Annotated in this window: 53 protein-coding genes and 1 other RNA gene (1 of these 54 cut by a window edge); 33 read left to right on the top strand and 21 right to left on the bottom strand. The window is 59.2% G+C overall.

What is annotated here, in order from left to right:
* Both BN3544_RS10610 and BN3544_RS10605 read left to right on the top strand, forming a co-directional pair.
* A protein-coding gene (locus BN3544_RS10610; RefSeq protein ID WP_019429365.1) for a diacylglycerol kinase crosses the window boundary here: on the top strand, window positions 1-169 show its 3' end. The gene continues 236 nt to the left of window position 1, outside the view; 169 of the gene's 405 nt are visible here — the last part of the coding sequence; its start codon lies off the left edge, out of view; the stop codon is at window positions 167-169.
* Between the two features lie 5 nt (window positions 170-174).
* The gene (locus BN3544_RS10605; protein WP_019429364.1) at window positions 175-774 is read left to right on the top strand and encodes an LOG family protein; all 600 of its coding nucleotides are present in this window, start codon (window positions 175-177) and stop codon (window positions 772-774) included.
* A 119-nt stretch (window positions 775-893) separates the two neighbouring features.
* On the opposite strand, the gene BN3544_RS10600 is transcribed toward BN3544_RS10605, so the two are convergent.
* Both BN3544_RS10600 and BN3544_RS10595 read right to left on the bottom strand, forming a co-directional pair.
* The gene (locus BN3544_RS10600) at window positions 894-1,232 is read right to left on the bottom strand and encodes a P-II family nitrogen regulator (RefSeq protein ID WP_019429363.1); all 339 of its coding nucleotides are present in this window, start codon (window positions 1,230-1,232) and stop codon (window positions 894-896) included.
* Window positions 1,233-1,268: 36 nt separating this feature from the next.
* Complete coding sequence (locus BN3544_RS10595; protein WP_019429362.1) at window positions 1,269-2,951, bottom strand: NAD+ synthase; 1,683 nt, start codon at window positions 2,949-2,951, stop codon at window positions 1,269-1,271.
* A gap of 4 nt (window positions 2,952-2,955) precedes the next feature.
* Between BN3544_RS10595 and BN3544_RS10590 the strand changes: the two genes are divergently transcribed.
* Complete coding sequence (locus BN3544_RS10590; protein WP_019429361.1) at window positions 2,956-4,143, top strand: GNAT family N-acetyltransferase; 1,188 nt, start codon at window positions 2,956-2,958, stop codon at window positions 4,141-4,143.
* A gap of 77 nt (window positions 4,144-4,220) precedes the next feature.
* On the opposite strand, the gene ppa is transcribed toward BN3544_RS10590, so the two are convergent.
* The gene (gene ppa / locus BN3544_RS10585) at window positions 4,221-4,751 is read right to left on the bottom strand and encodes an inorganic diphosphatase (RefSeq protein WP_019429360.1); all 531 of its coding nucleotides are present in this window, start codon (window positions 4,749-4,751) and stop codon (window positions 4,221-4,223) included.
* A 134-nt stretch (window positions 4,752-4,885) separates the two neighbouring features.
* Here ppa and BN3544_RS10580 point away from each other — a divergent pair, with 134 nt between their 5' ends.
* The 4 genes from BN3544_RS10580 (at window position 4,886) to glp (ending at window position 9,589) form a co-directional block, all read left to right on the top strand.
* Window positions 4,886-6,319, top strand: coding sequence for an aldehyde dehydrogenase family protein (locus BN3544_RS10580; protein WP_026036540.1), 1,434 nt, complete (start codon window positions 4,886-4,888; stop codon window positions 6,317-6,319).
* A 123-nt stretch (window positions 6,320-6,442) separates the two neighbouring features.
* The gene (gene moaA, locus BN3544_RS10575) at window positions 6,443-7,585 is read left to right on the top strand and encodes a GTP 3',8-cyclase MoaA (RefSeq protein ID WP_019429358.1); all 1,143 of its coding nucleotides are present in this window, start codon (window positions 6,443-6,445) and stop codon (window positions 7,583-7,585) included.
* Window positions 7,586-7,590: 5 nt separating this feature from the next.
* Window positions 7,591-8,214 (top strand): molybdenum cofactor guanylyltransferase MobA, encoded by a 624-nt coding sequence (gene mobA / locus BN3544_RS10570; RefSeq protein ID WP_019429357.1) that lies wholly within the window; start codon window positions 7,591-7,593, stop codon window positions 8,212-8,214.
* 34 nt (window positions 8,215-8,248) lie between these two features.
* On the top strand, window positions 8,249-9,589 hold the full coding sequence (gene glp, locus BN3544_RS10565) for a molybdopterin molybdotransferase MoeA (RefSeq protein ID WP_019429356.1): 1,341 nt from the start codon (window positions 8,249-8,251) through the stop codon (window positions 9,587-9,589).
* A gap of 210 nt (window positions 9,590-9,799) precedes the next feature.
* Here the strand turns inward: glp and BN3544_RS10560 are convergent, their stop codons facing one another.
* The 4 genes from BN3544_RS10560 to BN3544_RS10545 form a co-directional block, all read right to left on the bottom strand.
* Window positions 9,800-12,892, bottom strand: coding sequence for an efflux RND transporter permease subunit (locus BN3544_RS10560; protein ID WP_019429355.1), 3,093 nt, complete (start codon window positions 12,890-12,892; stop codon window positions 9,800-9,802).
* Window positions 12,879-14,225 (bottom strand): efflux RND transporter periplasmic adaptor subunit, encoded by a 1,347-nt coding sequence (locus tag BN3544_RS10555; RefSeq protein ID WP_019429354.1) that lies wholly within the window; start codon window positions 14,223-14,225, stop codon window positions 12,879-12,881. The genes BN3544_RS10560 and BN3544_RS10555 overlap by 14 nt, the downstream gene beginning before the upstream one ends.
* 152 nt (window positions 14,226-14,377) lie before the next feature.
* Entirely contained in the window at window positions 14,378-14,824 is a 447-nt protein-coding gene (rnhA, locus tag BN3544_RS10550; protein ID WP_019429353.1) for a ribonuclease HI, read from the bottom strand.
* A complete protein-coding gene (locus tag BN3544_RS10545; protein WP_081499354.1) occupies window positions 14,811-15,659 on the bottom strand; it encodes a class I SAM-dependent methyltransferase in 849 nt (282 codons plus the stop codon). Before BN3544_RS10545 ends, rnhA begins: the two co-directional genes overlap by 14 nt.
* On the opposite strand from BN3544_RS10545, the gene gloB reads away from it, so the two are divergent.
* Window positions 15,658-16,428, top strand: a complete 771-nt coding sequence (gloB, locus tag BN3544_RS10540; protein ID WP_019429351.1) for a hydroxyacylglutathione hydrolase — start codon at window positions 15,658-15,660, stop codon at window positions 16,426-16,428. The two genes, BN3544_RS10545 and gloB, sit on opposite strands and share 2 nt — an antisense overlap.
* On the top strand, window positions 16,428-18,002 hold the full coding sequence (locus BN3544_RS10535; RefSeq protein WP_019429350.1) for a transglycosylase SLT domain-containing protein: 1,575 nt from the start codon (window positions 16,428-16,430) through the stop codon (window positions 18,000-18,002). The genes gloB and BN3544_RS10535 overlap by 1 nt, the downstream gene beginning before the upstream one ends.
* Before the next feature lie 30 nt (window positions 18,003-18,032).
* Here the strand turns inward: BN3544_RS10535 and BN3544_RS10530 are convergent, their stop codons facing one another.
* The 4 genes from BN3544_RS10530 to dnaX form a co-directional block, all read right to left on the bottom strand.
* The gene (locus BN3544_RS10530; protein ID WP_036074872.1) at window positions 18,033-19,073 is read right to left on the bottom strand and encodes an ABC transporter substrate-binding protein; all 1,041 of its coding nucleotides are present in this window, start codon (window positions 19,071-19,073) and stop codon (window positions 18,033-18,035) included.
* 192 nt (window positions 19,074-19,265) lie between these two features.
* Window positions 19,266-19,856, bottom strand: coding sequence for a recombination mediator RecR (gene recR / locus BN3544_RS10525; RefSeq protein ID WP_019429348.1), 591 nt, complete (start codon window positions 19,854-19,856; stop codon window positions 19,266-19,268).
* Between the two features lie 17 nt (window positions 19,857-19,873).
* A complete protein-coding gene (locus BN3544_RS10520) occupies window positions 19,874-20,197 on the bottom strand; it encodes a YbaB/EbfC family nucleoid-associated protein (protein WP_019429347.1) in 324 nt (107 codons plus the stop codon).
* A gap of 42 nt (window positions 20,198-20,239) precedes the next feature.
* Entirely contained in the window at window positions 20,240-22,201 is a 1,962-nt protein-coding gene (dnaX, locus tag BN3544_RS10515; RefSeq protein WP_019429346.1) for a DNA polymerase III subunit gamma/tau, read from the bottom strand.
* 152 nt (window positions 22,202-22,353) lie between these two features.
* Here dnaX and ffs point away from each other — a divergent pair.
* Window positions 22,354-22,450, top strand: an RNA gene (gene ffs, locus BN3544_RS10510) — signal recognition particle sRNA small type.
* Between the two features lie 263 nt (window positions 22,451-22,713).
* On the opposite strand, the gene BN3544_RS10505 is transcribed toward ffs, so the two are convergent.
* Together BN3544_RS10505 and BN3544_RS10500 are read right to left on the bottom strand one after the other, a co-directional pair.
* Window positions 22,714-23,007 carry a hypothetical protein gene (locus BN3544_RS10505; protein WP_019429344.1) on the bottom strand — a complete coding sequence of 98 codons (294 nt, stop codon included), beginning with the start codon at window positions 23,005-23,007 and terminating at the stop codon, window positions 22,714-22,716.
* 83 nt (window positions 23,008-23,090) lie between these two features.
* The gene (locus BN3544_RS10500) at window positions 23,091-24,410 is read right to left on the bottom strand and encodes a BaiN/RdsA family NAD(P)/FAD-dependent oxidoreductase (RefSeq protein ID WP_026036537.1); all 1,320 of its coding nucleotides are present in this window, start codon (window positions 24,408-24,410) and stop codon (window positions 23,091-23,093) included.
* A gap of 104 nt (window positions 24,411-24,514) precedes the next feature.
* Between BN3544_RS10500 and trxA the strand changes: the two genes are divergently transcribed.
* The 6 genes from trxA (at window position 24,515) to BN3544_RS10470 (ending at window position 30,382) form a co-directional block, all read left to right on the top strand.
* Window positions 24,515-24,847, top strand: a complete 333-nt coding sequence (gene trxA, locus BN3544_RS10495) for a thioredoxin TrxA (protein WP_019429342.1) — start codon at window positions 24,515-24,517, stop codon at window positions 24,845-24,847.
* Between the two features lie 242 nt (window positions 24,848-25,089).
* Complete coding sequence (gene rho / locus BN3544_RS10490) at window positions 25,090-26,352, top strand: transcription termination factor Rho (RefSeq protein WP_019429340.1); 1,263 nt, start codon at window positions 25,090-25,092, stop codon at window positions 26,350-26,352.
* 85 nt (window positions 26,353-26,437) lie between these two features.
* On the top strand, window positions 26,438-26,701 hold the full coding sequence (locus BN3544_RS10485; RefSeq protein WP_019429339.1) for a type B 50S ribosomal protein L31: 264 nt from the start codon (window positions 26,438-26,440) through the stop codon (window positions 26,699-26,701).
* Between the two features lie 180 nt (window positions 26,702-26,881).
* Window positions 26,882-28,615, top strand: coding sequence for a hypothetical protein (locus BN3544_RS10480; RefSeq protein WP_026036536.1), 1,734 nt, complete (start codon window positions 26,882-26,884; stop codon window positions 28,613-28,615).
* Window positions 28,616-28,618: 3 nt separating this feature from the next.
* Complete coding sequence (locus BN3544_RS10475) at window positions 28,619-29,980, top strand: MATE family efflux transporter (RefSeq protein WP_019429337.1); 1,362 nt, start codon at window positions 28,619-28,621, stop codon at window positions 29,978-29,980.
* Window positions 29,981-30,079: 99 nt separating this feature from the next.
* Window positions 30,080-30,382: an antibiotic biosynthesis monooxygenase family protein gene (locus BN3544_RS10470; protein ID WP_019429336.1), complete on the top strand. Its 303-nt coding sequence runs from the start codon at window positions 30,080-30,082 to the stop codon at window positions 30,380-30,382.
* A 26-nt stretch (window positions 30,383-30,408) separates the two neighbouring features.
* On the opposite strand, the gene BN3544_RS10465 is transcribed toward BN3544_RS10470, so the two are convergent.
* Complete coding sequence (locus BN3544_RS10465; protein ID WP_019429335.1) at window positions 30,409-30,846, bottom strand: MarR family winged helix-turn-helix transcriptional regulator; 438 nt, start codon at window positions 30,844-30,846, stop codon at window positions 30,409-30,411.
* A 126-nt stretch (window positions 30,847-30,972) separates the two neighbouring features.
* Between BN3544_RS10465 and BN3544_RS10460 the strand changes: the two genes are divergently transcribed.
* From BN3544_RS10460 to BN3544_RS10435, 6 genes are all read left to right on the top strand, one after another.
* A complete protein-coding gene (locus tag BN3544_RS10460) occupies window positions 30,973-31,668 on the top strand; it encodes a fumarylacetoacetate hydrolase family protein (protein WP_026036535.1) in 696 nt (231 codons plus the stop codon).
* A 147-nt stretch (window positions 31,669-31,815) separates the two neighbouring features.
* Window positions 31,816-32,847 (top strand): TRAP transporter substrate-binding protein, encoded by a 1,032-nt coding sequence (locus BN3544_RS10455; protein ID WP_019429333.1) that lies wholly within the window; start codon window positions 31,816-31,818, stop codon window positions 32,845-32,847.
* Between the two features lie 137 nt (window positions 32,848-32,984).
* On the top strand, window positions 32,985-33,473 hold the full coding sequence (locus BN3544_RS10450) for a TRAP transporter small permease (protein ID WP_036074869.1): 489 nt from the start codon (window positions 32,985-32,987) through the stop codon (window positions 33,471-33,473).
* Window positions 33,470-34,786, top strand: a complete 1,317-nt coding sequence (locus BN3544_RS10445; RefSeq protein WP_019429331.1) for a TRAP transporter large permease — start codon at window positions 33,470-33,472, stop codon at window positions 34,784-34,786. The genes BN3544_RS10450 and BN3544_RS10445 overlap by 4 nt, the downstream gene beginning before the upstream one ends.
* Window positions 34,787-34,924: 138 nt before the next feature.
* The gene (locus tag BN3544_RS10440) at window positions 34,925-35,473 is read left to right on the top strand and encodes an NUDIX hydrolase (RefSeq protein ID WP_026036534.1); all 549 of its coding nucleotides are present in this window, start codon (window positions 34,925-34,927) and stop codon (window positions 35,471-35,473) included.
* A 92-nt stretch (window positions 35,474-35,565) separates the two neighbouring features.
* On the top strand, window positions 35,566-35,796 hold the full coding sequence (locus BN3544_RS10435; RefSeq protein WP_019429329.1) for a hypothetical protein: 231 nt from the start codon (window positions 35,566-35,568) through the stop codon (window positions 35,794-35,796).
* 119 nt (window positions 35,797-35,915) lie between these two features.
* Here the strand turns inward: BN3544_RS10435 and BN3544_RS10430 are convergent, their stop codons facing one another.
* The gene (locus tag BN3544_RS10430; RefSeq protein WP_019429328.1) at window positions 35,916-37,574 is read right to left on the bottom strand and encodes an acyl-CoA synthetase; all 1,659 of its coding nucleotides are present in this window, start codon (window positions 37,572-37,574) and stop codon (window positions 35,916-35,918) included.
* A gap of 113 nt (window positions 37,575-37,687) precedes the next feature.
* Here BN3544_RS10430 and dnaG point away from each other — a divergent pair, with 113 nt between their 5' ends.
* The gene (gene dnaG, locus BN3544_RS10425; protein WP_019429327.1) at window positions 37,688-39,820 is read left to right on the top strand and encodes a DNA primase; all 2,133 of its coding nucleotides are present in this window, start codon (window positions 37,688-37,690) and stop codon (window positions 39,818-39,820) included.
* A gap of 41 nt (window positions 39,821-39,861) precedes the next feature.
* On the opposite strand, the gene cysE is transcribed toward dnaG, so the two are convergent.
* Window positions 39,862-40,629, bottom strand: a complete 768-nt coding sequence (gene cysE, locus BN3544_RS10420) for a serine O-acetyltransferase (RefSeq protein WP_019429326.1) — start codon at window positions 40,627-40,629, stop codon at window positions 39,862-39,864.
* Between the two features lie 11 nt (window positions 40,630-40,640).
* Window positions 40,641-41,384, bottom strand: a complete 744-nt coding sequence (locus BN3544_RS10415) for an RNA methyltransferase (RefSeq protein ID WP_036074867.1) — start codon at window positions 41,382-41,384, stop codon at window positions 40,641-40,643.
* A 148-nt stretch (window positions 41,385-41,532) separates the two neighbouring features.
* On the opposite strand from BN3544_RS10415, the gene BN3544_RS10410 reads away from it, so the two are divergent.
* Window positions 41,533-42,483, top strand: a complete 951-nt coding sequence (locus BN3544_RS10410) for an inositol monophosphatase family protein (protein ID WP_026036533.1) — start codon at window positions 41,533-41,535, stop codon at window positions 42,481-42,483.
* 198 nt (window positions 42,484-42,681) lie between these two features.
* Here BN3544_RS10410 and BN3544_RS10405 read toward each other — a convergent pair whose 3' ends face one another.
* A complete protein-coding gene (locus BN3544_RS10405; RefSeq protein ID WP_019429323.1) occupies window positions 42,682-43,029 on the bottom strand; it encodes a rhodanese-like domain-containing protein in 348 nt (115 codons plus the stop codon).
* Window positions 43,030-43,273: 244 nt separating this feature from the next.
* Here BN3544_RS10405 and mutS point away from each other — a divergent pair, with 244 nt between their 5' ends.
* Genes mutS through BN3544_RS10390 form a run of 3 tightly spaced genes read left to right on the top strand, consistent with a single transcriptional unit; the run spans window position 43,274 to window position 47,678 of the window.
* A complete protein-coding gene (mutS, locus tag BN3544_RS10400) occupies window positions 43,274-46,036 on the top strand; it encodes a DNA mismatch repair protein MutS (RefSeq protein WP_019429322.1) in 2,763 nt (920 codons plus the stop codon).
* A gap of 11 nt (window positions 46,037-46,047) precedes the next feature.
* The gene (locus BN3544_RS10395) at window positions 46,048-46,875 is read left to right on the top strand and encodes a proteasome-type protease (RefSeq protein WP_019429321.1); all 828 of its coding nucleotides are present in this window, start codon (window positions 46,048-46,050) and stop codon (window positions 46,873-46,875) included.
* Window positions 46,875-47,678, top strand: a complete 804-nt coding sequence (locus BN3544_RS10390; protein WP_019429320.1) for an alpha/beta fold hydrolase — start codon at window positions 46,875-46,877, stop codon at window positions 47,676-47,678. Before BN3544_RS10395 ends, BN3544_RS10390 begins: the two co-directional genes overlap by 1 nt.
* Here BN3544_RS10390 and BN3544_RS10385 read toward each other — a convergent pair whose 3' ends face one another.
* Window positions 47,679-48,503: an undecaprenyl-diphosphate phosphatase gene (locus BN3544_RS10385; RefSeq protein WP_026036531.1), complete on the bottom strand. Its 825-nt coding sequence runs from the start codon at window positions 48,501-48,503 to the stop codon at window positions 47,679-47,681.
* 219 nt (window positions 48,504-48,722) lie between these two features.
* Here BN3544_RS10385 and BN3544_RS10380 point away from each other — a divergent pair, with 219 nt between their 5' ends.
* The 5 genes from BN3544_RS10380 (at window position 48,723) to BN3544_RS10355 (ending at window position 51,759) form a co-directional block, all read left to right on the top strand.
* Window positions 48,723-49,121, top strand: a complete 399-nt coding sequence (locus BN3544_RS10380; protein ID WP_026036530.1) for a DUF2306 domain-containing protein — start codon at window positions 48,723-48,725, stop codon at window positions 49,119-49,121.
* 25 nt (window positions 49,122-49,146) lie between these two features.
* Window positions 49,147-49,653, top strand: a complete 507-nt coding sequence (locus tag BN3544_RS10375; protein ID WP_019429317.1) for a DUF6622 family protein — start codon at window positions 49,147-49,149, stop codon at window positions 49,651-49,653.
* Window positions 49,654-50,012: 359 nt separating this feature from the next.
* A complete protein-coding gene (locus tag BN3544_RS10365; protein WP_019429315.1) occupies window positions 50,013-50,675 on the top strand; it encodes a CsgG/HfaB family protein in 663 nt (220 codons plus the stop codon).
* A gap of 8 nt (window positions 50,676-50,683) precedes the next feature.
* A complete protein-coding gene (locus BN3544_RS10360) occupies window positions 50,684-51,067 on the top strand; it encodes a DUF4810 domain-containing protein (RefSeq protein ID WP_036074862.1) in 384 nt (127 codons plus the stop codon).
* Window positions 51,068-51,081: 14 nt separating this feature from the next.
* A complete protein-coding gene (locus BN3544_RS10355; protein WP_019429313.1) occupies window positions 51,082-51,759 on the top strand; it encodes a DUF799 domain-containing protein in 678 nt (225 codons plus the stop codon).
* Window positions 51,760-51,890: 131 nt separating this feature from the next.
* On the opposite strand, the gene BN3544_RS10350 is transcribed toward BN3544_RS10355, so the two are convergent.
* Entirely contained in the window at window positions 51,891-52,271 is a 381-nt protein-coding gene (locus BN3544_RS10350) for a hypothetical protein (RefSeq protein WP_155820391.1), read from the bottom strand.
* Between the two features lie 155 nt (window positions 52,272-52,426).
* Between BN3544_RS10350 and BN3544_RS10345 the strand changes: the two genes are divergently transcribed.
* On the top strand, window positions 52,427-54,259 hold the full coding sequence (locus BN3544_RS10345; protein WP_019429310.1) for a glutamine--tRNA ligase/YqeY domain fusion protein: 1,833 nt from the start codon (window positions 52,427-52,429) through the stop codon (window positions 54,257-54,259).
* 59 nt (window positions 54,260-54,318) lie between these two features.
* Here the strand turns inward: BN3544_RS10345 and BN3544_RS10340 are convergent, their stop codons facing one another.
* On the bottom strand, window positions 54,319-56,391 hold the full coding sequence (locus BN3544_RS10340; RefSeq protein ID WP_019429309.1) for a type I restriction endonuclease subunit R: 2,073 nt from the start codon (window positions 56,389-56,391) through the stop codon (window positions 54,319-54,321).
* Window positions 56,392-56,539 lie beyond the last annotated feature (148 nt).

Below are 56,539 nucleotides of genomic sequence, written 5' to 3'. Positions count from 1 at the left end.
GATCGTCGAGCTGCTGAACACGAGCGTTGAATCTGCCATCGACCGCATCGGCCCTGAATGGCACGATTTATCCAAGCGTGCCAAAGACATGGGCAGCGCAGCTGTGCTGCTCAGTTTGCTGTTGTGCGTCGGCATTTGGTCCGCTGCCGTTTGGCATCGATTCGGTTGACCGCCATGAATCAAACGAACCATCACCCCGCCTTTTCGGTCTGTGTTTATTGCGGCTCAAAGCCGGGTAACAAGCCTGAATTTGCCCAAATCGCGGTCCAAGTCGGTCGCTGGATTGGCTCACACGGCGGTCAATTGGTCTACGGCGGCGGGCGCAATGGCCTGATGGGCTTGGTGGCCGAAGCCACCATGGCGGCGGGTGGCACCGTGGTCGGCATCATTCCGACCGCCTTGGTCGAAAAGGAATGGGCGCACCACGGCTGCACCGAGCTGCATGTGGTGGACACCATGCACGAACGCAAGCGCCTGATGGCCGAGAAGGCGGATGCGTTTTTGGCCTTGCCCGGCGGCATTGGCACATTTGAAGAATTGTTCGAAGTCTGGACCTGGCGTCAGCTCGGTTATCACGACAAGCCCGTGGGCATCCTCAACAGCCTTGGCTACTACGACGGGTTGATGACTTTCATTGACCAAGTGGTCCAAGACGGTTTCATGGCCGATTGGCAAACCGAGTTGGTGACATTGGGCACCGAGCCTGAGGCGCTGTTACAAGCCTTGGTGCAAAAAGCGGGGTTTTCGCCCCGCGCCCGCACCGAATTCCTCTGATCGTCTGACCAGGGAACGGTGGGTGACCAAGCCGCCTTGATCAAACCAGAGTCACCCCAAGGCTCAAACTCACAAGGCAAGACCCATTTTGAGGGGCGTGATCCTGCCTCCGACACCGCTCAAATCGCGGTTTCGTCTTGCTCGCCAGTGCGGATGCGGACCACGCGCTCGACCGAAGTGACAAAAATTTTGCCATCACCGATTTTGCCGGTACGGGCCGCTTTGACGATGGCGTCCACACAGGTGTCCACGTCCTCGTCCTTGACCACCACCTCCACTTTGACCTTGGGCAAAAAGTCGACCACATACTCGGCACCACGGTAAAGCTCGGTGTGGCCTTTTTGACGGCCAAAGCCCTTGACTTCGGTCACCGTCAGACCGGCCACGCCACATTCGGCCAAGCCTTCACGTACTTCTTCGAGTTTGAAAGGCTTGATGACAGCGGTGATTTGTTTCATGGGGAAATGTCCTCGGATAAAAGTTTCAGCCTCAATTCAGGCGCGGAATTTGTTGGTCATAGGATAACGCCAATCCTTGCCGAAACTGCGGTGCGTCACACGAATGCCCACCGGAGATTGACGGCGTTTGTATTCATTGAGCTTGATCAGGCGGGTGACCTTTTCCACATCAGCGCGCTCAAACCCATCGGCAATCAGTGCTTCAACGCCTTCGTCGTTTTCCATGTAACGCTGGATGATGGCGTCGAGCACCTCATAGGCGGGCAGGCTGTCTTGGTCTTTTTGGTCTGGGCGCAACTCGGCGCTCGGGGGGCGGGTGATGATGCGCTCAGGAATCGGCTGGCTGCCCGTGCCGTAGGGGTCGTGCTGGTTGCGCCAGCGGGCCAAGTCAAACACCCGCGTTTTGACCACGTCTTTGATCACCGCAAAGCCGCCGGCCATATCGCCGTACAAGGTGCAATAACCGGTGGCCATCTCGCTCTTGTTGCCCGTCGTCAGCACAATGGCGCCCGTCTTGTTGGACAGCGCCATCAGCAGCGTGCCGCGAATACGGGCTTGGATATTTTCTTCGGTGGTGTCTTCTTTCAACCCTTCAAACTGGGCCGTCAGCGCTTGCTTGAAGCCGTCAAACAAGGGCGCAATCGAGATTTCGTCATAACGCACTCCCAGTCGCTTGACCATGTCACGCGAATCGATCCAGCTGATGTCTGCGGTGTAGGGCGAAGGCATCATCACCGCATGGATTTTGTCGGCCCCGATGGCATCGACCGCAATGGCTAAAACGAGCGCCGAATCGATGCCACCGGACAGACCCAAAATCGCGCCTTTGAAGCCGTTCTTGCCCAGATAATCGCGCACCCCCAACACCAGCGCATCCCACAGTTCGGCATCGGGTGTGGCCAAAGGAACCAAGGCATTGGCCGAGGCGCTCACATCAACGCCTTGGGATCTACCCGCCGAAGGAACCACTTGGACCGCCATGTCGGCTTCGCGAAAGCCCTCGGCCCGCGCCACCACCTGGCCTTGGGCATTCAAAGCAAACGAGCGGCCTTCAAAAATCACCTCGTCTTGCCCCCCCACCAAATGCGCATAAATCAAGGGCAAACCGCAATCGGCCACCCGCTCGCGCATGCGTTGCTCGCGCTCAGCGCCTTTGCCCGCATGAAAAGGCGAAGCGTTGAGGACCGCCAGCACCTGGGCGCCCGCATCACGGGCCAACCGGGCAGGCTCGTCAAACCAAGCATCCTCACAAATGAGCAAGCCAACCTGAACGCCCTCGACCTCGAACACCCCCACACCTTGGCCCGGTGTGAAATAACGGCGTTCATCGAAGACCTGGTAGTTGGGCAGTTCACGTTTGTCGTAGTGCGCGACCACCTGGCCCTCGCACAACACCGATGCACGGTTGTGGCGGCGCGTCACCGCCACGCTGCGGGTGCGCAGGCCGCCACCTTCGGGGTGACCCACCACCACATGCAAGCCTTTTAACCCGGCCAAGGCGTGGGCCACTGTTTTCAAGGCATCATCGCAGGCGTCAATGAAGGCTGGGCGTAACAACAAGTCCTCGGCGGCATAACCGCAAATCGACAGTTCGGGCGTGATCAGCAAGCGTGCACCATCGGCATAGGCGCGAATGGCGGCATCGATGATTTTGCGGGCATTGCCCGTCATGTCACCGACGACAAAGTTGAGCTGGGCCACACGAATTTGGAGAGTCATACAGGTGCTGAAAAATGTGAGCTTGAATTATGTCACCCGGGTGCAGGATGACTTGGGCGACATCGAGCCCTCTGCTTGGGACCATTTGCTGGCGAGGCAAGACGCGCCAAGCCCCTTCATGCGGCACGCCTATTTGTCGGCCATGCAGACCAGCCAAGCGGCCACGCCCGAAACCGGATGGACCTTGCAAGTGATCAGCTTGTGGCGCGACACGCCGCAAGGTCCGGTGTTGGCGGCCGCTTGCCCGCTGTACCTCAAGGCCCATTCGCGCGGCGAATACGTGTTTGACCACGCTTGGGCCGACGCCTATGAGCGCCATGGTCTGCCCTACTACCCCAAAGCACTGGTCGCTCCGCCCTTCACGCCCGTGCCTGGCAGTCGTTTGCTGGCCGAATCAGACGCCGCCCGCCAAGCCCTGCTGGCCAGCTTGCTGGCGCTTTGCCAAGCCAACGACATCCCGTCGTTGCACATTTTGTTTGCCAGCCCCCAAGACCTGCAAGCCTGCGAACAAGCGGGTTTGTTGCAGCGCGGTCAAGTCCAGTTCCATTGGCAAAACCAGGGCTGGCGAGATTTCGATGATTTTTTGAGCAGCCTGACGCAAGAAAAACGCAAAAAGATCCGGCAAGAACGCCGCAAAGTGCGAGAAGCGGGCATCACATTTCGCACCGTGCGTGGCCCCGACATGAGCGAAGCCGACTGGGCTTTGCTGCTCCGCTGCTACCAGCAAACCTATTGGGAACACGGCAACGCGCCTTACCTGACGCCCGCATTTTTTGAGGCCATGCGCACCGACATGCCGCAGCATTGGCTGATGTGTGTGGCCGAGCGGGCCGGTCTGCCCATGGGCGTCAGCTTGATCGGTCTGCACCTGGATGCGCAGGGCCAAGTGGAAGTGGCTTACGGCCGCTATTGGGGCGCACTGGAGCGGGTGGACTGTCTGCACTTTGAGGCCTGTTACTACCAGCCGATCGAATGGTGCATCGCGCAGGGCGTGCAGCGCTTTGAAGGCGGGGCTCAAGGCGAGCACAAAATGGCACGCGCCTTGCTGCCCACCCCCACGCACAGCGCCCATTGGCTGGCCAACCCGGCGTTCTCAGAGGCGGTGGCGCGGTTTTTGGAGCGCGAGAAAGCGGGCGTGGACAACTACTTGGACGCATTGCACCAGCATTCGCCGCTGAAAAAAACCCCATGAAAAACGCCTGCGCGGTGCAAACCGGGCAGGCGTTATGGGCAGCAAGGGCTTGCAAGGCCAGCCCTTGAGGCCGGCGATCAAGCCTTGTTGTAGTTGGCGATGCCGTCCAGCAATTCTTTGGCTGCGGACTCCACGCCTTCCCAGCCCTTGACCTTGACCCACTTGCCTTTTTCGAGGTCTTTGTAGTGCTCAAAGAAATGGGCGATTTGCTTGAGCTGCAACTCGTGCACATCGGCCAAGGACTTGATGTTGGCGTAAATAGGCAAGATTTTTTCGGTCGGCACCGCCAAAACTTTGCCGTCCATGCCGCCTTCGTCTTCCATCAACAAGATGCCAATGGCGCGGCAAGGCACCACCACACCCGGTGGCAAGGGGAAGGGGGTCATCACCAAGACATCGACCGGGTCGCCATCACCGGCAATGGTCTGCGGCACATAACCATAGTTGGTCGGGTAGTGCATGGCGGTGCCCATGAAACGGTCCACAAACAAAGCGCCGGACTCTTTGTCCACTTCGTACTTGATCGGATCGGCGTTCATCGGGATTTCGATGATCACGTTAAAGGCTTCGGGCACTTTGCTGCCGGGGGTGACTTTGTTCAGGGACATGGGTGTCTCATTGGAAAAGTTAAGGGGAATCGTAATCCTAGGGATTAACCCCGATTTTACTTTCACAGGGCTTGCGGGTCAGCGCCTGTCTCGTGCGTGATTTCCAAGACTTGCAGCCAGCGGACAATCGTCCCATGCAATTCAATTTCATCGCCAACCAATCTACCCCCGCCCTAACAGGCCAAACCATCGACGTGCTCGACCCGTCTGACGGGCAGGTGTTCGAGCACATCCCACGCAGCCAAGCGGCTGACATGGACCAAGCCGTGCAAGCAGCCCGCGCCGCTTTCAACGGCCCTTGGGGGAAATTGAGCGCCATGGAACGTGGCCGTTTGCTGATGAAGTTGTCGCAAAAAGTGAGCGAGCAAGCGAGCGAGCTGGCCGCCTTGGAACAACGCGACTGCGGCAAACCAACCAAGCAGGCCGCCGCCGATGCGGTGGCCCTGGCCCGATATTTTGAGTTTTATGCTGGCTCGTGCGACAAGCTGCATGGCGAGACCTTGCCTTACCAAAACGGCTACAGCGTGTTGACCTGGCGCGAGCCGCATGGGGTCACGGGCCATGTGATCCCGTGGAACTACCCGATGCAGATTTTTGGCCGCAGTGTGGGCGGGGCTTTGGCTGCGGGCAATGCCTGCGTGGTCAAACCCGCCGAAGACGCCTGCCTGAGCCTGATCCGGGTGGCGCAACTGGCCGCCGAGGTGGGTTTTCCGCCCGGGGCCATCAACATCGTCACCGGCTATGGCCACGAAGTGGGCGATGCGCTGGCACGCCATCCGGGCATTGACCACATCAGCTTCACCGGCAGCCCCCGCGTGGGCACGCTGATTCAGCAGGTGGCAGCAGAGCGCCATTGCCCGGTCACGCTGGAGCTGGGTGGCAAAAGCCCGCAAATCATCTTTGAAGACGCCGACCTGGATGCGGCCATCCCCGTGGTGGTCAACGCCATCGTGCAAAACGCAGGTCAAACGTGCAGCGCGGGCTCGCGCGTGCTGATTCAGCAAGGCATTTATGAAGCCCTGCTGCAACGCCTGGGCGAGGCCTTTGGACGCTTGCAAGTGGGCTCGGCCGCCATGAACCTGGATCTGGGGCCATTGATTCGCGCCAGCCAACTCGAACGCGTTACCGGCTTTTTGGCGCAAGCCAAAGCCGATGGCATTGCCACCGCGGCGCAGGGGCAAATTGCCCCAGGTGTGCCCGCTGGCGGTTTTTACCAAGCCCCCACTTTGCTGCGCGATGTGCCGGTGATGCACCGCCTGGCACAAGAAGAAGTGTTCGGCCCCGTGCTGTCGGCCATGGCCTTCACCGACGAAGACCACGCCATCGAACTGGCCAACGCCACACAGTTTGGGCTGGTGGCAGGTGTCTGGACACGCGAGGGCGCGCGCCAATTTCGCATGGCCAAGCGGTTGCGCAGCGGCCAAGTGTTCATCAACAACTACGGTGCTGGTGGTGGGGTTGAGCTGCCGTTTGGCGGCGTCAAATCATCGGGCTACGGCCGCGAAAAAGGCTTGGAGGCACTGCTGGGCTTTACCACCCTCAAAACCGTGGCGATTGCCCACGGTTAAAAACCCAGAAGACATGAATGCCCGATCAAGTCGGGCCTGAGAAAAACCGGGGCGCGGCTGACGCGACCCCAGGCTTGACCCCTGCACTCGCAGGGGGTGGGCAGTCGGGCACAATCAGCGGCTATGTCTGAACGCGTCATTCCGCTGGTTGACCAGCGCCACCCCAGTTTGCCTTTGCCCGTCTTGGTCGCGGGGCAAGATCTGAGCAGCCTGCCGCTCGACGGCCTGCGCCGCCCCTTGACCGATTTGCGCATCAGCGTGACCGACCGCTGCAACTTCAGGTGCAGCTACTGCATGCCCAAAGAAGTCTTTGACAAGGATTACGCCTATCTGCCGCACAGCCACCTTTTGAGCTTTGAGGAAATCACCCGCATCGCCACCGTGTTTGTGGGCCGAGGGGTGCGCAAAATCCGCCTGACGGGCGGTGAGCCGCTGCTGCGCAAAAACATCGAAATTCTGATCGCGCAATTGGCCGCACTGCGCACGCCCGACGGCAACCCGCTGGATTTGACGCTGACCACCAACGGCTCGCTTTTGGCACGCAAGGCCCAAAGCCTGAAAGACGCCGGACTGCAGCGCGTGACGGTCAGTTTGGACGGGCTGGATGACGCGGTTTTCCGCCAAATGAACGATGTGGACTTTCCGGTTGCCGACGTGCTGGCCGGCATCGACGCGGCCCAAGCTGCGGGTCTGGGGCCGATCAAGGTCAACATGGTTGTGAAACGGGGCACCAACGAGCACGAAATTTTGCCCATGGCGCGTCACTTCAGGGGCGCGGGCATTGTGCTGCGCTTCATCGAATACATGGACGTGGGCGCGACGAATGGCTGGTGCATGGACGAAGTGCTGCCCAGCGCCGAGGTGATCCGACTGCTGCAAACCGAGCTGCCCTTGGTGCCACTGGACCCCGCAGCCCCGGGCGAGACCGCCGAGCGCTGGGGTTATGCCAACGCGCAAGGCCAATACGACCCGGCTCTGGGCGAGGTTGGCGTCATCAGCAGCGTGACGCAAGCGTTTTGTGGCGACTGCAACCGCGCCCGTTTGTCAACCGAAGGCCGCTTGTATTTGTGCCTGTTTGCCAGCCAGGGCTACGACCTGCGCCACTTGCTGCGCGACCCAGCGCAGAGCGACACGGCGCTGGCCGCCACGGTGGACGCCATCTGGCGCGGGCGCACCGACCAATATTCGGTGCTGCGCAGCCTGCGCGGGCCGGACACCGCCAGCGGTCCCGGCCGCCGGGTGGAAATGAGCTACATCGGAGGCTAAGCGCCATGAATGACAACAACCCAGGCATCACCGGCCTGATTCTCGCGGGCGGGCGCGGCTCGCGCATGGGCGGCACTGACAAAGGCCTGCAAAACTTCCACGGCCTGCCGCTGGCCTTGCAAACCCTGATGCGGCTGCAACTGCAAAGCCTGCCGCTGCAAGAAGTGCTCATCAATGCCAACCGCAACCTCGCCGCCTACGAATCGCTGGGCGTGCCAGTCTGGCCCGACAGCATCGATGGTTTTGCCGGTCCGCTGGCGGGCTTTCAAACGGGTTTGGAACGCTGCGAAACACCGCTCTTGCTGACTGTGCCCTGCGACACGCCCTTGTTTCCACTGGATCTGGTCGAGCGCCTTTACACGGCCATGAACGCACAAGACGCCGACATCGCCATGGCCGCCGCGACCGAGGCCGATGGCACGGTGCGCCCACAGCCGGTATTTTGTCTGCTCAAAACAGAACTGCTTGAAAGTCTGGTCAAGTTCACCCAAGGCGGTGGCCGCAAGATCGATGCCTGGACTGGCCAGCACCGCTGCGCCATCGTGCCCTTTGATTTGCCAAACGACAGCACCCAGGCCTTTGCCAACGCCAACACGCTGGCCGAACTGCAGCAACTCGAATCTCTTTGACCACCCCGCCTCTTTTGCAGTGCCCGCGCAGACCATGACCACGCCACCGACCCCGAACTTGTTCAACGCCATGTCACCCGCCTTGTCGCTGAGTGAGATCGCCGAGCGCCTGCAAGGCTACGACCCGCAAGCCCTGTCGGCCCGCCATGTGAACGATTTTTTGGCCCAACTGGTGCAACCCGTGCGCGAGCAAGACCGCGTGCCCCTGATGCAGGCGCATGGCCGCATCCTGGCGCAGGATGTGGTCTCGCCCATCAGCGTGCCGCCTCACGACAACTCGGCCATGGACGGGTACGCCTTCCGGGGCGCGGAACTGCTGACGAACCAGCCCACCCCACTGAAAGTGGTGGGCACGGCCTTCGCGGGTGCGGCCTGGCAAGGCACGGTGCAAGCGGGTGAATGCGTGCGCATCATGACCGGCGCCATCATGCCTGCAGGCCTGGACACGGTGGCGCCGCAAGAACTGGTAAAAATCGCGGACCCCAAAGGCGACAAGGGCGACACCGTGCACATTCCGCCCGGCCTGCTGCAAACGGGCGACAACCGCCGCTTGGCAGGCGAAGACCTGATGGCGGGCCTGCCCGCCCTGCGCGCAGGCACCCGATTGACTCCGGCTGCCTGCGGCCTGCTGGCCAGTCTGGGCTTGCCCACGGTATCGGTCTGGCGCAGGCCCAAGGTGGCTTACTTTTCTACGGGTGACGAAATTTTGAGCCTGGGCGAAGCGCCACGAGAAGGTGCTGTGTACGACAGCAACCGCTACACCGTGGCCGGCATGGTGCAGGCGCTGGGCTGCGAGCTGATCGACATGGGCGTGGTGCGCGACGAACCGGCGGCCCTAGAGCAAGCCTTTCGCGACGCTGCCGACCAAGCCGACGCCATCATCACCAGCGGCGGCGTGAGCGTGGGTGAGGCCGATCACACCAAAGCCATGATGAAAAAGCTCGGCGATGTGGCCTTTTGGCGCATCGCTATGCGACCGGGCCGCCCCATGGCCGTAGGCCGCATCCAACGCGGTGAACGCGCCGCTGCTCTGTTTGGATTGCCTGGTAACCCAGTCGCGGTGATGGTGACCTTTGCCGCCTTTGTGCGCCCTGCCCTGCAACAACTCATGGGCTGGCAAACCCAGCCGTTGCCTTTGCTCAAGGCCAAAAGCACAGAGGCCTTGCGCAAAAAACCAGGCCGCACCGAGTACCAGCGCGGCATCGTCAGCACCAACGCGGCGGGCGAGCTTCAAGTCAGCATCACCGGCAACCAGGGCTCGGGCGTGCTCAGCTCAATGGTGCAGGCCAATGGTCTGATCGTGCTGGGCCACACGCAAGGCCATGTGGCTGTGGGCGACGAAGTGGAGGTGATGATGTTTGATGGGCACCTTTAAGGACGGCCCCGACACAACCTCGCACACAACCTCGCACACAACCTCCCACACAACCTCCCACACAACGTCCGAGGCAAGGCCCGACATAGGGCCCGAGATCAACCACGCACCATCGGTCATTCAACATCCGCTGTCATAAAGCCGGCCACTTCTCCCCAAAAAACAAAAAGGCTGCACATGCAGCCCTTTTGAAAGGTCAAGCCCGAACAATCAATGCGAGGCCGAATGGCCGTTGGCCACCGGTTCGTCGAGGGCAACCGCTTTGTTCGGCCCCGGCACCGCCTTGCGCGCCAACAGCGAATACATGGTGGGCACCACAAAGATGGCCAGCAATGTGCCCAAGCTCATGCCCCCCACAATCACCCAACCGATTTGCGTGCGGCTTTCAGCCCCTGCGCCAGTGGCCAGCGCCAACGGCACCGCCCCCAGCACCATGGCCCCGGTCGTCATCAAGATCGGGCGCAAGCGCTGGGCAGAAGCCTTGATCAGGGCTTCTTGCATGGCCAAGCCCTGCTCGCGCAACTGGTTGGTGAACTCCACAATCAAAATGCCGTGCTTGGTGATCAAGCCCACCAGCGTGATCAGGCCGATTTGGGAGTACACGTTGAGCGAGCCACCCGTGAACTTGAGCGCCAACAGTGCACCAATCATCGACAGCGGCACCGACAACATGATCACAAACGGGTCGATGAAGCTTTCGAACTGCGCCGCCAACACCAAAAAGATGAAAAACAGCGCCAGCACAAAAACGATCACCAAAGCGCCTTGTGAATTTTTGAATTCACGCGAAGTGCCGTTCAGCTCGGTGGTGTAGCCTGGCTTCAAAACCTTGGCTGCGGTTTCGTCCATGAACTTCAGGGCTTCACCCAGCGAGTAGTCTGGGGCCAAATTGGCTGTGATGGACACCGAGCGGCGCTGACCGAAGTGGTTCAACTCGCGCGGCGACACGCTTTCACGCACCTTCACCAAACTCGACAAAGGAATCATGGTGTCGTTGCGGCCACGCACCTGAATCACGTCAATGTCGTCCGGCGTGTTGCGGGCCGACGGCAGGGTTTGCACGATCACGTCATATTGCTCGGCATCGCGCTTGTAACGCGTCACCACCCGCCCACCCAACATGGTCTCAATGGTTTTAGCAACCACCTCGATGCTCACGCCCAACTCAGCTGCTTTGACGCGGTCCACCTCAACCCGCAACTCGGGTTTGTTCAATCGCAAATCGACATCAGGCGACAAAATACCTGGGTTCTTGGCAACCTCGTCCATCATCTGACGGGTCAGCAAGTTCAAGTTTTGGTAACTGTCAGAGGTTTGAATCACGAAGTTCAAAGGCCGCTCACGGAAACCTTGGCCCAAAGATGGCGGCGTGATCGGAAAAGCATTGACCCCTGGCAAGCTGTTGAACTTGGCCCCCATTTCACGGGCAATCTCCAGCGTCGTGCGCTTGCGCACGTCCCAGTCCACCGCGCGGTAAACCACCGTGCCTTGGCCCACCGTGGGGTTGCCCATATTGGCAAAAATGCGGTCAAACTCCGGGTAGGCTTGGCCGAACTTTTCCAGCGAACGGGCGTAGCGATCGGTGTACTGCAAGGTGGAACCGTCTGGCGCGTTGATGGTGGCCAAAATCGTGCCCCGGTCTTCCAGCGGCGCGAGTTCCTGCTTCATGGTCGGGTAAATCAGGGCAATGCCCACGCCCGAGCTGACCATGACCAACACCACCACCCAGCGGGCGCGGGTCAAAATCAGACGCAGCAGATTTTCATAGCCGCTCGAGAGCGCCGTGAGCCATCGCTCCATATTCCGGTCAAACCAGCTGGGATTGGGGTTGTGGCGCAGCAATTTGGAGCTGAGCATAGGGGCCAAGGTCAATGCCACAAAGCCCGAGACAATCACAGCCCCGGCCAGCGCCAGCGCAAACTCGCCAAACAGCTTGCCGGTGCGCCCAGGCGTGAAAGCCAAGGGCGCAAACACTGCCGCTAACGTCAGGGTCATGGCCACGACCGCAAAGCTGATTTCACGCACCCCTTTGATGGCCGCAGAAAATGGATCTAGCCCCTCTTCAATGTGCCGGAAAATGTTCTCCAGCACCACGATGGCATCGTCCACCACCAGGCCAATGGCCAGCACCAGCGCCAGCAAAGTCAGTGTGTTGATCGTGAAACCGGCCAAGGCCATCATGGCGAAAGCGCCAATCAAGCTGACCGGGATGGTGATGATCGGGATGATCGACGCGCGAAGGGTGCGTAAGAAAACAAAAATCACCAAAGCCACCAAAACCACCGCTTCCACAATGGTCTGGAACACGTTCTTGACCGAGCGGTCAATGAACACCGAGTTGTCGTTGGCCACATCGATCGACATGTCACCAGGCAAGTCGGCCTTCAAACGCGGAATCATCTCGCGCACGCCCTTTGACAATTCCAGCGGGTTGGCGGTTGCCTGTCGGATCACGCCGGCAGAAATGGCCGGTTGACCGTTCAGCCGCACCACACTCCGGTCGTTGGCTGCGTCTTCCTTGATCTGAGCGACATCACGCAGCTTGACCGGAAAACCATTGACGCTGCGGATCACGATGTCGCCAAACTGCCCAGGACGTGCCAGGTCAGTTTGCGACGACACACTGAACTCGCGGTTGCTGGACTCGATTCGGCCAGCAGGCAACTCCAGGTTGCTGCGCCGAATGGCATCTTCGACATCTTGCGGCGTCAGTTTGAAAGACGACAGCCGGGCATGGTCCAGCGACACCAGCATCGCGTATTTGCGCTCACCGAAAATGCGCACATCGGCCACGCCGGTGACGGTTTGCAAACGGGGTTTGACGATGCGGTTGACCAGATCGTTGATTTGCAAAGCATTCAGCGTGTCGCTCGAAAAAGCCAGCCAGATCACCGGAAACGCATCGGCCTCGACTTTGGCAATCACCGGCTCTTCGATGGCTTGCGGCAAACGGTTACGCACACGAGAGGTACGGTCACGCACTTCAGCCGCCGCCGTGTCGGCGTCTTTTTCGAGGCGAAAGCGCACCGTGATCTGCGACTGCTCGGCACGGCTGATGGAGGTGATGACGTCCACCGCGTCAATGCCCGCAATCGAATCTTCCAGCGGCTTGGTCACCTGAGACTCGATCACCTCGGCCGAAGCGCCCACATAGCGGGTGGTCACGGTGACCGTGGGTTCGTCGATTTTGGGGTATTCGCGCAGTGACAGACTTTTGAAGCTGACCGCACCAATGAGCAAAATCAACAAGGACATCACGACGGCCAGAACAGGCCGCCGGATAGAAGTTTCAGCGAGCTGCATCGCCACCCCTCAGGCAAGGGTTGGGACCTGTCAAGGCCACGTTTTTGGCCGCCGCTCCAGGCTTGGCCATTGCAGCGGGTGCAGCGGGTGCAGTTGCTGCGGGGCTCTTGAGGCCTTGAGGCGCAGCACCGGCCGGGGCCGAGCCACCTGGCGCAGCAGAAGCGCCTACAGCAGGGGCACCTGCCTGGGCAGGACCACCGGCAGGCTTGCCAGCACCGGGCTGAGACAGATCAACCACGCGAACCGTTGTGCCGTCTTTTTGCAAGCGCTGGTGGCCTGCGGTGACCACAGTGTCACCCGCAGCCAGACCTTCCAAAATTTCGACCTTACCCGGTTGACGCAAACCAACTTTGACGGGCACGCGCTCGGAAACCAGAGTGTCGGGCTTTTCGCCCGCCACCACTTTGACCACAAAAGTGCGTCCCCCCTGAGGGATGATCGCTTCTTCAGGAATCACCATCGCGTTTTCACGCGAGCCAAATACCGCGTTCACACGGGCAAACATGCCCGGACGCAGTTGTTGCTGGCGGTTGTCAATACAACCACGCACCCCCACCGAGCGGCCATTGGCCTCGATCAAGGGGTCCACCGCCTGCACGACGGCGCTGAAAGGGCGGCCGGGCAAGGCGTCAACGGTCAGCTGTGCTTTTTGTCCGGCGCGAATCTTGGCCTGAAAGCGCTCTGGCAAACGGAAATCGAGCAAGACCGCATCCATGTCCTCGACGTTGACCATGTCCGTACCGTCTTTCAGGTAGTCGCCCACGTTGACCTGCTTGAGGCCGGTGATGCCATCAAATGGGGCCAGCACCTTCAAACGCTGCAAAGTAGCATCGGCCAGCGCCAGCTTGGCGCGCGCAACCTCGAGTGCCGCGCCACTTTCGTCGAGCGAACGCTTGCTGATGAAGTTTTGCGTCACCAATTCCTGGTTGCGCTTGTGATTGGCTTCGGCAATCGACAGCTCAGCCTTGGCCTGTGACAACTGTGCTTGCTGGAGCTGGTCTTCAAACTGCACCATCACCTGCCCTTTGCGCACGCGTTGGCCGTCAGCGAAGAAAATTTGCTTGACGCGCCCACCCACCTCCGGACGCAACATCACACCCTGGCGAGACCGCAAGCTGCCCACGGCCTGGGTTTCGTCCACCAAGGTCATGGTGTCCACCTTGGCCACCTCGACAGCGGTGGGTTTGGCAGGCCCGGCACCAGGAGCCGCCGAAACGGCAGGCTTTGCCGCATCGCCCGACGGTGCCGATTTGTTTTGAGCCCACCAAGCCACACCCGATGCAGCACAAACACCCAACAACGCCATCACGGCGTATTTCTTCTTGTAAGCCATTCAAAGATCTCTTTTAGGTTGAATTCACCAAGACTGACAGAATGTAACAGCGCTTCTCAATTTACCCAATGGGGCATTTTGCGGAAATAGTGGTTTTTTGGAGAGCTGAAAGACCTCGTCCAACAAGACCGGTGTCTCCGAATTTCGGCCTGTCAGCGGCCCAGCGCTTTGTCCACGCCCTGGTTGGCCAGCGCATCGGCCCGTTCGTTGCCGGGATCGCCGTTGTGGCCCTTGACCCAGCGCCAGTCAATCTGGTGTCCCGAAGTGGACACGACGGCGTCCAATTTTTGCCACAGATCGGCATTTTTGACAGCTTGCTTGGCCGCTGTGCGCCAGCCACGGGCTTTCCAGCCGTGAATCCACTCGGTAATGCCTTTGCGCACGTATTCGCTGTCCAGATACAAGGTCACCTGACAGGGCCGCTTGAGGGCCATCAGGCCCTCGATGACCGCGGTCATCTCCATCCGGTTATTGGTGGTGTTCAGCTCGCCGCCAAACAACTCTTGGACATGCTGGCCGGACTGCAGACGAACGCCCCAGCCTCCGGGGCCCGGATTGCCTTTGCAGGCGCCATCTGTGTGGATTTCAACGTGGTTCAACGGTGTCTTTCGGGGCCGGCTGACGGCCCATGGTGGTGTCGGTGCATGCGACAGGTGCAGTCGCCGCAGCGGGCGATCGTACCGTGCGCCAGCGACGCGCATCGATCAGGCGGCCGCCGGGTACTTTTTTGGTCGCCATCAGCAGGTAGGCGCCCCCAAAAATCGGCCACCAACGCGCACCGACGGTCTCCATCCAACCCAGACGCTGCATCCATGTTTCACGGTGCAAGGCGGGAGTCCACCCCCCAAAACGGCTGACCTGAACCTCAAAGCCCAATAAACGCAACCAGTCCCGCAAGCGCCGATAAGCGATCAAGGGCTGCACCGGCTCACCTGTCTGGCCACGCTGGCCGGCACGCGATTGCTGCCAGCCCCACAAACTGAAAGGATTTAAGCCGGTGATCAACACCTGCCCCTCGGGAATCAGCACACGCTCCACTTCGCGCAAACAGGCATGGGGGTCGGCCGAACGCTCCAGGGTATGGGGCAAAACCACCAAGTCGAGGCTGTCGGCCGGCCAAGGCCAAGCCCGACTGTCGACCCAGACATCCGACTCACCCGTGGGCCACGGGCCCGTGCTGGGCACAGCCAGATCATGGCGCGTGTCGGGCCATTCAAACTCGGCCTGCGCTTGCCAGCGGTGGGGCATTCGGTTGCTGCGCAAAGCCCGCAAATCGGGCCAACCCAGTTGCACCGCATGGTAGCCAAAGACATCGGCCAACAACTCATCGGCCTGTTGCTGCTCCCATGACAGCAAGCGTGACGCCACCGGCTGACCTAAATGGGCCAACCACGTGTCACGTGAATACTTGCTTTCTATAATCGGACTCTCCATGAAACTCATTGCACTGCCCGCATTCTCTGACAACTACATCTGGTTGTTGCACAACGAACACCACGCTCTGGTGGTCGACCCCGGTGACAGTGCGCCTGTCATGGCCTGGTTGCAGCAGCATCCGGGCGTGCAACTGGACACGATTTTAGTCACGCACCACCATGCCGACCACACTGGCGGCATCGCCGACTTGGTAGCGCAAACGCAAGCCACCGTTTGGGGTCCGGCCACCGAAGTATTGCCCACAGCGGCCACGGGCTTGCGGCAAGATGACCTTGTTCATTGGCATGGCCTGACGCTGAATGTGCACGATGTGCCTGGCCACACCGCAGGCCATATTGCTTTCTGGGCTCAACCTGCCGGGCAAGCCCCTCTTCTCTTTTGTGGCGACACCCTGTTTTCGGGTGGATGCGGTCGGCTGTTTGAAGGCACGCCCGCACAAATGCTCGATTCACTCGACCGTTTGGCGGCACTGCCGGGCAACACCCGTGTCTGCTGTGCCCACGAATACACGCTGTCGAATTTGAAATTCGCCTTGGCGGTTGACCCGGACAACAGCAGCCTGCGCACCTACGCCCAGGCCTGCGCAGTTCTACGCCAACAAAATAAAGCCACCTTGCCCGTTCCCTTGTCAACTGAACTGGCCATCAACCCCTTTTTGCGAAGTCGCAGCCACGCTGTCTCGACCGCCGTCAGGCAACGCGACGCCAGTGCACTGGATGAAGTGACGACCTTTGCCGCACTGCGCTCATGGAAAAACCAATTTTGATGAACTCTTTGATCCCGCCGAGCACCACTGGCCTTGTTTTCTCACAAGCGGCCAGGCGTCACTGGGCCACGGCCCTGTTTTTGGGCCTGACCCTGTTGTTGGGCGCTTGCGCCACTGCGCCTCCGTCGACAACCGAGTTGACCCCATCGCCAGCGACGGCACCATTACCCGAAAATAAGGACACGCCAGTCGACGCCGAACAAGCGGTGATCAACCCACAAGAACCCGTGCTGCCCCTCAAACCCCGCAGCAACTTGGGGTTGACCCCGCCGACCGATGTGTGGGAACGCATTCGCCGTGGCTTTGCCATGCCCGATCTGGACAGCGACCTGGTGCGCAACCGTGAACAGTGGTATTCGGGTCGCCCTGACTACATGCTGCGCATGACCGAGCGCTCACGCCCTTACCTGTTCCATGTGGTTGAAGAACTGGAGCGCCGCAACATGCCGACCGAGCTGGCCTTGTTGCCCTTCATCGAGTCCGCGTTCAACCCCCAAGCCGTGTCCAGCGCCAAAGCCGCCGGCATGTGGCAGTTCATGCCCGCAACAGGCAAATTTTTTGACCTGAAGCAAAACCTGTTTCGCGACGACCGCCGTGATGTGCTCGAGTCCACTCGCGCGGCACTCGATTACCTGCAAAAACTCTATGGCATGTTCGGCGATTGGCACTTGGCATTGGCCGCCTACAACTGGGGCGAAGGCAGCGTGAGTCGCGCACTGGCACGCAACAAAGCCCAGGGCAAGCCGCTGACCTACAGCGACTTGAACATGCCGAATGAAACCCGTTATTACGTGCCCAAACTGCAAGCGGTCAAAAACATCGTGGCGCAACCTGAGGCCTTCAACACGCAGCTGCCGCTGATCCAAAATCACCCGTATTTCAAAAGCGTTCCGATTGAGCGTGACATCGATGTGGCGATCGCCGTGAAACTGGCCGCTGTCAGTCTGGAGGATTTCAAGGCACTCAACCCGTCGATGAATCGCCCCGTGATCCTGGCTGCTGGCACACCTCAAATTTTGCTGCCTTGGGACAACGCCAAAATTTTTGAGCGCAACCTGCAAGCCCACGCCAACCGACCATTAGCGACTTGGACAGCATGGCAAGCCCCCAGAACCATGAAGCTCGAAGATATCGCGCAACAACTGGACATGCCCATCGACCAACTGCGCGCGGTCAACGGCATACCACCGCGCATGATGATCACTTCGGGCTCCACCTTGCTGGTGCACCGAAAAGGACGCCTGGACAACGATGTGAGCGAGCACTTGGCAGACAACGGTCAACTGGGGCTTGCACCCGAAGTGGTACTCAAAAGGATTGCGGTGAAAGCCCGAAAGGGCGACACCTTGGCCAGTCTGGCGGCTCGGTACGGCGTCTCTGAGACGAACATGATCGCTTGGAACAGCCTCAAAGCCAATGCGCGCGTAGCCACTGGTCAAAGCCTGACCGTTCTGGTGCCCTCCCAAGGCTCACGTCGGGTGAGCCGTTCAACACCCAACAAGCCTGCCACCAAAGCACCCGCGCCAAAGCACAAACAGGCCAACAAGGCCAACAAGCCCAAAAACCAACGCTGAACAAGCCGCCGCTTGCGGGCCTAACAGCCCTCAAGCGGCGAACCGGCTTTTAGATTTGACGGCAAACGCATTGGTGTAAGTGGGTGCTACAGACAAGCGCACCCCATTCAAACGGCCGGGCAAACGGGAATGGGCTCGCCAGGCAGTGCGCACGGCATCGCCGTCGATCAGACCATCCAGCGCGTACGACTCACGCAACTTCTCAAACGCACCCAGGTAAACCGCCCGGTCTCCGAACCAGTGCGGTGCGGGGACCGTCTTCAGAATGTCGGTCAAACCGGCCGTTTGCAGCCACTTCAAGGCATGCACCACGGCATCGCTCAAAGCCTGCGCCACATCGGACTGACGCTGCAAAAAATCAGCCCTTGCAAACAAGCAGGCCCCTGGGACCGGACCACCCATCAATTTGCGGGTAGACATCAGGGTGCGCGTTTCGCCCATCACACGGATTTCGTTTTTCTGCTCTAGCCCATACATGACCGGATCGGGGTTGCATAACGCATCGATCGCGCCCGTGCGCAGCGCATCGACAACCCCGGCAGAGGAGCCGACCTCGACAAAAACCACGTCTTCGGGCAGCAATCCATTTTGCAAAAGCCACTGACAGGTCATCCAGTGGGTGCTGGAATCCAACGAAGTAATCCCCACACGGGCCCCCTTCAGCGCCATCACCGAACGAAACTCGAAACGGGGCGCCACGCCAAAACTGAGCTGCGGGGTTCGTCCCATCTGAACAAACGCTTGGTAACTCAAGCCTTTGTGCTGCAAGCCAAACAAATGCTCAAACGCGCCTGCCACCACATCAGCCTGCCCTTGCAATGCACTGGCCAAAGCCTTGGCACCCGATTCTTGGGGCAACCATGTGACCGCGATGCCCGCTTGCCTGAAATAACCCAAGTGCTCTGCAAGGGTCAGTGGCAAGTGATACAGGCTTTGCCTGGCCGCCAAGGCGATGGTGACACGCTGCGCGCCCCGCAAAGGATCCACCGCGGCCCAAGCTGCCGACGGCCCTGCCAAGGCGGCCACCGCCGACAGCAAAAAAGAACGTCGCCGCCACACGAGGTCAGACACAACCGGGCTCCAAAAAACCATCGAAAATTCGATGACTTGAGCATAAGGACAAGGCCGTAATCACGCATCAGGATTGATCCCGAGCGGGTTTTCACGTAATGGATTTCAACTAGGGGCACACCTCGTTCAAGAGGATGTTGCTGTCCAAAGAGCACCCCCAAGCCGTGGCGGCGCACCCATCTGTGAGGAGCTTCAGCGCCGGTCGACCAAGGCATGGGCAATGGTGCCCAAATCCACATATTCCAGCTCGCTGCCTGCGGGCACGCCACGCGCCAGTCGGGTTACTTTCAAGCCTTGCTGGCGGATCATCTCCGAGATCACATGGGCCGTGGCCTCACCCTCGGCCGTGAAGTTGGTGGCCAAAATCACCTCGGCCAGCACCCCATCGGCCACACGCTGCTTGAGCTTGGCCAGACCAATGTCGTGCGGGCCAATGCCATCCAAAGGGCTGAGTTTGCCCATGAGGACAAAATACAAACCCCGATACGTGCCAGTGCGCTCAATGGCCGATTGGTCTGCGGGGGTTTCGATCACGCACAACAGCGTGCGGTCGCGCGTCATGTCCAAGCAGGTGTCACACAACTCGGCTTCTGTGAAGGTGTGGCAACAGGCGCAGTGCCGAATTTTCTCGACGGCATTGCCCAAAGCAGCGGCCAACTGCCGTGCCGTGGCCCGGTCGTTTTGCAACAACTGAAAAGCCATGCGCTGGGCCGACTTGATGCCCACCCCCGGCAAGCCCTTGAGGGCCTGGACCAAAGTGGCAAGCGCGTGGGTATCGGCCATATCGAGCAGTCAGTCGATCAGAAAGGCAACTTCATGCCGGGCGGCAAACCGGCGGTCAGCTTGCCCATTTTTTGTTGTGAGACTTCTTCAGCCATGCGCACAGCGTCGTTGAAAGCCGCTGCCACCAGGTCTTCCAGCATGTCTTTGTCATCGGCCAGCAGACTGGGGTCGATGGTCACGCGACGCACGCTGTGCTTGCAGGTCATCAGCACCTTGACCATGCCCGAGCCAGATTGGCCTTCCACCTCGACAAAAGCCAGTTCGTCCTGGGCTTTTTTCAGGTTGTCCTGCATGGCTTGGGCTTGTTTCATCAAGCCGGCGAGTTGTCCTTTGTTGAACATGGGGTTTCCTTTAGAGGGGATATGAAAAGTGTTGCGGGAAAATCAAATCAGCTGGATGCTGCCGGGCACAATGCGGGCGCCAAAGTCGCGCACCATGGCCTGCACCAGCGGGTCGCTCTGGATCAGTTCCTGGGCGGCCACCATTTTGGCGGCGGCCAGCACTGCCAGACGCTTGGCCGGGCTGTCAGCAACAGGACCGATTTCAATGTGCAATTTGACATCACCATGCCCTGCGGCCAGCAAAGCGGCTTGCAAACGCTCCCGGCTTGCCGCATGGTTCAGCGTCTCACGCTCTACGCGCAAGTGCCATTGGTCCGCATCGCGGGCCAGCAACTGAGACTGCAAAGCCAACTCGCGCACCAAGGCAGTAATGGCCTCTTGCGCCATCAGGCCTTGCACCGCTTCAAGCCAGACACTGCCTTCAGGGGTTATTTCCACCGCGGTAGGCGTGGTTTGACGAGGGATGTCTACCCGAGCCGAAGGCTCAGAAGCCTCTCGCACTGGCAAAGACCGCAACGCTGGCGCAGAAACCTCTGTGTGTCCGGATGCCGCTGCGTGTGAGCCTTGATCGGCGTAGTCGGTTGTGTCGGGCCAGTCCTCCCAAGGCGGTGGTTCAGCCACGGGATGGCGTTCGGGCATCTGGGCGGCTGCCGCCATGGACATGTCCATGCGGTCTGGCTTTGCGGCTGGAGACAGGCCAACCGCCTCTGGCTGCTTTGCCGCTATGGCTGGCAAAACGACAGCGGCCGCTGCGGTAGCAGTTACAAGAGGGGCACTTACAAGGATGGCAGCAGCAGTTGCAGTGACCGTGGTCGGCTCTGAAGGTAGCGCTGGCGTTCGCGAAGATGTTTCAGTTACTGACTGGGTGTTGATTCGCGGGCTTTTTTTTTCAGCCAATCCCGCTGGGGGTTTGAAAGCCAGCAAGCGAAGCAACACCATGGTCAGCGCCGCGTATTCGTCCGGGGCCAAGCCCAACTCGGTGCGTCCGTGCAGGCACAGGCTGTAAAGCAGCTGGGTTTCTTCGGCTGGCATGGCTTGGGCCAGTTCTGCCAAACCTTGGGTATCGGGATCATCGCCGTCTTGCGCCATGCTGGGCACCATCTGCATGACCGCCATGCGTTGCAGCAGCATCGCCATGTCTTCCAGGGTGGCGGCAGCCGACACACCTTGCAAGCGAAGGGCATTGACCTGGCCCACCACGGCAGCCCCGTCGCCATCGGTCAGCGCACGGATCATGTGCAGCACATGGCTGCGGTCCACGCTGCCCAGCATTTGCCGCACACCGGCTTCTTGCACCAAGCCATTGCCGAAGGCAATCGCCTGATCGGTCAGGCTCAAAGCATCGCGCATGGAGCCACGGGCGGCGCGGGCCAACAGGCGCAAAGCCAAAGGCTCGGCAGGCAACTGCTCTGCGGCCAGCACCTGCGTCAGGTGTTCAAACACGGTCTCAGGGGCCATCGGGCGCAAATTGAATTGCAAACACCGCGACAACACCGTCACAGGCACTTTTTGCGGGTCGGTTGTGGCCAATACAAACTTCAAATACTCAGGCGGCTCTTCCAGCGTCTTCAACATCGCATTGAACGCGGTGTTGGTCAGCATGTGGACCTCGTCGATCATGAAGACCTTGAAGCGCCCTTGCACGGGTTTGTAAACCGCCTGCTCGAGCAGGCTCTGCACCTCATCCACGCCTCGGTTAGAGGCTGCGTCCAGCTCGGTGTAATCCACAAAACGTCCGGCATCGATATCACGGCAAGCCTGGCACACGCCACACGGCTCGGCAGTGATGCCGCCCTGCCCGTCCACACCCTGGCAGTTGAGAGACTTGGCCAAAATGCGCGACACAGTGGTCTTGCCCACCCCCCGAGTTCCCGTAAACAGGTAGGCATGGTGCAGGCGCTGCTGCACCAAAGCATTGGTCAGGGCCTGAACCACGTGCTCTTGCCCCACCATTTCGGTGAAATTGCGAGGGCGGTATTTGCGCGCGAGAACAAGGTATGACATGGGCCTGATTCTATCGGGCTGAAGATGCACTATTTGGGGCTTGTTTTGGCAAGTCGCTGGAATTGGTCAAGCCTGCAGCTTGGCCTTGAGGAAAACAGGAAAAATCAGCCAAGGGCTGAAAAGCACCAGCAAGCTCGCCTACAATTCATGTTGACGGGCCTTCCCGCATGGTGAAGCGGCCAACCGGGTCAGGTGGGGAACCAAGCAGCCCTAACTGTGGAGCCAGTGCCGGGGTCAAGGCTCGTCAACTTACATTTATTGGGGCAATTTCAAGGACTTTCAGCGCGAAAAGTCTTGCAAATAAACACTTTCAGCTGTGACCTCAGCAAAAAATCAAAGCCAACATCGCCGCATCGTCTGCCACATTGAGCATGACGTACCCGGCAAAACGACAGCTGATCAGGTAAATACGTTCAGTCCAAAAGCTCGGTTCCATACTGACTATTGTCACAAAATCCTGCTGTCCGCCGATACAGCCAACACCACCGATTCAACAGTGGGTCAGCAAAGACTCAGGCCATTCGACGGCGTAGCGCTGGAAAAGGCAAAGATTTGACTTTGGCGGCGGTCACCAGTTGAGGGGCAGTTGGGGCAGCGCGCAACAACTCAGAAACCAAGTGATCGGCGTTTTTGTGAGCGCCGTTTCGGTTTGTCTCAAAGGCCAAACGCGTCTGATTCGCCATTTGAGCCACAAAATTTTGGGGGTAATCGCGAACATTGAAACCACGCAATGCCATCACTTTCATGAAAGCGTTGGCGGCCTCTTCAACGGCACGCTGGTATTCCTGGGAAGCTTCTGGCGTCATGTCGACCTCGTTTAGGATGATGTTACTCACAGAACAACAACGCAGCACATGAGCTCTTGGAATACACCATTTGTGTTGAATTGTTACAAATTCGTCAAAATACCCAAACCTGCGCGGTAGCCGCTCGCCAAACAAGCGGTCAACAAATAGCCGCCCGTCGGGGCTTCCCAGTCCAGCATCTCGCCAGCGCAGTACACACCAGGTCTTTGGGCCAACATCAACTCAGGTGTCAATCCTGCCAAATCGACCCCACCCGCCGTGCTGATGGCTTCATCCACCGGTCTTGCGCTTTTAAGAGGGACAGGCAAGCCTTTCAAGCTGAGCGCCAAAGCCTCCGGGTTGGCGATGGTTTCAGGCGAACAAAGCTCATACAAAAGCCCCAGCTTCACCCCATCAATGCCCAAGCGGCTTTTGAGATGGCTAGACAAACTGCGGCTACCGCGTGGCCAGAGCACCTCTGAACGGACCTGATCCAGCGATTTGTCGGGCAACAAATCCAACACCAATTGCGCAGACCCTTTGGCCAGGTCATCGCGCAACCACGCCGATGCAGCGTAAATCAAGCTGCCTTCCACACCGGTATCGGTGACGACAAACTCACCTTTGCGCTCAAATCGGGCTTCGCCCTCAGACTGACCCTGCGGGCCCACAGTGGCCTCAACCCTGAGTGCGACCGACTTGAGCGGGTGGCCCGCATAGCGGCTGCGAAAGTGTTCAGTCCAACCCTGGCCCTCCCGGCCCAAAACATCAAACCCGCAATTAGCAGGCTTCAGTGGGGTGATGGGCACATGTTGTTCGGCCAGCAGCGGCACCCAGGCGCCATCGGAACCCAGGCGCGGCCAACTGGCCCCCCCCAAGGCCAGCAAGGTCGCGCGGGCATGAACACGCGTCACGCCTACTTGGCCTGTGGGCTGAAAAACCAGATGTTCTCCTACCCAGCCTTGCCAGCGGTGGCGCATGTGAAATTGCACTGGCACACCTGAGGCCGGATGCCGCAAACGATGCAACCAAGCCCTAAGCAAAGGCGCTGCCTTCATTTCCTCAGGAAAAACACGACCAGAAGTGCCCACGAAAGTGTCCACCCCCAGGCCCTTGGCCCAATCACGAACGGCTTGAGCATCCATCTGGTCAAGCCATTGGCCCGCCTGGATTTGCTGATCGCCATAACGGGTGCGAAACAACGCCGGCGCCTCGGCATGGGTGAGGTTCAAGCCCCCCTTGCCGGCCAACAAAAATTTACGTCCAACAGACGGCATGGCGTCGAACAGATGAACAGAAACGCCCGACTGCGACAACACCTCTGCGGCCATCAACCCGGCGGGGCCACCGCCCACAATGGCCACCTGGGCCTCGAGAACAGGAAAATCGGACGAAGCGGAGGAAGCAGCAGCAGAGGAAGTCATGAATTTATGTGTTGGCAACGCCTGCGCGACAGGCGAGCGCTTTGGGATTCTGTCAAAATAGCCGCAACTTTAGCCGCATCTTCAATGTTCACAAGGAAAAGGCCATGGCCAGCGATCTGATCAAACACATTACCGACGCCACTTTCGAAGCCGACGTTCTCCAGTCGAGCCAACCCGTGGTGGTCGACTTCTGGGCTGAATGGTGCGGCCCTTGCAAAATGATTGCCCCCATACTGGACGAAGTGGCTGGCACCTACGAAGGCAAGCTGCAGATCACCAAGATGAACGTGGACGACAACCGCGACATTCCCGCCAAGTTCGGTATTCGCGGCATCCCGACCCTGATGATCTTCAAGGATGGTCAGTTGGCCGCCACCAAAGTAGGTGCGATGAGCAAGTCACAACTGACCGCTTTCATCGACCAGCAATTGGCTTGATATCGGCTTTGGCCTGAGCTGCTCAGACCACCCCCAAAAACCGGGCATTCATGACCCGGTTTTTTGTTTTCTGGCCCACTTCAAAACCTGTCATAATTTCCGCAAGGCAACCCGAACAGGGACCAGCGCCTTGATTGCCGGAAGCACCAGCCCCCAACCCCGGGCGGCAACCGGTTCTGAACATTTCCACCCGCTTATCTGAAAACGGTCCCCGACGGACCGATTCGCCACAGGCCAAATCCATGCATTTGAATGAACTCAAGGCACTTCATGTGTCCGAACTCCTGAAGCAAGCCGACGCGCTCGAGATCGAGAACACCGGCCGCATGCGCAAACAGGAGCTGATGTTTGCCATCATCAAAAAACGTGCCAAAGCGGGCGAACAGGTCTTTGCAGATGGCGTGCTGGAAATTCTGCCCGACGGTTTCGGCTTTTTGCGCAGCCCCGATTCCAGCTACACGGCCAGCACCGACGACATCTACATCAGTCCCAGCCAGGTGCGCCGCTTCAATCTGCACACCGGCGACATGATCGAAGGCGAAGTGCGCATTCCCAAAGATGGCGAGCGCTACTTCGCCCTGACCAAGCTGGACAAGGTCAACGACGACCTGCCCGAGAACAACAAACACAAAGTCATGTTCGAAAACTTGACGCCCCTGTTCCCCAAAGAACAGATGCGTCTGGAGCGCGACATCAAAGGTGAAGAAAACATCACCAGCCGCGTGATCGACATCATTGCCCCCATCGGCCGCGGCCAACGTGCCCTGATCGTGGCGCAGCCCAAGTCGGGCAAGACGGTGATGATGCAGCAGATCGCGCACGCCATCACTGCCAACTACCCTGATGTGCACTTGATGGTCTTGCTGGTCGACGAGCGCCCAGAAGAAGTGACCGAGATGCAGCGCAGCGTGCGCGGCGAAGTGATCTCGTCCACCTTTGACGAACCCGCTTCACGCCACGTGCATGTGGCCGAAATGGTGATCGAGCGTGCCAAGCGCTTGGTCGAGCTGAAAAAAGACGTGGTTATTTTGCTCGACTCGATCACCCGCCTGGCCCGCGCTTACAACAATGTGGTGCCCTCGTCGGGCAAAGTGCTGTCTGGCGGCGTGGACGCCAATGCTTTGCAACGCCCCAAGCGCTTCTTTGGCGCGGCCCGAAATGTGGAAGAAGGCGGCAGCCTGACCATCATTGCCACCGCCTTGGTCGACACCGGCAGCCGCATGGACGAAGTGATCTTCGAAGAATTCAAGGGCACGGGCAACTGCGAAATCCACCTCGAGCGCCGTTTGTATGAAAAACGCGTGTTCCCGGCGATCAACCTCAACCGCAGTGGCACACGCCGTGAAGAACTGTTGTTGCAGCCCGAAGTGCTGCAAAAAACCCGCATCTTGCGTCAATTCATGTACAACATGGACGAAATCGAAGCCATGGAAATGGTCTTGAAGAGCATGAAAGCGACCAAGAACAACTCTGAGTTCTTTGACATGATGCGGCGCGGCGGTTGATGCCCTATAATCGACAGGTTTTGCGGAAAGTGCACTCAGATAGGCTGAAGTGTGGCTACCGTAGCGAAAATAAAAGGATTTCCCCATGAAAGACGGCATTCACCCTAACTACCGTGAAATTTGCTTCCAGGACATGTCCAATGGTTTCAAGTTCGTGACTCGCTCATGCGCTAACACCAAAGAGATGATCAAAATGGAAGACGGTCGCGAGTTGCCTTTGTACAAGCTGGATACGACCAGCGAGTCGCACCCCTTCTACACCGGCACACAAAAGTCGGTCGACAACATGGGTGGCCGCGTGGAGAAATTCCGCAACCGCTTCGGCAAGACCACCACCATCGCCAAGTAATTCATTCTTGGTGTACCCCCAAGGGCAGCCCGGGCAACCGGCCTGCCCTTTTTGTATGGTGGAAGTATGGTGGAAGTAGGGTGGCAAAAAGGGTGCGAAGGCCGTGGCAGGCCAAAGCCTCCGACGCACGCCTTGCAAAGTCAATTCCATGACTGTCCCTGACCTGATATCTTTGATCCTGTGAACTTCCCTACCCCAGCCATCGTGGCACAAAGTGCCGTACGCAGACTGCCGCGTGTGGCCTTGCTGTTGTTGTGCGCCGCCTATGTGTTGCCCGGCTTTTGGGGTCGATCGCTTTGGAAAGCGCAAGACATTGAAGCCTTCGGCTTCATGCTGCAATTGGCGCAACCTGCGGCAAGCGAAGCCATCAGCTGGCTCAAACCCACACTGCTGGGCAGCACCGACAGCAACCTGGCCTTGTTGCCTTATTGGTTGGGTGCAGCCTTCATTCGACTGGCACCTGCAGGCTTCGAAGACCTCTTTGCCCGATTGCCATTCATCGGCATGCTGATCACCACACTGACGGCCACTTGGTACGCGGTGTATGCACTGACGCGCCACCCCGCAGCACAGCCGGTGGCCTTTGCGTTTGGCGGTGAGGCCAAACCAGCGGACTACGCCCGAGCCATGGCCGATGGGGGTTTGCTGGCGCTGTTGGCTTGCCTGGGCTTGGCCCGGCTTGCACACGAAACCACGCCCGCGCTCAGTCAGCTGTGCTTTGGGGCTTTGTTGTTTTTTGGACTGGCGACTTGGGCCCGTCACCGCATTCAAAGTGCCGCAGCAGTGGCCATCGGCATGCTGGGCATGACCTTGTCTGGCGCGCCGACTTTGGCGCTGTGGCTGGGCATCGGTGGCTCGGTCATTTGCGCCAGTGCTCAAGCAGATCCAGCACAACGCCGTTTGAGCATGCTCGACTTGGGCCTGATGGCCCTCATTGGCCTGTTGTGCATCACCACCGCTGGGGCACTGGATTTGTGGCGTTGGCGCGTTGTGCCACACACCATGGTCGACGTGCACATTCTGGCCAAGTTGATCGCCTGGTTCACTTGGCCTGCCTGGCCTTTGGCCCTGTGGGCTTTGTGGCGCTGGCGCGGTCAGTTGTCTCAGGGCTGGCGCTTTCCGCACTTAGGTTTGCCACTGTGGTTTGTGCTGGTGACGGTGGGCGCCACTTGGTTCACGGGCCTGTCGGATCGGGCGCTGCTGACATCGCTGCCCGCCATTGCCGCCTTGGCCGCCTTGGCGCTGCCCACCCTCAAACGCAGTTTGGGTGCCCTGATTGACTGGTTCACTTTGCTGTTTTTCAGTGTCTGCGCACTCACCATTTGGGTGGTTTGGGTGGCCATGCAAACGGGCACCCCGGCCAGACCGGCGGCCAATGTGGCACGGCTTGCGCCCGAATTTGTACCGTCGTTTTCAGTTGGTGCTTTTGCAGTTGCACTGACGGCCACGCTGGCATGGGCCGCACTTGTGAAGTGGCGCACGGGCTACCACCGTGCTGCCATCTGGAAGAGCCTGGTGCTGCCCGCAGGTGGCGCCGTGCTGTGTTGGCTGTTGCTGACCACTTTGTGGCTGCCCTTGCTCGACTACGCCCGCAGCTACGCGCCCTTGGTCCAAAAAATCACGCGCACCACAGGCCCCACCACGTGCCTCCAATACGCAGGCATCTCCAAAGCGCAAGGCGCGGCGTTGATGTACCACGCCCAAGCTCGGCTTGTTCCCATGCAAACACCGCAGCCTGACTGCGCCTGGCTGGTCATCGACAACGCCAACCGATCTTTGCTGTCGGCCAAAATCAAGTCCTTGGGTTGGGAGGAAGTTGCGGCCATCAAGCGGCCTACCGACAAAGTTGAAACCCTGGTCATTTTTCGGCCAGCCACAACGCCCAGCCCCCCTTCAGACCCGTCCGTGCGCTGAGCCATGTCCGAGCTGCGCACCATCGCCCGCCATGCAGGCACCGTGTTGGTGGGGCAACTGGCCGTGATGTCATTTGGCATCGCCGACACCTTGATCGCGGGCCGCTACAGCCCTCAGGCCTTGGCTGTTTTGTCCTTGGCCTCGTCCATTTACATCAGCATTTATGTGGCTTTGAACGGGCTGCTGCAAGCTTTGCTGCCTGTTTGGGCTGAGCTGCATGGCGGTGGCCGCCAAGCCGAGGTAGGACGTTCGGTACGGCAAGCACTCTACATTGCGGCAGGGGCTGCCGTGATCGGCATCAGCGGCTTGTGGTTTCCAGACCTTTGGCTGTCGGCCACTGAGGTGCCTGAGGCGCTGTGGCCCGATGTGCGGGCTTATTTGCGCATCCTGGCGCTGGCTTTGGTGCCATCGCTGCTGTTTCGCATGTACAGCACCCTCAACCAAAGTCTGGGGCACCCGCGTTTGGTGACCTGGTTGCAAGCCGGCGCCTTGCTGGTCAAGGTGCCGCTGTCGTTTGTATTGACTTTTGGGATTGCCGGTCTGGCTGGCATGGGGGTTGTGGGCTGTGCTTGGGCGACGCTGTCGGTCAACACGCTCATGTTGCTGGCAGGCCTGTGGCTGTTGCGCACGCAAGATATTTACAAACCTTACCGATTGTGGAGGCGCCCCGAACAACCAGACTGGCCCATGATCCGGCGCTTTTTAGCAATGGGTGTGCCTGCCGGTTTGTCCATCATGGTGGAGGTGACTTCGTTCACCTTGATGGCCTTGTTCATCGCTCGTTTGGGCGCTGTGGCCTTGGCCAGCCACCAAATTGCCGCCAGCCTGGCCGCAGTGCTCTACATGGTGCCACTGGCCTTAGGCATAGCCAGCAGCGCACGCACAGGCTATTGGCTCGGGGCGGGGCAGACACACAAAGCCCGCCGCGCGGCAGGCACAGGGATTGGTCTGGCCATTGGCGCGGCATTGTTAGGGGCTGCCCTCTTGTTCATGGGCCGCGAAGCATTGGCCAACGCATTCAGCAACGATCCCAGCGTGGTGCAAGCGGCCACAGTCTGGCTGGCTTGGGTCGCGCTTTATCACTTGGCCGATGCCGTGCAAGCGGTGTGCGCCTCCCTTCTGCGTTGTTACCGGATCACCGTTATGCCGCTGGTGGTCTATACCGCACTGCTGTGGGGCGTGGGCTTGTATGGCGGCTATCGCTTGGCCTATCAAGGCGTCGATTGGGCGGGCTGGCCTCGGCGTGCCAGCGTGGACACATTCTGGGTCACCAGCACGGCGGCGCTGGCTTTGGTGTCAGTGCTTTTTGCGGCCATGGTCTGGCATGCCTCTCGCCCCGCGCCAACCCGAACAGCCTCTAACTGAACTACGGGCATGACCCTCAGAAGTTGACAAGCCGGAGTCCATTCGCCCCCCAAGATGCGTTAAGGTGGAGGGTCAATTCACTTCGATCCGATTCAAACCATGATCCTCGAACTCGCCGATATCCGCATCCACCCCGGCCAACAGGCTGCATTTGAACAAGCCATTGAACTGGGCCTGAACACCGTGGCCAGCAAAGCCAAGGGTTTTCAAGGCGGAAAAGTCAACCGCGGCATTGAAAGCCCTGAACGCTATGTGCTGCAAATCTTCTGGGACACACTGGAAGACCACACCGTGGGTTTCCGTCAATCACCGCTGTTCACCGAGTGGCGTGCCATCGTCGGTCCATTCTTTGCTGCACCGCCTCACGTCGAACACTTCGAGCTGACCGCCAAATCCCAATAAGTGCCGGCCACGGCAAGCCATCGTTGTCAAGGCGTCTCGTGACCTGCCACGAACTGTCTGAGCAAGTGCATGAACTGCGCTTGCTCATGCGCCGGAAGGGGCGACAGGATGTCGGTCTGAACCTGCGCCACATCGCCTTGCATGCCCGCCAATGCCTCCAAGCCCAGCGATGTCAGCACAAGCAACTTGCGACGGCGGTCGACCTCATCAGCGCGGCGCTCCACCCAGCCCTTGCTTTCCAACCGACCAATCACCGACCCGGATGTGGCCGGATCAAACGCGACATGCTTGGCCAAAGTGATCTGGTCAATGCCAGGGCTATCGAGCAAGGCATTCAAGATTGCGAACTGAACAGGCGTGACATCGGCTGCGGCCAAATGCCTGTTAAAAACGGCCACAGAAATTTGGTGCGCCCGCCTGATCAGATGTCCCGGCGCGGCGTTCAAATCAAAGCTGGGGGTCATTTTCGGTTTTCTCCATGGGTCGCAAGGGTTATTACCAATCGCTGTGCTGGCGCTGCCTCCTATAGTAAGCGCACTTAGTAAATTTTTTGACCCACCTTTCACATCTTCCACTTTAGAAAGTGCTTCATGAGTTTTGTAGTCCCCCCAACGCCCACGGTCTCAGTGCCCGTCTTGGGCCATGCCGAACGCTTTCCCGTGCACCGCATTTATTGCGTCGGCCGCAATTACGAAGAACACGCCAAAGAGATGGGTTTCACCGGCCGCGAGCCGCCCTTCTTTTTTCTGAAGCCCACTGACAGCTTGGTCGTGGTCGAAAGCAGCCAGACCGGCCAAATGCCCTACCCCAGCTTGACACAGAACCTGCACCACGAGATCGAGTTGGTGGTGGCCATCGGCAAAGGCGGGCGCAACATTTCGGCGGCCGATTCGGCCCAGCACATCTACGGCTACGCCGTGGGTCTGGACATGACCCGCCGCGACTTGCAAAACGAGATGAAAAAACAAGGTCGCCCTTGGTGCATTGGAAAAGCTTTTGACCATTCGGCCCCCATCGGCCCCATCACGCCCATCGCCCAAGCTGGCGACGTGAACAACGCCGAGATCAGTCTGCTGGTCAACGGGACAGATCGCCAGCGCAGCAACGTGGCCAAACTGATCTGGAACGTGGCTGAAACCATCGAGCATTTGTCTGCCGCTTGGGAACTGCAAGCCGGCGACCTGATTTACACGGGCACACCGGAAGGGGTCGCTGCCGTGGTCTCTGGCGACATGCTGGTTGGCGAAGTGGCCGGTTTAGGTCAACTGAAAGTAGCCATCAAATAATGAATAAAAGTGCAAGAAACCTGAAATACTTGGCGTTTACCCTTATTTCCGCGCTAATTTCTTGCAACATAATTCACATCCGAAGCAATTAACCGACTCATCGGTTGGTTTTTAATCCATTAATACGCAAATCAAGGAGACCATCCCATGAAAAAGCTTTTGAAACACAGCGCTCTGGCAGCGGGTCTTTTGGCGGTTGGTTTTGGCGTTCACGCCCAGACCATCACCCTGAAAGTTCACCACTTCTTAGGACCACAGTCCATCCAGCACACCACCATGATGGGTGACTGGTGCAAGAACATCGCGCGTGACTCCAAAGACCGCCTCAAGTGCGACATCTTTCCTGCGATGCAATTGGGCGGTACCCCTGTGCAGCTGTACGAACAAGCCCGTGACGGCGTGATCGATGTGGCTTGGACACTGCAAGCCTACACACCCAAGCTGGCCAAGCTGGAAGTGTTCGAACTGCCCTTCATGATGACCAACGCAGAAGCCACCAGCCGTGCGGTTTGGGACTATGCGCAAAAATACGTCCAAGACGACTACAAAGACGTGAAGATGCTGGCCATTCACGTGCACGGTCCTGGCAACATTTACACCAAGAGCAAAGCCGTTAACACCATGGCCGACCTCAAGGGCCTGAAAGTGCGTGCCCCAACCCGCCAGGTCAACAAGATGGTCGCCATGATGGGCGCAACCCCCGTGGCCATGCCTGTGCCACAAGTGCCCGAAGCGCTGTCCAAAGGGGTGATTGATGGCGCGGTGATCCCTTACGAAGTGGCCCCCGGCCTGAAGGTCAACGAGTTGACCAACTTCACAGCCGAGACCGATCGCAGCTACAACGCGCTGTACACCACCGTGTTTGTGGTGCCCATGAACAAGGCCAAGTACGACTCGCTGCCAGCCGATCTGAAAGCGGTGATCGATAAGAACTCGGGCCGCGATTTCTCGGCCTTCCTGGGCAAAACACAGGCTGGGCAAGACGTGCCCAGCAAGAAAGTGTTTGAGGCTTCTGCCAATCAGAAAATCAGCGTGATCCCCAAGGCCGAACTGGAAAAATGGAAAAAAGCCACTGATGCACTCGACGATGCATGGGTGGCTGAAATGACCGGTAAAGGTTTTGACGGGAAAGGCATGTTGCAGACGGCCACCGATTTGATCAAGCAATACACGAAGTAAATTCGTATCTCGGTCAACCTGAGCAGCCCTTCAAGGTCTGCTCAGGTTTTTTATGGATTGGGCGCATTTGACAGGCCGAAAGACCCTGTCAACATGTCGCATCTTTTCATTTTTATCTATCTCTTGCACACACTATGATGTTTTCAAACGCACTGGAGCGGGTTGCCCGGCTCTGCAGCATATTGGGCGGTCTGGTCATGACCGGCTTGATGCTGATGACCTGCTATAGCCTGATTGGCCGCAATTTTCTCGACTCAGCCTTGATCGGCGACTTTGAGCTGACCGGCGTAGGCGCAGGTGCGGCCATCGCCCTGTTTATGCCAATTTGCCAATTCAAGCGTGAAAACATCATTGTGGACTTCTTCACAGCCAACCGGAGTGACGCCTTCAACTTCCGGCTTGACCGAATGGGCGACCTGTTCATGACCGTGATCTTCCTTCTGCTGGCCTGGCGTTGCGGCGCTGCGGCCATCAACGCCAAGGAAACCCTGGGCGCATCCATGTTGCTGGGCTTCCCCGACTGGATCGTCTTCACCAGCATGAGCATTCCTTTCGGCATCACCGCCTTCATTGCGGCCATGCAAGCGCTCTCCACATTTAAAAATAACGATAAGGCCGCGTCATGACCCCGATTACCCTGGCTTTGCTGATTTTCGGCATCATGTTGCTGCTCATGGTGGTTCGCGTGCCGATCTCGGGCGCCATGTTCTTGGCGGGCGCCGCAGGCTTTGTCATCCAGACGGGCGTGCAACCCTTTTTGAACTTCCTGAACAACCTTGCTTTTGCCCGACTGGCCAACTACGACCTGTCGGTGATCCCCTTGTTCATCCTGATGGGGCACTTTGCAACGCAAGGTGGCATCAGCAAGGCGCTGTTTCAGTTTGCCGCAGCGGTCATGGGTCGCTTCAAGGGCGGTTTGGCCATGGGCGCTGTGCTGGCTTGTGGCGCATTTGGTGCCATTTGCGGCTCGTCTGTGGCCACGGCAGCCACCATCACCGGCGTGGCCTTGCCCGAGATGAAGCGCCACGGCTACTCAGGCCGACTGGCCACGGGCACCTTGGCCGCAGGCGGCACGCTGGGCATTTTGATTCCGCCCTCGGTGCCTCTGGTCATCTACGCCATCCTGACTGAGCAAAACATCGCCAAGTTGTTTGCAGCAGCGATGATGCCCGGCATCATCGCCATGGTCGGCTACATGATCGCCATCGCCATTTACGTGCGCGTGGTGCCCGGCCAGGCCCCTGATCAAGAAGACCGCGAAAGATTGACGTTCGAGTCGCTCAAAGGTATTTTGCCCATCGCCACCATCTTCATCATCGTGTTCGGTGGCATTTATGCAGGTTTCTTCACGCCGACTGAGGGAGCTGCCGTGGGTGCAGCATCCACCTTTGTGGCAGCTCTGCTCAAACGCGAGCTGACCTGGACCAAGTTCCTCGAATGCTTCCATGCGACCGCCATCAGTTCGGCCATGATCTTCATGATCTTCATGGGCGCTGACGTGATGAATGCCGCTTTAGCGCGCACACAAGTACCAGGTCAGTTGGCTGAAATGGTGGTCGCGATGAACCTGGCACCGTTGATGGTGGTGGGCGGTATCTTGCTGTTGTATGTGGTGTTGGGCGCCGTGATGGACGAGTTGTCCATGCTGCTGCTGACCATCCCGATCTTCTTTCCGATCATCATGAAGCTCGACTTCGGCATGACCCCGGAACACACCGCCATCTGGTTCGGCATCATGGTGCTGATGACCGTCGGCTTTGGCATGCTGGCCCCGCCAGTGGGGCTGAACGTGTATGTCGTCAACGGCATGGCCAAAGACGTGCCGCTGAGCGAAAGCTACAAAGGCATCATGCCCTTCTTGATCAGCGACACCATCCGCACCTTGTTGCTGCTGTTCTTCCCCGGCATCTCGCTGTTCCTCATCCAATACCTGACCTGAGTCGACTCAGAACAGCGCCCAGCCAAGCCTCCGGGGTACTCACCACGGGGGCTTTTTTTCTGGCCGAAATGGTTAGACTCTGGCACTGACCTGCGCCTCCTCCTCACCATCCGCCCTCACCCACTTCGAGACTGTTTCATGATGTTTGACCGCACCATCCGTCATTGCCGCCAGTGCGGTGCCCTCGTGGCCCGCCGCTTGCCTGACGACGGCGACACCAAATTGCGGGCCATCTGCACTGCCTGCAACACAGTCCATTACGAAAACCCGCTCAATGTGGTGGGCACAGTGCCTTGGCTGGGCGACCAAGTCTTGCTGTGCAAACGCAACATCGAGCCGCGCAAAGGCAAATGGACCTTGCCCGCAGGCTTTATGGAGTTGGGCGAATCCACCTCCGAGGGTGCAGCCCGCGAAACCACCGAAGAAGCCGGCGCACAGTTCATCATGGAAGACCTGTTCACCGTGATGAGCGTGCCCCGCGTGGGCCAAGTGCATTTGTATTACCGCGCCCGATTGACCAGCGATGTGTTCGATCCTGGCCACGAAACCATGGAAGCTCACTTGTTTAGAGAAGATGAAATTCCTTGGGAGGAACTGGCATTTAGGACAGTCAAAGAAACTTTGGAACATTACTTTGCCGACCGGCGCGCTGGTCACTTTGTCACCCACGCCTTTGACATCTCGTAAAAAAATCAAATGCCCTGGGCCAAAAGCCGCTTAAGCACTCTCATAATACGAATGTGTTTTTTTATTTTCACCGGTTTTTCCAAAGGCTTCGCATGATCAAGTCCATCACCACCGTTCTGAGCAGCTTGCTGGCTGCCGCCGCCATGGCCCAAAACGCTGCACCAGCCCCCGCGCCTGCTGTGGCGCCTGCCGTGTCAGCCGCACCGGCCGTCACGCCTGCTCCGGCACCCGCCAAGGCCCAAGCAGAAGCCCCAGCCAAGAAGAAAGCGGCACACAAGCCCGCAAAGAAAAGCAAAAAATCAAAGAAGAACAAAGTCAAATAATTGAAGCGTCACCCTCTTCAATTGCGGCCTGAAAAAATTCAGGCCCAAAAGCAAAGGCCACCCTCGGGTGGCCTTTGCTTTTGAAAGGCCAAGATCGTCACCAAATAAGCCCGCACAAGTCAAACGTCGATGGCCTGGGCTGAGCCGGCCTGCTTGCGCAATTCGAATTTCTGGATCTTGCCCGTGCTCGTCTTGGGCAACTCGCCAAACACCACCGCACGCGGCACCTTGAAGCCAGCCAAATGCCGCTTGCAATGCGCAACGATCTGCTCGGGCGTGGTCTGCGCACCGGCTTTGAGCTCGACAAACGCGCAAGGGGTCTCGCCCCACCGCGCATCGGGTTTGGCCACCACCGCAGCAGCCAGCACATCGGGGTGGCGGTAAAGCACATCTTCGACCTCGATCGATGAAATGTTCTCACCGCCCGAGATGATGATGTCCTTGCTGCGGTCTTTGATCTTGATGTAGCCATCCGGGTACTGCACCGCCAAGTCACCGCTGTGAAACCAGCCACCCGCAAAAGCCTCTTGCGTGGCCTTGGGGTTCTTCAGATAACCCTTCATCGCGATATTGCCCCGGAACATGATCTCGCCCATGGTCTGGCCGTCTTGGGGGACCGGCTGCAAGGTGTCGGGGTTGAGCACACGCACATCGCGCTGCAAGTGGTAACGCACACCCTGGCGGGCATTGAGGCGGGCGCGCTCGCCAATATCCAATACATTCCAGTCATCGTGTTTGGCGCACACCGTGGCCGGGCCATACACCTCGGTCAAGCCATACACATGGGTCAAATCAAAGCCCATTTCTTCCATGCCCTCGATCATCGACGCTGGGGGCGCTGCACCCGCGACCATGGCCTTGACGCCCGAGGGCAAGCCCCGCTTCATCGCTGCCGGTGCGTTGACCAGCAAGCCATGCACGATGGGCGCACCGCAGTAATGCGTCACGCCGTGGTTGCCAATGGCGTCCAAAATCGCCTGCGCATCGATCCGGCGCAAACACACGTTCACCCCGGCTCGCGCCGCCACTGTCCACGGAAAGCACCAGCCATTGCAATGGAACATCGGCAGCGTCCACAAATACACCGCATGCTTGGGCATGTCCCATTCCAAAATGTTGGAGATCGCATTCGTGGCCGCCCCCCGGTGGTGGTACACCACGCCCTTGGGGTTGCCGGTCGTGCCACTGGTGTAGTTCAGGGCAATCGCATCCCACTCGTTGGCCGGCAGGCTCCAGGCAAACGCCGCATCGCCACTGGCCAACAAAGCCTCATAGCCGATTGAGCCCAGTTTCTCAGACGGGCCGGTGTACAGCGCATCCTCCACATCCACCACCCACAAAGGCTTGGCGGACTGGCGCAAGGCCAGCGCTTTTTTCATCACCTCCGAAAACTCCGGGTCCACGATCACCGCCTTGGCTTCGCCGTGGTCCAACATGAAGGCGATGGTTTCCGGGTCCAAACGGGTGTTGAGGGCATTGAGCACCGCCCCCGCCATGGGCACGCCAAAATGCGCCTCCACCATGGGCGGGGTGTTGGGCAACATCACCGCCACCGTGTCGTTTTTGCCAATGCCCGCCTGTACCAAAGCACTGGCCAACTGGCGGCACCGCCGGTAAGTGGTGGCCCAGTCCTGCCGCAGATCACCGTGCACGATGGCCAAGCGCTGGGGATAGACCTCGGCTGTGCGCTCAATGAACGCCAGCGGCGACATGGGGGCGTGGTTGGCCGGGTTGGGGGGCAAATCCTGATCAAAAATGCTGATGGCGCTGGGGTTCATGGCGAATTCCTGAATCGTGTTGCGATTTATTGGAATCAGTTTGCCTGACCTGGGACTGAAATCCATGCTGGTTTGCCCCGAAAAGGACCCGTCTTATCGGCGAAAATAGCCCGATGGCCATCCCCCAGTCTTTCATCCAGGAGTTGCTGTCCCGCGTCGACGTGGTCGACATCGTGGGCAAATACGTGCAGCTCAAGAAAGGCGGTGCCAACTTCATGGGCCTGTGCCCCTTTCACGGCGAAAAATCCCCCAGCTTCAGCGTCAGCCCCACCAAGCAGTTTTTCCACTGCTTTGGCTGCGGCAAAAACGGCAACGCCATCGGCTTTCTGATGGAACACGCCGGCATGACCTTCATCGAAGCGGTGAAAGACCTGGCCCAGCAAACGGGCATGGTCGTACCCGAAGAGCAGCAGTCGCCCGAAGACCGCGCCAAAGCCGCAGCCCAAAAAGCCAAGCAAGACAGCCTGAGCGATGTGCTGGAAAAAGCGGGCAGCGCCTACCGTGAAGAACTCAAAACCTCACCCCGCGCCATCGAATACCTCAAAGGCCGTGGCCTATCGGGTCAAATTGCCAAGCGCTTTGGCCTGGGCTATGCGCCCGAAGGTTGGCGTTCGCTGGCCAGCATCTTCCCCAAATACGACGACCCGCTCTTGGCCGAATCGGGCTTGGTCATCGTCAACGAAGAAGACGACAAGCGCTATGACCGCTTTCGCGACCGCATCATGTTCCCGATCCGCAACATCAAAGGCGAGTGCATCGGCTTTGGGGGGCGGGTCATTGGCAACGGCACACCCAAGTATTTGAACTCGCCCGAAACCCCGGTGTTCCACAAAGGCCGTGAGCTGTATGGCCTGTACGAAGCCCGCGAAGCCCTGCACAACGCGGGCTACGTGCTGGTGACCGAAGGCTATATGGACGTGGTGGCACTGGCCCAGCTGGGCTTTGCCAACGCGGTGGCCACCTTGGGCACGGCCTGCACACCCGACCATGTGCAAAAACTGTTTCGTTTCACCGATGCGGTGGTCTTCAGCTTTGACGGTGATGGCGCGGGGCGCCGTGCCGCACGAAAGGCGCTGGACGGCGCATTGCCCTACGCCACCGATGTGCGCAGCATCAAGTTCTTGTTTTTGCCCGCCGAGCACGACCCCGACAGCTATGTGCGCGAATTTGGCCAAGAGGCTTTTGCCGAGCAGATCAAGCAGGCCATGCCGCTGTCGCGCTTTTTGATCGAGGCGGCCAGTGCCGACTGCGACTTGCAAACCGCCGAAGGCCGCGCCCGCTTGTCCAGCCAAGCACGCCCCCTGTGGCAACTCTTGCCCGAAGGCGCACTCAAGCAACAACTGCTGTCCGAGCTGGCGCAATTGATTCAACTCGAAACCGCCGGGCTCGAAAAACTCTGGAGCCAACAAGCGGCCAGTGAGCAACGCTTTGCGCCCGCAGGCCGCAGCCACAACGCGCCTGCGCCCTCGCCCATGCAAGCGGCCAATGCCGCCTTCAGCCAAGCCGCCAGCGCAGGGGCAGACCCACAACACTTTGAGCCGCACTACGGCGAGCCCCTGACCTGGACAGGCGACAGCGGTTATGGACAAACCAACGCACCCGGCGGTGGCTATGCAAGCGGGGCCTATTCAAACAGTGGTTACGGCGGTGGCAGCTCATACGGCAACTCAGGCCAGCGCAAGACTTCAAATTGGACGCCCAACAGCAAATTCGGCAACAACCGATACAAGCGCGACCAAGTCCCTGTTTACACCGGACCGCGCACAGTGCCCGCGAGTCGGGCCGACCATGCTGTCCGCTTGCTGCTGGGCAATATGGCCTTGTGGGAAACGCTGGCCGGCGAAGACCACGCCATGCTCTGCGCGTTGCCTGCGCCCCACGGCCCTTTGTTTGCTTGGCTGGAGTCGCAGTTTCACGAACAAGGGGCTTTGGGTTGGTCCGCCTTGCAAAGCGAAATGCAAGGCCTGACTTTTGCAGACGATGCCAAACGCTGGATGGCCCAAGAAAACCTGGGTAACACGCCAGGCCAAGACCCTGAAGCCCCGCCCGACCCCCAAGAAGCCCGACAAGAGCTGCGCCGTCTGCTCACCATGCTGATGATCGACCGGCTCAAGCAGCTCGAAACCGAAGCCCTGAGCCAAGCCAGCACCGGGCAAGACCCCGAAGCCCAGCAACGCTGGCGCAGTCTGCACGAACGCCGCAAAGAGCTGATGGCCGCAGCGGCTGCACTGCAAGCAGCTCAATAAAAAACGACCTCAGGGGTTCTGCATCCCGGCAAGGGGTGATGTCACTTGTCCAAAAGCTGGTTGAGCTTTTCGGCCTCGAAGGTTTCGCGTGTGGCCGCATCGCCCGGCATTTGCGCTGGCTGCTGAGCGCACAGCTGCTCGAGCGCTTTCCAGATCATGGCGATCTGGTGCTCTTGGCCGGCTGCATTGTCAATCAAGCCGCGCAAGGCCTGGCTTACCGGGTCGTCTTCTTGCGTGATGCCATAGGCGCTGAACTTGCGCTCGGTGCCAGACACATCGGCGCTCTCACCCGCCTTGGATGGGATGATGCGGGCCGGAATGCCCACCGCGGTGGCCCCTGCCGGCACCGGCTTAATCACCACCGCATTGCTGCCGATCTTGGCCCCATCGCCCACCTCAAAGCCGCCCAAAACCTTGGCCCCCGCGCTCACCACCACATCGCGGCCCAGCGTGGGGTGTCGTTTGGCCCCTTTGTAAAGCGAAGTGCCGCCCAACGTGACACCTTGGTAGATCGTGCAGCCGTCGCCAATCTCGGCGGTTTCGCCCACCACCACGCCCATGGCGTGGTCAAAGAAAACACGTTCGCCGATCTTGGCGCCGGGGTGGATCTCGATGCCCGTCAAACCCCGCGACACATGCGAAATGAAGCGACCTAGCCACTTAAAGCCATGGTTCCAGCACCAGTGCGCACGGCGGTGCAGCACCAAGGCGTGCAGCCCTGGATAACAGGTCAGCACCTCCCAAGCGGTGCGGGCAGCAGGGTCCCGGTCAAGGATGCATTGGATGTCGGAGCGGAGGCGAGAAAACATAGGCCCTGAGTCTATCGCTTGGCCGGGCTTTTAAATTCAGCGCTCTGGATCATGGCCTTGGCCACCCCGCGCAATATGTGGATTTCTTCTGGGCTCAAGTCGGCGCGGTTGAACAATTGGTTTAAGCGTGGCATGAGCTTTTTGGGTGCAGCGGGGTCCAAAAAGCCAATGTCGGTCAGCGCCTGTTCAAAGTGCGTCAGCATGCCCGCGACCTGCTGGGCATCGGCCTTGTCGGCGGGTGCCACAGCGTCTTGCACCGGAAATCCACCCAAAGCCACGCGCCAGTCGTAGGCGATCACCTGAATGGCCGAGCCCAAATTGAGCGAGCCAAACTGCGGATTCGTGGGGATCGACAGCGCCACATGGCAACGGTAGACGTCTTCGTTTTTCATGCCAAAGCGCTCAGAGCCAAACAAAAATGCCACGCACTGCTCGGGTGCACCGGGTTTCGTCAGCTCGGCAAAGTGCTCGCGCGGCGAACGTGTGGGTGGGCCAAAATCGCGCGGCGTCATGGCGGTGGCGCACAAGTGGGTCACGCCATCCAGCGCTTCGTCCAGTGTGTCGACCACCCGGGCCTTGGCCAATACATCATTGGCCCCGCTGGCCCGCTGAATGGTTTCTTCTTTGCGCAGCACATTGGGCCATCGCGGTGCCACCAACACCAGCTCGTCAAAACCCATGACCTTCAGGGCACGGGCAGCAGCGCCCACGTTGCCAGCATGGCTGGTCTCTATCAAGATAAATCGCGTCTTCATGCCCCGATTGTCCATGCTGAGACACCCACTGAGACGCGTGAGATGCGCCTGATGACGCCAAAATGACGAACACGCCCTTTTTTCATGAGAAAATGCCCGCTTCGCCGCCGCGATCGTGCGTGGGCTAGCCAGGTTCTTCCAACAATTTATGTCGTCCAATCTCCACCCCATGCTCAACGTGGCCATCAAGGCTGCACGCGCCGCTGGCGCCATCATCAACCGTGCTGCGCTTGACGTTGAAGCGGTTCGCATCTCGCAAAAACAAGTCAACGATTTTGTGACCGAGATCGACCACGCGAGTGAAAAAGTCATCATCGACACCTTGCTGACCGCCTACCCCGACCACGGCATACTGGCCGAAGAGTCGGGCAGCACACACGGCAACCCGGCCGCTGACCACATCTGGATCATCGACCCCCTGGACGGCACCACCAACTTCATCCACGGCTTTCCCGTTTATTGCGTGAGCATTGCCCTGCAAGTGCGCGGCAAGATAGAGCAAGCCGTCATTTTCGACCCCACCCGCAACGACCTGTTTACGGCCACCAAAGGCCGTGGCGCGTTCATGAACGACCGCCGCCTGCGCGTGAGCAAGCGAATTCGTCTGCAGGAATGCATCATTTCGACAGGCTTCCCTTTCCGTAAGGGCGACAACTTCAACCAGTACCTGCGCATGATGGGCGACGTGATGCAACGCACCGCTGGCCTGCGCCGACCCGGCTCCGCTGCACTTGATTTGGCCTATGTGGCCGCAGGCTTTACCGACGGTTTCTTTGAAACGGGGCTGTCGCCATGGGACGTGGCCGCAGGATCGCTGCTGGTCACCGAAGCCGGTGGCTTGATTGGCAACTTCACCGGCGAGTCCGACTTTTTGGAACAAAAAGAATGCTTGGCCGGTGCGCCACGCATTTACGGCCAACTGGTGCCCCTCTTGGGCAAGTACAGCAAATTTGCCAGCGCGGGCGACAAAGCCGCTGTGCGCTCGGCGGTCGAAACCCTGAGCCGCGAACGCACCTCGGACAGCCACGACAAGACTACCGAAGGTCAAGAGGACGTCGCCAGCGGTGAAACCGACGCACACAAAGACGCGCCGTTTTAAGGACGCCACCGGCACCACCACTGTGCCGGCTCAGTCATCGCCTTCTGGTCGATTGGCTCACGGGCTGAGGGACTAAGGGGCTGATGTGCTGCCAAGTACAAACAAAAAAGCATCAGTGAACTGATGCTTATTTTGTGCCTAGAGCGGCATACCGCTCACGAGGTCGCCACCAAGGCCCTTGCCAGGCCTGTTCGGCCATCACTTCAAGAAGTTGCTCCAAGCCCCAATGTTGTGAACCGCCGAATAGCCCTTCTTTTTGAGCAACATCTTGGCCATGCCGCTGCGTGTGCCGCTGGCACAGCCCACCACCACGGGCAATGCTTTGGGAATTTCGTCTAATCGGGTGGCCAGTTCTTGCAACGGAATGTTTACCGTGCCCGGTGCGTTGGCCTGCGCAAACTCGGCCATGGATCTCACATCCAACAAAGTCGCGCCCTGCTGCTTCAGAGCGGGCAACAAAGCCACCACCCGCCTGGCGTTCCACCATTTGTAGCCAAACCAAGCCGCCAAGGCCAGCATGGGCCAATAATTTGTCAGAAAATCCATGATTCTTCACTCCTTGTTCGATGGCCAATGGTAGCCAATGCTGAGCAGCCACAGGGCAATTCAGCAGGTCAACTGGAGATCCCGACAATCAGTCCGACACTGATGACGGAAATAAATATCCAAGATCAAAGATAAGTGCTTGATTTTTAAAGATAATTTCAGCAGTCAAACCCATTCAAATCATCCCTGAAGCCATTGCATCCTTTTTGTACGCACGTTTTCTTCAGGGTCGGCCAAGTCATTGATGCCAAACGACATTTCCCCTGCCCGCAACCCCGCTGACTATTCCGGACACACGCCCATGATGGCCCAGTACCTGGCCATCAAGGCGGAGTTTCCTGACACGCTGGTGTTCTACCGCATGGGCGACTTTTACGAGTTGTTCTTTGCCGACGCCGAAAAAGCCGCTGGCCTGCTCGACATCACCTTGACGCGCCGTGGCCAGTCTGCTGGCCAACCGGTGGTCATGGCGGGCGTGCCCTTTCACTCGGTTGAAACGTATTTGGCCCGGCTGATCAAGCTGGGCGAATCGGTCGCCCTGTGCGAACAAGTGGGCGATGTGGCCACGGCCAAAGGCCCCGTCGAGCGCAAAGTGGTGCGCGTGGTCACCCCCGGCACACTCACCGACACCGAGCTGCTGCCCGACAAAAGCGAAGCCATCTTGCTGGCCGTGCACCAAACCGCCAAAAACCGCTGCGGTCTTGCTTGGCTGAGCGTCACGCAAGGCGTGGTGTATTTGGCCGAATGCGCTCAAGACGAACTGGCCGATTGGATCGACCGCATCAGCCCCAGCGAACTCTTGGCCAGCGCAGGCATGACGCCCACCTTTGAGCAAAAACTGCGCGGCCTCAAAACCGGCGGGCGTGGCACATGGGCCTTGGCCCTGCGGCCCGACTTCCAGTTCGATGCCGGTCTGGGCCAGCGCAAATTGTTGGAACAACTGCAAGCCGCGTCGCTGGCCGCTTGGAGCGCCGACACCCTGCACGACGCACACGCCGCCGCCGCCGCACTGCTCACTTACGCCGAACACACCCAAGGCCGCAGCCTGCCGCATGTGCAGCAGGTGCAGGTGCAGCGCTCGGACGCGCTGATCGACCTGCCCGCCAGCACGCGACGCAATCTGGAGCTGACACAAACCCTGCGCGGCGAAAGCGCGGCCAACTCGCCCACGCTGTTTGCCCTGCTCGACACCTGCATGACCGGCATGGGCAGCCGCTTGCTGCGCAACTGGCTGCTCAGCCCGCCGAGAGCGCGCGATGTGGCACGGCAACGCTTGATGGCGATTGACGTTCTTTCATCATTCCAGCGCACGCGGGAATCCATGGATCCTCCGGTCAAGCCCGAGGATGACATGCGTGACGTCAAGCCCGCGGATGACGCAAATGGGGCAGAGGGCAATTTGCAGCATTCCGGCCCCGTTTACAAACGCCTGCGCGAACAACTCAAAGGCACCAGCGACGTGGAGCGCATCACCGCCCGCACCGCGCTGCGCCAAGTGCGCCCACGCGAGCTGGTGGCCCTGCGCCATGCGCTGGCACGGGCGGCTGCGCTGTCGGTGCAAGTTCAGGCCCTTCAGCCTGAGCCCGGCAGTTTGCTCGCTGGCCTGGCCCGCTGGCTCACGCCACCCACCCACTGCGCCGAGCTGTTGCAAATGGCCCTGCTCGAAGAGCCCGCGGCGCTGGTGCGCGACGGCGGCGTGATCGCCGACGGCCTGGACGCCGAACTGGACGAGCTGCGCAACATCCAGACCCACTGCGATGCGTTTTTGCTCGACCTGGAAACCCGCGAAAAAGAACGCACTGGCATTGCCAATTTGCGTGTGCAGTTCAACAAAGTGCATGGCTTTTACATCGAGGTCACGCAGGGCCAGCTCGACAAAGTGCCCGATGACTACCGCCGCCGCCAGACCCTGAAAAACGCCGAACGCTTCATCACCCCCGAGCTCAAGGCCTTTGAGGACAAAGCCCTGTCGGCGCAAGAGCGTGCCTTGGCCCGCGAGAAATGGCTGTACGAAGGCTTGCTTGACCAACTGCAGCCCTTTGTGCCCGCGCTCACCGCTTTGGCCCAGGCCATGGCCTCGCTCGATGTGCTGTGCGCTTTGACCGAGCGCGCTTTGACGCTCAACTGGTGCGCCCCCGAATTCAGCAAAGAGCCTTGCATCGAGATCCGCCAAGGTCGCCACCCGGTGGTCGAGGCACGCTTGGCCGAAATGTCGGGTGCCAGCTTCATCGCCAACGACACCGTGCTGGGCAGCAAGCAGCGCCTGCAAATCATCACCGGCCCCAACATGGGCGGTAAATCGACCTATATGCGCCAAGTGGCACTCATCGTGCTGTTGGCCAGCATCGGCAGCCATGTGCCCGCCAGCCGCTGCCGCCTGGGGCCGATTGACGCCATCCACACCCGCATCGGCGCAGCCGACGACCTGGCCAACGCCCAATCGACCTTCATGCTGGAGATGACCGAGGCCGCGCAAATTTTGCACAGCGCCACGCCGCACAGCCTGGTGCTGATGGACGAGATCGGTCGCGGCACCTCCACCTTTGACGGCTTGGCCCTGGCCAGCGGCATTGCCACGCACTTGCACAACAAAACGCAAGCCTTTGCGCTGTTTGCCACCCACTACTTTGAGTTGACCGAGTTCCCGGCCACCCACACCGCCGCGGTCAACATGCACGTGAGCGCTGCCGAATCGGGCGCGTCCATCGTGTTTTTGCACGAGCTGCAACCCGGCCCGGCCAGCAAGAGCTACGGCGTGCAGGTGGCGCGTTTGGCGGGCATGCCTGCGGGTGTGCTGACCCACGCCCGCCACGCCCTGAGTGCGCTCGAAGCCGGTGCCAGCGAAAGCCGCCAGCAAGTGGACCTGTTTGCCGCACCACCCGAATCAGAAGCCAGCGGGCCAAGCCCCATCGAAGTGGCGCTGGCCCAAATCAATCCCGATGCGCTCAGCCCCCGCGAAGCGCTCGACGCCCTGTATGCTTTGCAGCGCTTACTGCCCAAAAATTAAAGAGTTGATTCATGACTTATTGCGTTGCTGTCAAAACCCGCGCCGGTCTGGTGTTTTTGTCCGATTCCCGCACCAATGCGGGCCTAGACCAGATCAGCACATTCCGCAAAATGATCGTCTACGAAAAAGCAGGCGACCGCTTCATGACGCTGCTGTCAGCCGGCAACCTGAGCATTTCGCAGTCGGTGCGCGAAGTGCTGCAAATTGAAAAACTGGTCGAACCCGGCCAAGACGAACCATTAACCATCTGGAACGCCAAGAGCATGTTCGATGCCACCCGCGTGTTGGGTGCTGCTGTGCGCCGCGTGTACGAGCGCGATGCAGCGGCCCTCAAAGCCTCGGGTGTGGAGTTCAACGTGTCCATGATCTTCGGCGGCCAGATCGGCCACGAAGGCATGCGCCTGTTTCAGGTCTATTCGCCCGGCAACTTCATCGAAGCGACCGACGAAACGCCTTACTTCCAGATCGGCGAATCCAAATACGGCAAGCCCGTGCTCGACCGCGTCATCACCCCCGACACGCCTTTGGACGAAGCCGCCAAATGCGCCCTGGTGTCGATGGACTCGACCCTCAAATCCAACCTGTCAGTGGGCCTCCCGCTGGACATGGTGGTTTACAAAGTGGGCAGCCTGCAAACCGACCGCATCATGTGCATCGACGAGCACAACCCCTACTTCCAGATGCTGCGCTCCAGCTGGGGCGACAAACTGCGCCAAATGTTTGACAGCATCGAAGACCCCATGTGGCACGGCGGCGCGACCGACATTCCGCTCATGGTGCCGCCCACACGCAACGCCTTGCTCAAAAAAATCACGACACCCGACGAGAAGCTCATCTGATGCACGCCCGCATCATCTTCTCGCACGGCAACAGCTTTCCGGCCAGCACTTACAAGGTGATGCTCGACAGCCTGCGCCAGCGCGGCTTTGGCGTCGAGGCGATCGAGATGTTCGGCCACAACCCCCAATACCCGGTCACCAACAACTGGCCCCATCTGGTGCAGCAGTTGGCTGACTTCGCCCGCGCCAAACAAGGCGATGGCGAACCCGCCTTTCTGATCGGCCACTCGCTGGGCGGCATCTTGAGCCTGATGTGCGCAGCCCGCCACCCCGAACTCGCCCGTGGCGTGGTGCTGATCGACTCGCCCGTCATTGGCGGCTGGAAGGCCACCACCTTGGGGCTCGCCAAACGCACCGCCTTGGTGGGTGCGCTGTCACCTGGTCGCATCAGCCAAAAACGCCGCAACCATTGGCCCAGCATAGCGGCTGCGTTGGACAATTTTCAGCACAAAAAAGCGTTTGCACGTTGGGACCCGCAGGTCTTGCATGACTACATCGAACACGGCACGCACGATGCCAACGGCCAACGCGTGCTGAGCTTTGACCGCGACGTCGAAACCGCCATCTACAACAGCCTGCCGCACAACTTGGACAGCCTGCTCAAGCAGCACCCGCTCAAATGTCCTGCGGCCTTTATCGGTGGCACGCATTCAGCTGAAATGCGCCAAGTTGGCAAGGAACTGACGCACCAAGTCGTCAAAGGCCGCGTGATGATGCTTGACGGCTCTCACCTGATTCCGATGGAAAAACCTCTGGCCACTGCCGCCGCCATCGAAGCATCGCTGCGCAACATCGGGGCTTGATCAAGCCGCCCAGGTCACCAGCCCGCTGTAACTGGTGCCCAGCACCACCAGACCAAAAACGATCCGGTACCAGGCAAACACCTCAAAGCTGTGACTGGAGATGAAGCGCAGCAACCAGCGCACACACACCCACGCGCTCAAGAAAGAAAACACCAAGCCCACGCCAAACAGCGGCGCATCGGCCAGGCTGAGCAAGGCGCGGTCTTTGTAGAGGCTGTACGCCCCTGCGCCGATCAAAGTGGGAATGGCCAGGTAAAAAGAAAAGTCGGTCGCCGCCTTGCGCGACATGCCCAGCAACATGCCACCAATGATGGTGGCCCCGCTGCGGCTGGTGCCCGGAATCATGGCCAAGCACTGCACCAGCCCCACTTTGAGCGCGTCGCGCCCGCGCATGTCTTCGACCTCGTGGATGCGCACCGTGCTAGCCGGACGCCGCTCGGCCCACAAAATGACCAAGCCGCCCAAGATGAAAGTGGTCGCCACCACTTCGGGCGTGAACAAATGGGCCTTGATGGCTTTGCCAAACAACAGGCCCAAGACAACGGCGGGCACAAACGCAATGAACACATTCAGCGCAAAACGCTGGGCATCGGCACTGTGCGGCAAGGCTCGAACGGTGGAGCTGATTTTTTGCCAATACACAATGATCACCGCCAAAATCGCCCCGGTTTGGATGGCAATGTCAAACACCTTGGCCTTGTCATCGTCAAAGCCCAGCAAGGCCCCGGCCAAAATCAAATGCCCGGTGGACGAAATCGGCAAGAACTCGGTCAAACCCTCAACCACGCCCATCACGGCGGCTTTGAACAACAGCATTGAATCCACGGAAAATCCTTTGAAGAATGCTGGATTATCGCGACTTCACATGCCCTGGCAGGCGATCCGACCTGCGCCACACCGGGGCGACTCGAAAAGTCGCCTTTCGAGTGTCTCGCACCACGGCAACACCGTTTCATCGCAACCATACTCAGGTAAGAGTTACTTTGAATTACATTCAAGGCAAGCCTTGGCCCTGTGCCCAACCATTCTGAAAACACCCACGCCATGCAAATGACCCCCACCATCGCCATTCACATGAGCGCCGCCATCACGGCGGTGTTGTTGGGGCCAGTTGCGCTGTGGGCCCGGCTAGGCCGCACCACCCGTCCGCGCCTGCACCGCGCCCTGGGCTATGCCTGGGTAACTTGCATGATCACAGCCGCCCTGAGCGCGATATTCATCCGTGACTTCCAACTGCCCAATGCCATGGGGTACACACCGATCCACCTGCTAATTCCGCTCACGTTTTTCAGCCTGTACCGCGCATTTGTGTACCTGCTTCAAGGCAACATCCAAGGTCACCGCAAAACCATGCAATGGCTGTACGTCAGTGCGTGCCTCGTCGCAGGTGCATTCACATTGGTCCCTGGGCGTTATCTGGGTAATTTGATCTGGTCGAACTGACCAAGTCTGGATTCAAAAAGTCGCCATGCAAACACTGCAACACATCCCCGTTTGGGTCTTCGCTCTACTGATCGGTCTCATCGCTCTGGGCTTGGTACAAACGCGCACACGCCGTGTTCGCAAGCAACGCCTTTTGGGCATCAACATCGCACTGACCGTGTTCACCTTGGTGGGCGTGGTCATGCAGTGGCGGCTGACGCCGTGGCTGGCACCGAGCCTCCTCAGCTGGGCCGCCATGGGGTTGCTGGTGGCATGGGCGCTCGGTCAAGGTGCCGCGCCAAGCGAGGCCCACTATGACCAGGAAACCCGTCACTACACCGTGCCCGGCAGCTGGTTGCCCTTGGCCCTGTTCATGGCCATCTTTGCCTGCAAGTTTGTGGTGGGCATGCTGGCCGCGACGGCCCCAGAGAGCCTACACAGTCTGCAAATGGCCATCGGCATCAGCGCCCTGTACGGCTTTTTTTCGGGTGTGCTGAACGCACGTGCCCTGCGGCTGTTGAAACTCAACACACACCCAGACCAGCACACCTGATTCAGGTCTGCGCGCGACCTTGACTCTGTCGGTCGGGGCTGAGCCAGCGATCTACCGCAAACCCGTCCCTGATACGGAAACAGCTCCAACCCTGCAACCCTGCAACTGCTGCACGCCAACATCGGCAAGCAGCTGCGCATGCTGCCCGCGGCAGAGGTGCTGTGCCTGTATGCCGCCATCGAATAAACCACCCTTGACGGATTTGGCCGACTGCGCCTGCGACTGCGCCTGATGGGCCACCGAACAAATGGTCAGTAGTCGCTTATCACGCACCTGATGAAACCATCAATTTATAGCTATAAATAATTAATTTAAATGGATTAATCGTTAAGATCAACGTTTACCCAAGGACCTCCGATATGAAAAAATGCTTACTCATTCCACTGGCAGCACTCGCGATGAGCGCTTGCGTGCAGGAGGAATCACGCACCCTGCCCATTCAAAAAGTTGAGTCGTCGGCTCGTCCGAACATGGGCGTGCGCGTGCCGGTCTCCGTGGGCAAATTTGACAACCGCTCATCCTTCATGCGCGGCGTTTTCTCCAACAACGAAGATCGCATGGGCAGCCAGGCGCAAACGATTTTGGTCACGCATTTGCAGCAAAGTCAGCGCTTCAGCGTGATGGACCGCTCGGTCATGTCTGAAATCAAGCAAGAGGCCGCGTTCAAAAAACAAACACAAACCATCAAAGGTGCCGACTACGTGGTCACAGGTGACGTGACCGAGTTTGGCCGCAAAGACGTGGGTGACCGCCAACTGTTTGGCATTTTGGGCCGAGGGAAAACCCAAATTGCTTACGCCAAAGTCAACCTCAACATCGTCAACACACTCACATCCGAAGTGGTGTACTCGTCTCAAGGTGCAGGTGAATACAGCCTGTCAGAACGCGAAGTCATTGGCTTCGGCAGCACCGCAAGTTATGACGCCACCCTGAACGGCAAAGTTCTGGATTTGGCCATCCGTGATGCAGTGAACAACTTGGTCAGCGGTATCGAAAACGGCGCATGGCGTCCAGCACTGTGAGCCGCACCATGAATCAACGCACCCGCTCAAGGCTGTCTGTCAGTCTGAAAACACTGGCCCTGCTGGCTACTTTTCTGGCCCTGACGGGCTGCGCCAACAAGGCCACCCCCACGCTCTACGGCTGGAACAGCTACGAAAAAAACCTCGACACCTACTTTCGCAACGACAGCGAAAGCCTAGACACACAGGCCAAATTCATGGAGGACGATCTGCAAAAGATGCGTGCCGCAGACAAAGCCATTCCACCGGGTTACCAAGCACACATGGGTCTGCTGTATGGCAAACAGGGCGACCTGGCCCGTTTTCAGCAGCACCTGCAAGCTGAAAAAACCCAATTCCCCGAGTCAGAAACCTTCGTGGATTTCTTGCTGCGCAAATTCAAACCCAACTGAGCCCTGACCCGCCCATGAAAATCTCTTTCAAGCTGCTGGCCAGCGCCTTGGCTATCGCCGTGCTCGGCGGCTGCGCATCAAAGCCCCCTGTTCCTTACGATTACACCGAGTTCAAGCTCAGCAGACCCAAGTCAATTTTGGTGCTGCCGCCCATCAACAAAACACCCGAAGTCCGCGCCCCTTACAGCATGCTGGCCCAGGTGACCTATCCACTGGCCGAATCGGGGTACTACGTTTTGCCCGTTTCACTGGTGGACGAAACCCTGAAAGAAAACGGCGTCACGCAAGCGCAGGACGCGCATGAACTGCCATCAACCAAATTGCGCGAAATTTTTGGTGCCGATGCGGTGCTGTACATCGTCATGACCCAGTACGGTACGGTCTACCAAGTACTGGACAGCCACACCACCGTCACAGCAGAGGCTCGCTTGGTCGACCTCAAAACCGACAAAGTGATCTGGGCTGGAGAAGCATCGGCCAGCACGGCCGAACAACGAAATCAGCAACAAGGCGGCTTGACAGGCATGCTGCTTACGGCCCTCGTCAATCAGATCGTGGGCACTGTCACTGACCAAAGCCACCCCATGGCAGGCATTGCCAGCCAACGCTTGCTCCGCGCAGGCCGTTTTCATGGCCTGCTGCACGGCCCTCGCTCACCGTACTACGGCAAAGAGGACGAAAACGCCCGCTGACATTGAACTTAGCCCCCGCGTGTGCATCAACTCGCTGGGGGTTACACCTCTCAAACGATGCACCGAGGTCGACTCGCAGATTGCAGCAAAGCCCACCATCGGGTGCGGTTCTTGCGCCTCAAAACTCCCAATCAACGGCGCCAGCCATCCTGCGCGCCACGACCACCATGACCGCGGCCACCGTCATGGTCGCGATCATCTCGGCGATCTCGCCCCTCATGCCAACGACCATGGTCACGCTCCCAGCTTGGCGCTGGCCGGTCAACCTGAGGCACATAAACAATCCGAGGTGGGGGCGGAGGTGCATAAAAGCCGCGAGGTTGCGGCATGACCACCATGGGGCCATAGATGCCAACCTGTGCATAGACCGGGGCAGGGCCGATTTGAGATGAAAACACCACCGATGGCGATAACGCGACCGGATGGGCGCAGCCCACTTGCGTCAGGCCCATGGCCAGACTGCACAGCAACAGCGATTTTCGGGTCCAAGTTTTGAAAGCCAACGTGGCCATGTGCACTCCTTTGAAAGTGATGGCGAACCCTTGATCCGCCTGCACCTGTAGCGCGTCAAGCGCATTTTTCGCGGACAAAGCGGGCTTCACAATGGTTTCCAGTCGTAACCAGATCACCCAGAGCACGCACGCGCTTCCCTCTAAAATCAAGCGCTATGACCTCCCCCACCGACAAAGCCACCGCCAGCGCTGCTGCTGCTCCCGCCGAACACAAAGTCAGCAATTTTCTGCGCCAAATCATCGAAAACGATCTGGACAAAGGCACCTATGCTGCCCGCCGCTGGGCAGGCAGCCCCGGCGATGCCGCGCACCACGCTGCAGGCGAACCGGACCCGGCCAAGGTCCGCACCCGCTTTCCGCCCGAGCCCAACGGCTATTTGCACGTGGGCCACGCCAAAAGCATCTGCATCAACTTTGGGTTGGCCCAGGAATACGGCGGCGTGTGCCACCTGCGCTTTGACGACACCAACCCCGAAAAAGAGGACACCGAATACGTCAACAGCATCATCGACGCGGTGAAATGGCTGGGTTTTGACTGGAACGGCGCAGCCGACGCCGCGCCCTACCAGGCCAGCGACTACTTCGACTTCATGTACCGCGCAGCTGTTGCGCTGATCGAAGCCGGTCACGCCTATGTGGACGAGCAAAGCGCCGAGGACATGCGTGCCAACCGGGGAGACTTTGTCAAGCCCGGTGTGGACAGCCCGTACCGCACGCGCAGTGCAGCAGAAAATTTGGCGCGCTTTCGCGAAATGAAGGGCGGCAAGCTGGCCGACGGTGCCGCCGTGCTGCGCGCCAAGATCAGCATGCAGTCCCCCAACATCAACCTGCGCGACCCGGCCATCTACCGCATCCGCCGCGCCACCCACCACCACACGGGCGACAAATGGTGCATCTACCCGATGTACACCTTCGCCCACCCGATTGAGGATGCGCTGGAGCAAATCACCCACAGTCTGTGCACGCTGGAGTTTGAAGACCAGCGCCCGTTTTACGACTGGCTGATGGAACGCCTGTGCGAATGTGGCCTGCTGGCCGCGCCCAGCCCCAAACAATACGAATTTGCCCGCCTGAACCTGACCTATGTCATCACCAGCAAACGCAAGCTGGCGCAACTGGTCAACGAAGGCAAAGTCAGCGGCTGGGACGACCCGCGCATGCCCACCATCGTCGGCCTGCGCCGCCGAGGCTACACACCGACAAGCCTGCGCCTGTTTGCCGACCGCATTGGCGTGACCAAAAGCGACAGCTGGATCGACTACAGCACGCTCGAAGGGTGCCTCCGCGAAGACCTGGAAAACAAAGCCCACCGCGGCATGGCCGTGCTCGACCCCGTCAAGCTCGTGTTGACCAACTGGGCCGAAGCCTTTGGCAACGACGGCTACACCGAGGCCTGCACCCAGCCCGCCCTGCCCCACAGCGCCGTGGCCGAAGGCCAAACCCCACCCGCCGACCGCACGTTCCTGATCGGCAAAGAGGTGTGGATCGAGCGCGAAGACTTTGAAGAAGTGCCGCCCAAGGGCTACAAAAGATTGTTTCCCGGCAACGTGGTGCGCCTGAAAGGCGGCTACGTGATCGAATGCACCGGCTGCGCACGCGACGCGGCAGGACGCGTCACAGAAGTGCACGCCAAAGTCATCCCCGGTACCAAAAGCGGCACGCCCGGCGCCGACAGCGTCAAAGCCAAAGCCGCCATCACCTGGGTGAGCGTGGCCGACGGCGTGCAAGCCGAAGTGCGCCTCTACGACCGCCTGTTTGCCGAAGCGCACCCCGATGCGGGCGGCAAAGACTTCTTGCAATCGCTGAACCCGGATAGCTTGAAGGTTGTCACAGCCTATGTGGAGCCGTCACTGGCCGGGGCGCAGCCAGACCAGAAGTTTCAGTTTGAGCGGTTTGGGTACTTTGTGGCGGACCGCCTGGATCATGTGGCGGGTGCCAAGCCGGTGTTCAACCGGGTGACGGGGTTGAAGGATTCATGGGGGAAGTGAAGCCACAGCCGGTGCTGGGCCAGATCACGGCTCAGCACCTGATAGGGAAAGGCAACCTATCAAATAGCCCCACCAACCCCCTTAAATTTCTCCACAAACGCGGCCACTTTCTGAAACACGGTTTGCTTTTTGGTCAGGTACAGCGGGTTCAGGGGGCTCATTTTGGGGAGCATGGCGTTGAGTTCGGTGCCGCTGTCGCTGGCGTATTCACGCTTGAGTGAATGGGCGATGTAGCGCTTGGCGGCGTCGGCGTTCAGGTTTTCTGAGCTGATCAGCTCTTGCGCTTCGCGCAGCTGTTCGGCTTGCGCGAAGGTGAAGAAGGCTTCGATCACGCTGGCTTTGTCGTCAAACTGGCTCAGGTCGGTCTGGTTGATGAAGTCCACCAACAGGCTTTCTTTGGCACGGTTGCCCAAGCTGGCGCGGATGGCGCGGCGCACCTCTTCCACCAAGGCGGCTTTGGTCTTGACCTTTTTGTTGTTGTCAAAGATCAGCTCCAAGATGTAGTCCAGGTTGATCTCTTGCGACTTGAGCAAATCCACCTCGAACACCACATCATCCCAATCGACGCTGGACTGCTCTGGCGCCCCGCCCTCGCGTTGGCGGCGAAGCCAATCGCGGATGTCGTTATAGGCTGACCGGTAGTCTTGCACGGCCCGCTCACTGGGAATCTGCACACTTTGCATGGCCGCAAATTCGGCATCGGTCAGCCCGTGCTGCGCCTTGAAGGCCTCGACCGCTGCCGTGTCGCGCACGTCCAGGCTTTGCGCGGCGCGCAGGCTGGCGTATTCGTCGAAGTTTTGCAGCACGTTTTCAATGCGCAAATACTCGCCAAACACTTTGGCGAATGCTTTTTTGTCGGCCTCTTTTTCGATGGCCGATGGGTCTGGAAAGCGCTGCTCCAGTTCAGCCACCACTTCCACAAAACCCCGCCGCGCTTCACCCGTGATCACGTCGGTGAAGCCTTCCATGTATTCCTTGTAGCTTTTCTCCAGCACCACGTTTTTGGTGTTCTTGTCACCAAAGAGGGTGATGGCGTCCACCGTGGCTTTTTCCAAGTCGCGGAAGGTCACGATGTTGCCGAAGGTCTTGGTGGCGTCAAAGATGCGGTTGGTGCGAGAAAACGCCTGAATCAGGCCATGGAAGCGCAGGTTTTTGTCCACGAACAAGGTGTTGAGCCTGGGCGCATCAAACCCGGTCAAGAACATGCCCACCACGATCAACAAGTCAATTTCACCCAGCTTCACCTGCTTGGCCAGGTCGCGGTAGTAGTTCTGGAAGCCTTGGCTGTCCACGCTGAAGCTGGTCTTGAAGTGCGCGTTGTAGTCGCCAATGGCGGCGGTCAAAAACTCTTTGGCGCTGCTGTTCAGGGCCGACACTTCCAGGCTCTCGTCTTGAATGTCGCCAATGGCTTCCTGCTCTTCATTGGCAGCGAACGAAAAAATGGTGGCCACCCGCAAAGGCTTATCAGTGTCCTTTTGCAGGTCTTTGAGCGTCTCGTAATACAGCTTGGCCGCATCCACGCTGCTGACGGCGAACATGGCGTTGAAGCCCTTCCCCGCCTGTGAAGCACCCGGCTGCAGGCGGTGGGTTTTGCGGCGGAAGTTGTTCAGGATGTACTGCGAGATTTCTTCAATCCGCTTGGGGTGCAGCAGCGCCTGTTTGTTTTCGGCGGCGGTCAGCTTCTTTTCGTCCTGCTCGGCTTCAATGGCCTTGAACTGCGGGCGCACATCGTTGTAGTCGACCTTGAACTTGAGCACCTTCTCATCGCGGATGGCGTCGGTGATCACATACGAATGCAGTTCACTGCCAAACACGCTGGCGGTGGTCTCAGCGCCCAAGGCGTTTTCCGGGAAGATGGGTGTGCCCGTGAAGCCAAACTGGTAGAACTTCTTGAACTTTTTCTTCAGGTTCTTTTGCGCTTCGCCAAACTGGCTGCGGTGGCACTCGTCAAAAATGAACACCACCTGCTTGCCGTAAATGGCCAGATCGCCCTCGGTGCGCATCAGGTTGTTGAGCTTCTGGATGGTGGTGACGATGATCTTGTTGTCGTCCTTTTCCAGATTGCGCTTGAGGCCTGCCGTGCTGTCTGAGCCGTTCACGCTGTCCGGCGAAAACCGCTGGTATTCCTTCATGTGTTGACGCCGATCCAATATTGACCACCTGTGCCGATTGAATTTTGACCAGGGGCTTGAGCCAGCTTTTATGTCTGCTGGCTGTGGATAACTATAAGTTCAATTGTCGTCCTGCAGCTCCTTTCTCTCCGTTTTTCTTGCCTGCTCC

Origin of the sequence: Limnohabitans sp. Rim47 (assembly GCF_001517545.1) — a bacterium.
In the GTDB taxonomy this organism is placed as follows: Bacteria; Pseudomonadota; Gammaproteobacteria; order Burkholderiales; family Burkholderiaceae_C; genus Limnohabitans_A.
This window is presented reverse-complemented; position numbering and strand designations above follow the sequence as displayed.

Coding starts and splice junctions, on each gene's coding strand:
- BN3544_RS10605 (WP_019429364.1), top strand. CDS start 175: ATGAATCAAACGAACCATCACCCCGCCTTTTCGGTCTGTGTTTATTGC.
- BN3544_RS10600 (WP_019429363.1), bottom strand. CDS start 1,232: ATGAAACAAATCACCGCTGTCATCAAGCCTTTCAAACTCGAAGAAGTA.
- BN3544_RS10595 (WP_019429362.1), bottom strand. CDS start 2,951: ATGACTCTCCAAATTCGTGTGGCCCAGCTCAACTTTGTCGTCGGTGAC.
- ppa (WP_019429360.1), bottom strand. CDS start 4,751: ATGTCCCTGAACAAAGTCACCCCCGGCAGCAAAGTGCCCGAAGCCTTT.
- BN3544_RS10580 (WP_026036540.1), top strand. CDS start 4,886: ATGCAATTCAATTTCATCGCCAACCAATCTACCCCCGCCCTAACAGGC.
- moaA (WP_019429358.1), top strand. CDS start 6,443: ATGTCTGAACGCGTCATTCCGCTGGTTGACCAGCGCCACCCCAGTTTG.
- mobA (WP_019429357.1), top strand. CDS start 7,591: ATGAATGACAACAACCCAGGCATCACCGGCCTGATTCTCGCGGGCGGG.
- glp (WP_019429356.1), top strand. CDS start 8,249: ATGACCACGCCACCGACCCCGAACTTGTTCAACGCCATGTCACCCGCC.
- BN3544_RS10560 (WP_019429355.1), bottom strand. CDS start 12,892: ATGCAGCTCGCTGAAACTTCTATCCGGCGGCCTGTTCTGGCCGTCGTG.
- BN3544_RS10555 (WP_019429354.1), bottom strand. CDS start 14,225: ATGGCTTACAAGAAGAAATACGCCGTGATGGCGTTGTTGGGTGTTTGT.
- gloB (WP_019429351.1), top strand. CDS start 15,658: ATGAAACTCATTGCACTGCCCGCATTCTCTGACAACTACATCTGGTTG.
- BN3544_RS10545 (WP_081499354.1), bottom strand. CDS start 15,659: ATGGAGAGTCCGATTATAGAAAGCAAGTATTCACGTGACACGTGGTTG.
- BN3544_RS10535 (WP_019429350.1), top strand. CDS start 16,428: ATGAACTCTTTGATCCCGCCGAGCACCACTGGCCTTGTTTTCTCACAA.
- recR (WP_019429348.1), bottom strand. CDS start 19,856: ATGGCCGATACCCACGCGCTTGCCACTTTGGTCCAGGCCCTCAAGGGC.
- BN3544_RS10520 (WP_019429347.1), bottom strand. CDS start 20,197: ATGTTCAACAAAGGACAACTCGCCGGCTTGATGAAACAAGCCCAAGCC.
- dnaX (WP_019429346.1), bottom strand. CDS start 22,201: ATGTCATACCTTGTTCTCGCGCGCAAATACCGCCCTCGCAATTTCACC.
- BN3544_RS10505 (WP_019429344.1), bottom strand. CDS start 23,007: ATGACGCCAGAAGCTTCCCAGGAATACCAGCGTGCCGTTGAAGAGGCC.
- BN3544_RS10500 (WP_026036537.1), bottom strand. CDS start 24,410: ATGACTTCCTCTGCTGCTGCTTCCTCCGCTTCGTCCGATTTTCCTGTT.
- trxA (WP_019429342.1), top strand. CDS start 24,515: ATGGCCAGCGATCTGATCAAACACATTACCGACGCCACTTTCGAAGCC.
- rho (WP_019429340.1), top strand. CDS start 25,090: ATGCATTTGAATGAACTCAAGGCACTTCATGTGTCCGAACTCCTGAAG.
- BN3544_RS10485 (WP_019429339.1), top strand. CDS start 26,438: ATGAAAGACGGCATTCACCCTAACTACCGTGAAATTTGCTTCCAGGAC.
- BN3544_RS10475 (WP_019429337.1), top strand. CDS start 28,619: ATGTCCGAGCTGCGCACCATCGCCCGCCATGCAGGCACCGTGTTGGTG.
- BN3544_RS10470 (WP_019429336.1), top strand. CDS start 30,080: ATGATCCTCGAACTCGCCGATATCCGCATCCACCCCGGCCAACAGGCT.
- BN3544_RS10465 (WP_019429335.1), bottom strand. CDS start 30,846: ATGACCCCCAGCTTTGATTTGAACGCCGCGCCGGGACATCTGATCAGG.
- BN3544_RS10460 (WP_026036535.1), top strand. CDS start 30,973: ATGAGTTTTGTAGTCCCCCCAACGCCCACGGTCTCAGTGCCCGTCTTG.
- BN3544_RS10455 (WP_019429333.1), top strand. CDS start 31,816: ATGAAAAAGCTTTTGAAACACAGCGCTCTGGCAGCGGGTCTTTTGGCG.
- BN3544_RS10450 (WP_036074869.1), top strand. CDS start 32,985: ATGTTTTCAAACGCACTGGAGCGGGTTGCCCGGCTCTGCAGCATATTG.
- BN3544_RS10445 (WP_019429331.1), top strand. CDS start 33,470: ATGACCCCGATTACCCTGGCTTTGCTGATTTTCGGCATCATGTTGCTG.
- BN3544_RS10440 (WP_026036534.1), top strand. CDS start 34,925: ATGATGTTTGACCGCACCATCCGTCATTGCCGCCAGTGCGGTGCCCTC.
- BN3544_RS10435 (WP_019429329.1), top strand. CDS start 35,566: ATGATCAAGTCCATCACCACCGTTCTGAGCAGCTTGCTGGCTGCCGCC.
- BN3544_RS10430 (WP_019429328.1), bottom strand. CDS start 37,574: ATGAACCCCAGCGCCATCAGCATTTTTGATCAGGATTTGCCCCCCAAC.
- dnaG (WP_019429327.1), top strand. CDS start 37,688: ATGGCCATCCCCCAGTCTTTCATCCAGGAGTTGCTGTCCCGCGTCGAC.
- cysE (WP_019429326.1), bottom strand. CDS start 40,629: ATGTTTTCTCGCCTCCGCTCCGACATCCAATGCATCCTTGACCGGGAC.
- BN3544_RS10415 (WP_036074867.1), bottom strand. CDS start 41,384: ATGAAGACGCGATTTATCTTGATAGAGACCAGCCATGCTGGCAACGTG.
- BN3544_RS10410 (WP_026036533.1), top strand. CDS start 41,533: ATGTCGTCCAATCTCCACCCCATGCTCAACGTGGCCATCAAGGCTGCA.
- BN3544_RS10405 (WP_019429323.1), bottom strand. CDS start 43,029: ATGGATTTTCTGACAAATTATTGGCCCATGCTGGCCTTGGCGGCTTGG.
- mutS (WP_019429322.1), top strand. CDS start 43,274: ATGCCAAACGACATTTCCCCTGCCCGCAACCCCGCTGACTATTCCGGA.
- BN3544_RS10395 (WP_019429321.1), top strand. CDS start 46,048: ATGACTTATTGCGTTGCTGTCAAAACCCGCGCCGGTCTGGTGTTTTTG.
- BN3544_RS10390 (WP_019429320.1), top strand. CDS start 46,875: ATGCACGCCCGCATCATCTTCTCGCACGGCAACAGCTTTCCGGCCAGC.
- BN3544_RS10380 (WP_026036530.1), top strand. CDS start 48,723: ATGCAAATGACCCCCACCATCGCCATTCACATGAGCGCCGCCATCACG.
- BN3544_RS10375 (WP_019429317.1), top strand. CDS start 49,147: ATGCAAACACTGCAACACATCCCCGTTTGGGTCTTCGCTCTACTGATC.
- BN3544_RS10365 (WP_019429315.1), top strand. CDS start 50,013: ATGAAAAAATGCTTACTCATTCCACTGGCAGCACTCGCGATGAGCGCT.
- BN3544_RS10360 (WP_036074862.1), top strand. CDS start 50,684: ATGAATCAACGCACCCGCTCAAGGCTGTCTGTCAGTCTGAAAACACTG.
- BN3544_RS10355 (WP_019429313.1), top strand. CDS start 51,082: ATGAAAATCTCTTTCAAGCTGCTGGCCAGCGCCTTGGCTATCGCCGTG.
- BN3544_RS10350 (WP_155820391.1), bottom strand. CDS start 52,271: ATGGCCACGTTGGCTTTCAAAACTTGGACCCGAAAATCGCTGTTGCTG.
- BN3544_RS10345 (WP_019429310.1), top strand. CDS start 52,427: ATGACCTCCCCCACCGACAAAGCCACCGCCAGCGCTGCTGCTGCTCCC.
- BN3544_RS10340 (WP_019429309.1), bottom strand. CDS start 56,391: ATGAAGGAATACCAGCGGTTTTCGCCGGACAGCGTGAACGGCTCAGAC.